50 protein-coding genes (1 of these 50 running past the window's edge) are annotated in these 57671 nt (G+C 69.1%); 21 read left to right on the top strand and 29 right to left on the bottom strand.

Features of this window, described 5'->3' with window-relative positions; genetic code table 11:
- Window positions 1-1054, top strand: the 3' portion of a protein-coding gene (locus tag AC3EO4_RS31630) for an alpha-L-fucosidase (protein WP_431898966.1). It extends 161 nt beyond the left edge of the window; only the last 1054 of its 1215 coding nucleotides appear in the window; its start codon lies off the left edge, out of view; it ends in the stop codon at window positions 1052-1054.
- A 50-nt stretch (window positions 1055-1104) separates the two neighbouring features.
- Here the strand turns inward: AC3EO4_RS31630 and AC3EO4_RS31625 are convergent, their stop codons facing one another.
- The 9 genes from AC3EO4_RS31625 to AC3EO4_RS31585 all read right to left on the bottom strand — a co-directional run bounded on the left by AC3EO4_RS31625 (window position 1105) and on the right by AC3EO4_RS31585 (window position 13967).
- Window positions 1105-1884, bottom strand: a complete 780-nt coding sequence (locus tag AC3EO4_RS31625) for an endonuclease/exonuclease/phosphatase family protein (protein WP_431898964.1) — start codon at window positions 1882-1884, stop codon at window positions 1105-1107.
- A gap of 60 nt (window positions 1885-1944) precedes the next feature.
- The gene (locus AC3EO4_RS31620; protein ID WP_431898963.1) at window positions 1945-4365 is read right to left on the bottom strand and encodes a discoidin domain-containing protein; all 2421 of its coding nucleotides are present in this window, start codon (window positions 4363-4365) and stop codon (window positions 1945-1947) included.
- Between the two features lie 20 nt (window positions 4366-4385).
- Window positions 4386-5252 carry a carbohydrate ABC transporter permease gene (locus AC3EO4_RS31615; RefSeq protein ID WP_431898961.1) on the bottom strand — a complete coding sequence of 289 codons (867 nt, stop codon included), beginning with the start codon at window positions 5250-5252 and terminating at the stop codon, window positions 4386-4388.
- On the bottom strand, window positions 5249-6193 hold the full coding sequence (locus AC3EO4_RS31610) for a carbohydrate ABC transporter permease (protein ID WP_431898959.1): 945 nt from the start codon (window positions 6191-6193) through the stop codon (window positions 5249-5251). Before AC3EO4_RS31610 ends, AC3EO4_RS31615 begins: the two co-directional genes overlap by 4 nt.
- Before the next feature lie 4 nt (window positions 6194-6197).
- Window positions 6198-7475 (bottom strand): ABC transporter substrate-binding protein, encoded by a 1278-nt coding sequence (locus AC3EO4_RS31605; RefSeq protein ID WP_431898958.1) that lies wholly within the window; start codon window positions 7473-7475, stop codon window positions 6198-6200.
- A 12-nt stretch (window positions 7476-7487) separates the two neighbouring features.
- Window positions 7488-8738, bottom strand: a complete 1251-nt coding sequence (locus AC3EO4_RS31600) for a Gfo/Idh/MocA family protein (RefSeq protein WP_379582332.1) — start codon at window positions 8736-8738, stop codon at window positions 7488-7490.
- A gap of 160 nt (window positions 8739-8898) precedes the next feature.
- Complete coding sequence (locus tag AC3EO4_RS31595; RefSeq protein ID WP_379582330.1) at window positions 8899-10905, bottom strand: right-handed parallel beta-helix repeat-containing protein; 2007 nt, start codon at window positions 10903-10905, stop codon at window positions 8899-8901.
- 46 nt (window positions 10906-10951) lie between these two features.
- Window positions 10952-12721: a glycoside hydrolase family 35 protein gene (locus tag AC3EO4_RS31590; RefSeq protein ID WP_379582328.1), complete on the bottom strand. Its 1770-nt coding sequence runs from the start codon at window positions 12719-12721 to the stop codon at window positions 10952-10954.
- A gap of 136 nt (window positions 12722-12857) precedes the next feature.
- Window positions 12858-13967, bottom strand: coding sequence for an ROK family transcriptional regulator (locus AC3EO4_RS31585; protein ID WP_379582326.1), 1110 nt, complete (start codon window positions 13965-13967; stop codon window positions 12858-12860).
- Between the two features lie 252 nt (window positions 13968-14219).
- On the opposite strand from AC3EO4_RS31585, the gene AC3EO4_RS31580 reads away from it, so the two are divergent.
- The 7 genes from AC3EO4_RS31580 to AC3EO4_RS31550 all read left to right on the top strand — a co-directional run bounded on the left by AC3EO4_RS31580 (window position 14220) and on the right by AC3EO4_RS31550 (window position 23252).
- The gene (locus AC3EO4_RS31580; protein WP_379582324.1) at window positions 14220-15257 is read left to right on the top strand and encodes a LacI family DNA-binding transcriptional regulator; all 1038 of its coding nucleotides are present in this window, start codon (window positions 14220-14222) and stop codon (window positions 15255-15257) included.
- A 68-nt stretch (window positions 15258-15325) separates the two neighbouring features.
- Window positions 15326-16828, top strand: coding sequence for an ABC transporter substrate-binding protein (locus AC3EO4_RS31575; RefSeq protein ID WP_379582322.1), 1503 nt, complete (start codon window positions 15326-15328; stop codon window positions 16826-16828).
- 6 nt (window positions 16829-16834) lie between these two features.
- Window positions 16835-17824: a carbohydrate ABC transporter permease gene (locus AC3EO4_RS31570; protein WP_431898956.1), complete on the top strand. Its 990-nt coding sequence runs from the start codon at window positions 16835-16837 to the stop codon at window positions 17822-17824.
- Window positions 17821-18660: a carbohydrate ABC transporter permease gene (locus AC3EO4_RS31565; protein WP_379582318.1), complete on the top strand. Its 840-nt coding sequence runs from the start codon at window positions 17821-17823 to the stop codon at window positions 18658-18660. Before AC3EO4_RS31570 ends, AC3EO4_RS31565 begins: the two co-directional genes overlap by 4 nt.
- Complete coding sequence (locus tag AC3EO4_RS31560; RefSeq protein ID WP_431898953.1) at window positions 18657-19283, top strand: alkaline phosphatase family protein; 627 nt, start codon at window positions 18657-18659, stop codon at window positions 19281-19283. The genes AC3EO4_RS31565 and AC3EO4_RS31560 overlap by 4 nt, the downstream gene beginning before the upstream one ends.
- A 39-nt stretch (window positions 19284-19322) precedes the next feature.
- The gene (locus AC3EO4_RS31555; protein WP_431898951.1) at window positions 19323-21731 is read left to right on the top strand and encodes a glycoside hydrolase family 2 protein; all 2409 of its coding nucleotides are present in this window, start codon (window positions 19323-19325) and stop codon (window positions 21729-21731) included.
- 12 nt (window positions 21732-21743) lie between these two features.
- Entirely contained in the window at window positions 21744-23252 is a 1509-nt protein-coding gene (locus AC3EO4_RS31550; RefSeq protein ID WP_379582312.1) for a beta-N-acetylhexosaminidase, read from the top strand.
- Window positions 23253-23256: 4 nt separating this feature from the next.
- Here the strand turns inward: AC3EO4_RS31550 and AC3EO4_RS31545 are convergent, their stop codons facing one another.
- The 3 genes from AC3EO4_RS31545 to AC3EO4_RS31535 all read right to left on the bottom strand — a co-directional run bounded on the left by AC3EO4_RS31545 (window position 23257) and on the right by AC3EO4_RS31535 (window position 26992).
- Entirely contained in the window at window positions 23257-25062 is a 1806-nt protein-coding gene (locus AC3EO4_RS31545; protein WP_431898949.1) for an alpha-L-fucosidase, read from the bottom strand.
- Between the two features lie 276 nt (window positions 25063-25338).
- Entirely contained in the window at window positions 25339-26142 is an 804-nt protein-coding gene (locus tag AC3EO4_RS31540; RefSeq protein ID WP_431898947.1) for a MerR family transcriptional regulator, read from the bottom strand.
- Window positions 26143-26170: 28 nt separating this feature from the next.
- Window positions 26171-26992 (bottom strand): alpha/beta fold hydrolase, encoded by an 822-nt coding sequence (locus AC3EO4_RS31535; protein ID WP_431898945.1) that lies wholly within the window; start codon window positions 26990-26992, stop codon window positions 26171-26173.
- A 175-nt stretch (window positions 26993-27167) separates the two neighbouring features.
- On the opposite strand from AC3EO4_RS31535, the gene AC3EO4_RS31530 reads away from it, so the two are divergent.
- From AC3EO4_RS31530 to AC3EO4_RS31520, 3 genes are all read left to right on the top strand, one after another.
- On the top strand, window positions 27168-27776 hold the full coding sequence (locus AC3EO4_RS31530) for a TetR/AcrR family transcriptional regulator (protein WP_379582304.1): 609 nt from the start codon (window positions 27168-27170) through the stop codon (window positions 27774-27776).
- 50 nt (window positions 27777-27826) lie between these two features.
- Window positions 27827-28714, top strand: coding sequence for an NmrA family NAD(P)-binding protein (locus AC3EO4_RS31525; RefSeq protein ID WP_431898943.1), 888 nt, complete (start codon window positions 27827-27829; stop codon window positions 28712-28714).
- Between the two features lie 340 nt (window positions 28715-29054).
- On the top strand, window positions 29055-29696 hold the full coding sequence (locus AC3EO4_RS31520; RefSeq protein WP_431898941.1) for a histidine phosphatase family protein: 642 nt from the start codon (window positions 29055-29057) through the stop codon (window positions 29694-29696).
- Window positions 29697-29748: 52 nt separating this feature from the next.
- On the opposite strand, the gene AC3EO4_RS31515 is transcribed toward AC3EO4_RS31520, so the two are convergent.
- Entirely contained in the window at window positions 29749-30111 is a 363-nt protein-coding gene (locus tag AC3EO4_RS31515; protein ID WP_431898940.1) for a hypothetical protein, read from the bottom strand.
- Window positions 30112-30118: 7 nt separating this feature from the next.
- Between AC3EO4_RS31515 and AC3EO4_RS31510 the strand changes: the two genes are divergently transcribed.
- Window positions 30119-30706, top strand: a complete 588-nt coding sequence (locus tag AC3EO4_RS31510; protein ID WP_431898938.1) for a hypothetical protein — start codon at window positions 30119-30121, stop codon at window positions 30704-30706.
- 789 nt (window positions 30707-31495) lie between these two features.
- Here AC3EO4_RS31510 and AC3EO4_RS31505 read toward each other — a convergent pair.
- Window positions 31496-32704, bottom strand: a complete 1209-nt coding sequence (locus AC3EO4_RS31505; protein WP_431898936.1) for a serine hydrolase domain-containing protein — start codon at window positions 32702-32704, stop codon at window positions 31496-31498.
- Window positions 32705-32715: 11 nt separating this feature from the next.
- The gene (locus AC3EO4_RS31500; protein WP_379582293.1) at window positions 32716-33153 is read right to left on the bottom strand and encodes a hypothetical protein; all 438 of its coding nucleotides are present in this window, start codon (window positions 33151-33153) and stop codon (window positions 32716-32718) included.
- Window positions 33154-33371: 218 nt separating this feature from the next.
- Between AC3EO4_RS31500 and AC3EO4_RS31495 the strand changes: the two genes are divergently transcribed.
- Window positions 33372-34184 (top strand): helix-turn-helix domain-containing protein, encoded by an 813-nt coding sequence (locus AC3EO4_RS31495; RefSeq protein WP_431898935.1) that lies wholly within the window; start codon window positions 33372-33374, stop codon window positions 34182-34184.
- 211 nt (window positions 34185-34395) lie between these two features.
- Here the strand turns inward: AC3EO4_RS31495 and AC3EO4_RS31490 are convergent, their stop codons facing one another.
- A complete protein-coding gene (locus AC3EO4_RS31490; protein WP_431898933.1) occupies window positions 34396-34758 on the bottom strand; it encodes a protein kinase family protein in 363 nt (120 codons plus the stop codon).
- 125 nt (window positions 34759-34883) lie between these two features.
- Here AC3EO4_RS31490 and AC3EO4_RS31485 point away from each other — a divergent pair, with 125 nt between their 5' ends.
- From AC3EO4_RS31485 to AC3EO4_RS31475, 3 genes are all read left to right on the top strand, one after another.
- Window positions 34884-39197, top strand: coding sequence for a cation-translocating P-type ATPase (locus tag AC3EO4_RS31485; RefSeq protein WP_431898932.1), 4314 nt, complete (start codon window positions 34884-34886; stop codon window positions 39195-39197).
- A gap of 334 nt (window positions 39198-39531) precedes the next feature.
- Window positions 39532-41061 (top strand): apolipoprotein N-acyltransferase, encoded by a 1530-nt coding sequence (lnt, locus tag AC3EO4_RS31480; protein WP_431898930.1) that lies wholly within the window; start codon window positions 39532-39534, stop codon window positions 41059-41061.
- Window positions 41062-41073: 12 nt separating this feature from the next.
- A complete protein-coding gene (locus AC3EO4_RS31475) occupies window positions 41074-41610 on the top strand; it encodes a maleylpyruvate isomerase N-terminal domain-containing protein (RefSeq protein WP_431898928.1) in 537 nt (178 codons plus the stop codon).
- Between the two features lie 29 nt (window positions 41611-41639).
- On the opposite strand, the gene AC3EO4_RS31470 is transcribed toward AC3EO4_RS31475, so the two are convergent.
- From AC3EO4_RS31470 to AC3EO4_RS31430, 9 genes are all read right to left on the bottom strand, one after another.
- Window positions 41640-43220, bottom strand: a complete 1581-nt coding sequence (locus tag AC3EO4_RS31470; protein ID WP_431898927.1) for a helix-turn-helix domain-containing protein — start codon at window positions 43218-43220, stop codon at window positions 41640-41642.
- Between the two features lie 254 nt (window positions 43221-43474).
- Window positions 43475-43819, bottom strand: coding sequence for a hypothetical protein (locus tag AC3EO4_RS31465; RefSeq protein WP_431898925.1), 345 nt, complete (start codon window positions 43817-43819; stop codon window positions 43475-43477).
- A gap of 32 nt (window positions 43820-43851) precedes the next feature.
- Entirely contained in the window at window positions 43852-44040 is a 189-nt protein-coding gene (locus tag AC3EO4_RS31460) for a hypothetical protein (RefSeq protein WP_431898924.1), read from the bottom strand.
- A 7-nt stretch (window positions 44041-44047) separates the two neighbouring features.
- Window positions 44048-44290 (bottom strand): hypothetical protein, encoded by a 243-nt coding sequence (locus AC3EO4_RS31455; RefSeq protein WP_431898923.1) that lies wholly within the window; start codon window positions 44288-44290, stop codon window positions 44048-44050.
- Between the two features lie 295 nt (window positions 44291-44585).
- Window positions 44586-44771 (bottom strand): hypothetical protein, encoded by a 186-nt coding sequence (locus AC3EO4_RS31450; RefSeq protein WP_431898921.1) that lies wholly within the window; start codon window positions 44769-44771, stop codon window positions 44586-44588.
- On the bottom strand, window positions 44768-44965 hold the full coding sequence (locus AC3EO4_RS31445; protein WP_431898919.1) for a hypothetical protein: 198 nt from the start codon (window positions 44963-44965) through the stop codon (window positions 44768-44770). Before AC3EO4_RS31445 ends, AC3EO4_RS31450 begins: the two co-directional genes overlap by 4 nt.
- 4 nt (window positions 44966-44969) lie before the next feature.
- Window positions 44970-45305, bottom strand: coding sequence for a hypothetical protein (locus AC3EO4_RS31440; protein WP_431898918.1), 336 nt, complete (start codon window positions 45303-45305; stop codon window positions 44970-44972).
- Window positions 45306-45420: 115 nt separating this feature from the next.
- Window positions 45421-46137, bottom strand: coding sequence for a GntR family transcriptional regulator (locus tag AC3EO4_RS31435; RefSeq protein ID WP_431898917.1), 717 nt, complete (start codon window positions 46135-46137; stop codon window positions 45421-45423).
- Window positions 46138-46831: 694 nt separating this feature from the next.
- Complete coding sequence (locus AC3EO4_RS31430) at window positions 46832-47146, bottom strand: hypothetical protein (RefSeq protein WP_431898915.1); 315 nt, start codon at window positions 47144-47146, stop codon at window positions 46832-46834.
- A 212-nt stretch (window positions 47147-47358) separates the two neighbouring features.
- Here AC3EO4_RS31430 and AC3EO4_RS31425 point away from each other — a divergent pair, with 212 nt between their 5' ends.
- Window positions 47359-48582 (top strand): NsdA family TPR-like regulatory protein, encoded by a 1224-nt coding sequence (locus AC3EO4_RS31425; protein ID WP_431898914.1) that lies wholly within the window; start codon window positions 47359-47361, stop codon window positions 48580-48582.
- On the opposite strand, the gene AC3EO4_RS31420 is transcribed toward AC3EO4_RS31425, so the two are convergent.
- Window positions 48560-49090 (bottom strand): NUDIX hydrolase, encoded by a 531-nt coding sequence (locus AC3EO4_RS31420; protein ID WP_431899158.1) that lies wholly within the window; start codon window positions 49088-49090, stop codon window positions 48560-48562. The two genes, AC3EO4_RS31425 and AC3EO4_RS31420, sit on opposite strands and share 23 nt — an antisense overlap.
- A gap of 428 nt (window positions 49091-49518) precedes the next feature.
- Between AC3EO4_RS31420 and AC3EO4_RS31415 the strand changes: the two genes are divergently transcribed.
- Window positions 49519-50787, top strand: a complete 1269-nt coding sequence (locus tag AC3EO4_RS31415; RefSeq protein WP_431898912.1) for an SNIPE associated domain-containing protein — start codon at window positions 49519-49521, stop codon at window positions 50785-50787.
- A gap of 161 nt (window positions 50788-50948) precedes the next feature.
- Window positions 50949-51359: a hypothetical protein gene (locus AC3EO4_RS31410; protein ID WP_431898910.1), complete on the top strand. Its 411-nt coding sequence runs from the start codon at window positions 50949-50951 to the stop codon at window positions 51357-51359.
- A gap of 699 nt (window positions 51360-52058) precedes the next feature.
- On the opposite strand, the gene AC3EO4_RS31405 is transcribed toward AC3EO4_RS31410, so the two are convergent.
- The 3 genes from AC3EO4_RS31405 to AC3EO4_RS31395 form a co-directional block, all read right to left on the bottom strand.
- The gene (locus AC3EO4_RS31405) at window positions 52059-52643 is read right to left on the bottom strand and encodes a DUF6461 domain-containing protein (RefSeq protein ID WP_431899157.1); all 585 of its coding nucleotides are present in this window, start codon (window positions 52641-52643) and stop codon (window positions 52059-52061) included.
- Between the two features lie 437 nt (window positions 52644-53080).
- On the bottom strand, window positions 53081-55126 hold the full coding sequence (locus AC3EO4_RS31400) for a hypothetical protein (RefSeq protein WP_431898909.1): 2046 nt from the start codon (window positions 55124-55126) through the stop codon (window positions 53081-53083).
- A 161-nt stretch (window positions 55127-55287) separates the two neighbouring features.
- Window positions 55288-56325, bottom strand: coding sequence for a LacI family DNA-binding transcriptional regulator (locus AC3EO4_RS31395; RefSeq protein WP_431898908.1), 1038 nt, complete (start codon window positions 56323-56325; stop codon window positions 55288-55290).
- 210 nt (window positions 56326-56535) lie between these two features.
- Here AC3EO4_RS31395 and AC3EO4_RS31390 point away from each other — a divergent pair, with 210 nt between their 5' ends.
- A complete protein-coding gene (locus tag AC3EO4_RS31390; protein WP_431898907.1) occupies window positions 56536-56865 on the top strand; it encodes a hypothetical protein in 330 nt (109 codons plus the stop codon).
- A gap of 101 nt (window positions 56866-56966) precedes the next feature.
- The gene (locus tag AC3EO4_RS31385) at window positions 56967-57596 is read left to right on the top strand and encodes an integrase core domain-containing protein (RefSeq protein ID WP_431898906.1); all 630 of its coding nucleotides are present in this window, start codon (window positions 56967-56969) and stop codon (window positions 57594-57596) included.
- Window positions 57597-57671 lie beyond the last annotated feature (75 nt).

The following is a 57671-nucleotide window of genomic DNA, read 5'->3' as shown; positions in this document are numbered from 1 at the left end:
GTGGGCGCGGACCGCCAGGGCGGCGGGCATGCGTTACGCCGTGCTGACCACCAAGCACCACGACGGATTCTGCCTGTGGGACAGCGACCTGACGGACTACAAGGCGCCCCGTGACCTGGTCGAACCGTTCGTGGCGGCGTGCCGCGCCGAGGGGTTGAAGGTGGGTTTCTACCATTCGCTGATCGACTGGCATCACCCGGAGTTCCCCGTGGACGGAACCCACCCGCTGCGCGATGTCCAGCCCCTTCCCGAACGTGATATTTCGGTATATCGGCGACACCTGCACGGCCAGGTCAGGGAACTCCTGACCCGTTATGGAACGGTCGACTATCTCTTCTTCGACTTCTCCTACTCCGGCCGGAGCGAATGGTGGGGCGGAAAGGGTCCCGAGGACTGGGGCTCGAAGGAACTGCTGGCGATGGTGCGCGAGTTGCAACCTGACATCCTCGTCAACGACCGCCTCGGGATTCCCGGCGACTTCGTCACCCCCGAGCAGTACCAGCCCTCCGCGCCCATGCCCAGCCCCTGGGAGGCCTGCCAGACGCTGAACGGCAGCTGGGGCTACGACCGCGACAACCTCGACTACAAGAGTGCCGACCTGCTGGTGAAGATGCTGGTCGACGGGGTGTCCAAGGGTGGCAACCTGCTGCTCAACGTCGGTCCTGACGGGCGCGGGCGGATCGACCCGCGCGCCACCGCGTTGCTGGCCCGGATCGGCGGCTGGATGGAGTTGCACGAGCGCTCCATCCGCGGGTGCGGCCCGGCGGAGTATCCCGCCCCGGCCGACTGCCGCTACACCCGCCGCGGCGACCGGCTCTACCTGCACCTGTTCAGCTGGCCGCTGCGCCACGTGCACCTGCCGGGGCTGGCGGGCAAGGTGCGCTACGCGCAGTTGCTCAACGACGCCTCGGAGATCAGGCTCGTCAGCACCGACCCGGACCAGCAGGCCCAGAACACCCGGATGGGCGGCCAGGCACCTGGCACGCTCACGCTGGAGCTGCCGGTGCAACGCCCCGACGTCCTGGTGCCCGTCGTCGAGCTCTTCCTGGAGTAATGTGTAGGAAAATTCCTACGTTCCTCGACCCCGCGTCACGCTCGTTCTTTTCATTCATGGCGGAAATGACCGGCAACGTCGACGCGGGGAGTTACCCGTTCCGGCAGCAGCATGTCCACGAAGACCGGCAGATGGTCGGAGGCGTCGCAGGGCACGACTGTCGCCGACCTCACCTCGACGTCCGGCGAGGTGAACACGTAGTCGATGCGGGAACCGGTGGCGGGAAAGGTGTGGCCCGGTCCTGCGCCTGGCTGGGCCCAGGCGTCCCTCAAGGAACGGGTCAGCACGCGGATCTCAGGTGCGCCGGGCAGGGCGTTGAAGTCCCCGGTCAGGATCACCGGCCCCGGCCGTTCGGTGATCAACGCTCGAACGGCTCGTGCCTGTTCCAGCCGTTCGGCCGCGTCGTCGTCCTGGAGGTGGGTGTTGCAGACCTGGACGGGCACGCCGTGGACGACGATCGTGGCCCGCAGCAGTCCACGCTGCTCGCTGCCGGGAAACCTGGGCAGGAAGGTGTTGCCGGAGTCGCGGATGGGGAAGCGGGACAGGATCGCGGTGCCGTACTGGCGGCGCCGGCCTCCGGGAGCGGGCGGGCCGAGGTCCAGGTTGGCGCCGAAGACCACGTCCATGCCCAGTTCGGCGGCCACCCAGGCCGCCTGGTCGACGAACTCGCTGCGGCGCGAGCAATGCCGGTCCACCTCCTGGAGACCGGCGATGCCGGCCCGGCCGGCACGGATCACGTCGGCGACGCGCCGCAGGTCGAGCCGGTCGTCCGGACCTCGTCCGTGGTGGATGTTGAAGGTGGCCACGCGTAGAGGCGGCTGCTCGGGCAACGGCCACCGTCCTTTTCTGTCGAGGGTGCGGCCCGCGCCGATGCGCGGGCCGCACGTGGATCAGGACGCGACGATCTCGTAGAGGGCGATGTTGCCCCACTGGAGGTTCGCGTCGTGGACGGTCAGCCGGATCTTGCGCGTGATGACCGGGCTGGGCAGGGTGATGGTGCTGGTCTCCACCTTCGAGCTGAGTTCCTGCCAGTTCGTCAGATGGTGGGCCGCCTGCGTCACCCAAGCGGTTCCGTCCCAGGTGTCGAGCGAGACGTCGGTGACGCCCTGGCCCTTCGCCCAGGCGGTGTGCAGGGTGACGGCGGCGATCCGCCGGTCCTTGCCGTAGTCCACCACGAACTCGCCGGGGAAGGTGACGCCGGTGCTCGCCGATGCCCACGGGCTGCTCGGATCGCCGTCGACGAGCGCGTCCACGGTGTTCGTCGGCGAAGTCGGGAAGGTGGTGCTCGCCACCGCGGTCGGCCCCGGCCGGTACGGCTCGCTCGCCGCGGGCACGCCGAGGGCGATCTCGTTGATCTGGATCGGGCCACCCGCGGCCGCCTTGACGACGAGGCGGACCTGCGCGGCCTTGATCGTCTCGGGCAGGGTGATCACCTGCTGCTCGACGGTGTCGTCGTCGGTCGTCCAGACCAGCTTCCCGCTCGCCCTGGTGACCCAGTCCCCGTCGTCGCGGGTCTGCACCTCGACATCGGTGATCGCGCGGGAGGCGGCGTGCGCGGCCGACACCGTGACCGTGCGGAAGGCGCGTCCGGTGGCGCTGGTCAGGTCGATGGTGCCGGGCAGGCGCGGCTCGGGCACGCTTCGCCAGGCGGTCGCCGGGTCACGGTCGGCCAGGCGCCGCAGGTGGCCCTTGGGTTCGAAGGACGCGCTCACCTTCGCGGGGGCGATCTCCCGCTGGAAGGCGCCGAGGTCGGGGGCGCCGTCGGGGACGGGCGTGCCCGCGTAGTCGTGCTCGGCCGGCACGCTCACGCCCGCGTCGAAGGCGGGCGAGCCGTCGAGCGGCCGGTACCCCGCAGGGCTCTCCTGGCCGGGCGCGGCGAGCCGGGGGTCGGCGACGACCGCCGCGTGGTCGGCGCCGGTCGGTGGCTGCTCGGTGCCCCAGTAGAGGTTGTGGTCGTAGATGACGCCGTTCTTGTTGTCGAAGCCGGCCCCGGCGAGGTTGACGAAGACGTTGTTGCGCACGACCACCCCCGCCGCGTTGTTGTACAGGCGCACGACCCGCTCGAAGCGGTACGTGCCCGCCCCGCTGTAGGGCGGCTTGACCTCGACGGCGCGGTCGGTGATGTAGAGCGTGTTGTTGAGGAAGTGGGTGCCGGTGGTGGAGGTCGAGGCGGCCAGGCCCTCGTAGCCGTCGTTCCTGCTGACGTTGTACCGGACGACCGTGTCCTTGGTCGGGGCGGCGGTGAAGGAGACCGCCAGGAAGAAGCCGCCGTCGTTGTCGTGGCTGTAGTTGTACTGGACGAGGCTGCGGTTGTTGTCGGCGTCGGCGTCGAAACCGTGGCCGTCGCTGCCCGGGCCGTTGAACCCGGTGTGGGAGACCTCGTTGTGCTGGACCACGATGTCGTCGTTGCCCTGCCACCAGATGCCGACGTTGCCGCCGGTGGTCTTGGTCCTGCCGCGTACGGCGCGCTCCACCCGGTTGCGCTCGATCACGGCGCCCGCGGTGTGCATGGGGGTGATGCCGCCACCGGTCACGTCGTGCACGTAGTTGTCCCGGATGCGGACGCCGGTGCTGGGCGTCCAGGTGACGACCTCGCTGTCGGGGATGCCGGTCTCCACGGGGTACAGGCTGGTCATGCCGCTGCGACGGGACCACGTGGACCACATGATGACGCCGTAGGAGCCGATCTTGGAGATCTCGTTCCGCTCCAGGACGAGGTTGTGGAAGTACGTCGGCGTCGTGTTGCCCCGGATGGAGACGATCAGTCCGGCCGCGGCGACGCTGTGGCCGCCCTGGCCGTTGACGTCATGGATGTTCAGGTTCCGCAGCGTGACGTTCTCCAGCCGGCCCGCGTCCTTGGCGAACAGGTTGACGCCGCTGCGGTAGAGGGAGGTGTCGGCGCTGTAGTTGGTGACCTCCAGGCCGTCGACGGTGAAGTCGTGCACGTTGCTGATCCGGACGGCCGCGTCCACCTGGCCCTGCCCGTCGATGACCGGCTTGGCGCCCTCGCCGTAGGAGCCGACGAGCGCCGGACGCCCAGGCAGGCCCGCACCCTGCAGGCTGAGCCGGCCCTCCCACCGCTGTCCGGCGCGGAACAGCAGCCGGTCACCCGGGCCCAGCAGCACCTGACCGGCTCGGTCCAGGCTCCGCCAGGCCGTGGCAGGGCTTCGCCCCGAGGCCGCGTCGTCGCCTGAGGAGGCGTCGACGTAGAAGGTCTTCCCTGGGCCGGCCGTCCCCGCCTGGGCGGGTACGGCCGGCGACACCATCATGGCGAGCAGGGCGAGCCCCGCCCACCCGAACCGTGTACGCAAACTCTGTTCCTTTCGGGGGGTCATTTGCCGATTCCGGCGGTCATGCCTTCGACGATGCGGCGGCCCAGCCACAGGTAGAGCACGATCATGGGGTAGACCAGGATCACGATCCCGGCGAACAGGCCGCCCCAGTCGGAGCTGTACTGCATGGAGCTGTAGAGGTTGAGCAGCGCCGCGGGCAGCGTGCGCTCCTCGGGCAGCGGCGCGATCAGCAGCACGAGCAGCGTCTCGTTCCACAGGCCGATGATGTTCAGCACGAGGACGGTCATCACGCCGGGCCTGGCGACCGGCAGCACGATGCGGGCGAAGGAACGCAGCGGTCCCGCGCCGTCGATCTCGGCGGCCTCCTCGATCTCGTGCGGCAACGAGCGCATGTACCCGGTCAGGACGAACACCGCGAACGGCAGCGACAGCACCACCTGGAAGATCAGCAGCGTGATGCGGTTGTCCCACCAGCCGGTGACCCAGTCCTCCATGAAGGTGTAGAGCGACAGCTTGATCACCACGACGGGGATGACCAGGGTCTGCAGCGGGATGCTCAGGCCCATCGCGAAGTAGCCGGTCAGCGGGCCGGCCACGCGCCGGTCGGAGCGGGCGAGCACGTACGCCGCGGGCGCCGCCAGCGCCACGATGAGCAGCGAGCCGAGCAGGGTCAGGACCGTGCTGTTCAGCGCGGCGGCGGAGAACTCGGCCGCCTGCCAGGCGGAGGCGTAGTTGTCCCAGTGCGGGTCGGCGGGCAGCGAGAAGGGGTTGAGCCACACCTCGCCGGAGTCCTTGAGGGACTGCATGCCCACCCAGACGACCAGCACCAGGTTGAAGGCCACCCACGCCCACAGGGCGGTCGCGGTGGCGCGCGGCAGCAGGAAATCTCCGATCAGGCGTCTCATGACAGCTCCACTCGTTCGCGCCTGGTGATGCGCCGGGTCAGGGCGATGAGCACGGCGGTGACGAGCAGCACCACGACGCCCATCGCGGCGGCGTTGCCGAGCTGGGGCACGGCGTTCCCGGCCACCAGGGAGTACTGCTGCACCGCCACCGTCCTGGCCTGCAGCGGCGGGCTCCCCGGCGTGCCGCCGGTGGTGAACGCGAGCACGATCTCGAAGACCTTCAGGCTGTTGACCACCCACAGCACGGCCGACACCGCGAAGACGTCCCAGGTCAGCGGCAGCGTGATGTGCCGGAACTGCTCCCACCTGGTGGCCCCGATGAGCTGGGCGTCCTCGTAGACGTGGGCGGGGACGGAGTCGACCGCCGACATCATCAGCGCCACGTAGAAGCCGGTGCTCGACCACACCAGGCCGCCCACGATGCAGCGGAAGACCAGGTCGGGCCCGAGCCAGGGCTGCGGGTCCAGCCCGAACCAGCCGAGCGCGGTGTTGACCACGCCCTCGGGGTTCAGCAGGAAGCCGACGGCGGCCCCCACCGCGATCATCGAGATGATCATCGGCAGGAACATCACGGACCGGATGAAGGCGCGGCCCTTGATGTGCCGCAGCACCACCATCGACAGGAACGTGAAGCCGAACACCAGCCCGCCGCCGGCCACCGCCAGCACGAACGTGTTGACGAACGCCGTGCGGAACGCGTCGTCGCCCAGCAGCGCCAGATAGTTGTCCAGGCCGCGCCAGGTCATCTCCGAGCCCGGCCCCGCCCAGGCGTTGAGGCTGACCCAGAACCCGAACAGCGAGGGCGCGACGAACAACGCGGTGTAGGCGATGAGCGCAGGGAGAAGGAAGGGCCAGAAGGCCCGTTCACGCCCCGGACGCAGAGCCCTGGCCTTGACCGGCGGCGCCACGGGGGGCGCCTGGGTGAGGGTTCCCGCTCCCATCGGCTCAGTTCTTGTTCGCGAGGTAGTCGGCGGTCGTCTTCTTGCCCTCGGCGACGAACGCGGCGGCGTCGATCCTGCCGGAGATGAGCTTGTCGTGCAGCGGCAGGAAGCGGTCGTTCCACCAGGTCTTGTCGGCGGCGGCGTCGTCGTAGGTGCGGTGCGTGGCCGCGGCCTCGGCGACCGCCTTCTGCACCGCCACCAGGTGCTCGGGCGCAGGCACGTCGGCCCGCGAGGGGATGTTCAGCGCGCTGGTGGAGATCTGCTCGACGTACTTCTTCTGCAGCGCGAAGGCCAGGAACTTCTTGGCGGTCGCCACGTTCGCGCCCTTGGCGTTGACGCCCCAGCCGAGCGTGCCGACCTCGACGGAGTTCTTGCCGCCCACCGGGAGCTGGAAGGAGGCGATCTTGACGCCCGCGGTCAGCTTCGGCTTGGTCTCGCTGGCCAGCCAGGTGCCGTTGAGGTTCAGGTCGTAGCGGCCCTGCGCCCATGCGTCCTGGGCGGCGGGGAACTTGGTGGCCATGAAGTCCTTCTGGAAGTAGCCGCCCTTGGCGAGCTGGGCGACCTTCTCGGCCGCCGCGAGGACCTCGGGCTTGTCCCAGGCGGCGGGGTCGGTGGCCAGCGCCTTGAGGCTGCCGGCGCCGTTGGCCCGGACGAGGATGCTGTAGAACCAGTACACGTTGTAGAAGTTGATCGTGCCGTCCTGGCCGATCGGGGTGCGACCGTCCTTCTTCGCCCCGTCGAGGTAGGCGATGAAGTCCTCCCAGCTCTGCGGCGGCGCGCCGGCCAGGTCGGTGTGCTTGGCGGCGTCGAACCAGACGGCGGTGGAGATCACCGTGTGCGGGACGAACGCCAGGCCCTTGTCGTTCGAGGAGGCCTGCCGCACCGACTCGGGAAGGACGTCCTTGGCCGTCTTGCCCTCGCCGGGCACCTGGGCACCCAGCACGTCGTCCAAGGAGGCGACCAGGTTCTGCGCGGCGTAGGTGGCCAGGTTGTCGGTGGAGGTGTCGAACAGGTCGGGGCCCCGGCCCGCGGCCATCTCGGTGGACAGGTTCTCGTTGCCCTTGCGGCCGACGAACTTCACGTCGACCTTGGTGCCGGTCTGCTTGGCGAAGTCGTCGAAGAGCGCCTTGATGATCTTGCCTTGCGGCTCGTCGGCGCCCCACGAGGAGCGGTAGGCCAGTGCCGCCGCCTGGGCGGTGCCCGTCTCGCTGTTCTTCTTGCCGCACGCGGCCAGGCCGAGGGCGAGGGCTCCGACGGTGAGGACGGCCGTCAACTTACGCATGATGGGGGCCTTTCATGGGAGGGTGAGGGGGACGACGGTCCCGGCGTGCCTGGCGCGTTCGGCCGCCCAGACCACCCGGTGTGTCGCGAGGCTCTCTTGGCCGCTGGTCAGCACCAGCGAGGGGTCGCCGTGGGCGATCGCGGCGACGAACGCGTCGAGCAGCGCCTCGTCGCCGCCGCCGTGCCCGGTGGCTGCCGAGGCGTCCGCGTCGGCGCGGGTGTCGATCATCGACACCTTGTCGGTGAGGAAGTCGTGCAGCCGCAAGGTCACGCCGTCGCCCTCGATCGAGCCGTGGGTGCCGAAGACGCGCGTCTTGCGGTGCTCGAGGGCGGCGAAGGCGGTGACCGTGCAGGTGGCGGAGGTGCCGTCGGCGAACTCCATGGTCACGACCTGCGTGTCGACCACGTCGTTGTCGCTGGCGTAGACGCAGCGGCCGTAGGGCCCCTCGCGCAGCGCGGCCAGCACGCCGGCCTCGGTGTGGTCGTGCGTGACCGCCGACAGCGGCCAGAACTCCTTGAGCGGATCACCTAGGCAGCCGAGGTAGATGCGCTTGGCCGAGTAGGGGCAGGTGGACTCGACCGGGCAGTCGAGGCAGCGGTCGGCCGCGCCGGCGGGCCGCCGCTCGGCGCGGAAGTGCACCAGGTTGCCGAAGGAGGAGACCCGCTCCGGCAGCGCGCCCTTCAGGTGGATGATCCAGTCCAGGTCGTGGCACGCCTTGGCCAGCAGCATCGGGGCGGACTCCGCCTCGTTGCGCCAGTTGCCGCGCACGAAGGAGTGCGCCTGGTGCCACCAGCCGACCTGTTCCAGGTGCTGGATGTTCATCACCTGGCCGATGCGTCCCTTGTCGATGAGCGCCTTGAGCGTCCTGGTGTAGGGCGTGTAGCGCATGACGTGGCAGACGGCCAGCAGCACGCCGTTCCGCTGCGCGGCCTCGGCGATGGCGGCGGCGTCGGCCTCGGTAGGCGCCATCGGCTTCTCCAGCAGGATGTGGTAGCCGAGTTCGGCGGCCCGTACGGCGGGCTCGACGTGCATGCGGTCCTGCGTGGCCACGATGATCGCGTCGGCCAGCCGGTCGCGGGCCAGCAGGTCGCGCCAGTCAGCGAAGACGCTCCCGGCCGGGATGTCGTGCTCCTCCGCGAGGCTCTGCCGCCGGCGCGGGTCCGGTTCCGCCACCGCGACGACGCGGGCCCGGCCGCTCTCCAGGGCGTGGCGGGCGTAACCGAGCCCGCGCAGTCCCGCCCCGATGACGGCGAGTGTGACCATGAGTGTCCTCTCCGGATTGGCCGACTTATTAATGGTGCTTGTTTTTATTAGTTGGCGCCGGAGGCTGTCAAGGACGAGATCCGCGGGCGTCCGCGGCCGTGCCAAGGGTCGCCGAGGACCCCGGCGGGCGTGGGCCCGCCGGGGTCGTCGTGCGTATGGGTCAGCGGGTCGTGATCTCGTTGACGGACAGGTTGCCCCAGGTGCGGTTGGCCGCCTTGACGACCAGGCGCAGCTGGGTGGTGGTGACGGCCGCGGGCAGGGTCACTGCCCTGCGCTCGACGGTCGCCGTGTTGCTCGCCCACGTGATCGCCGCGTCGGCCGCCTGGGTGGTCCAGGCCGAGCCGTCCCAGGTCTGGACGTCCACCTTGGTGATGCCCTGGCCCTGACCGAAGTGGGTGGCGAGGACGACCTCGGAGATCCGGCGGGCGCTGGGAAAGGTCAGCGTGATGCTGCCGGGCAGGGTGACGCCGGTGCTCGGGCTGGCCCACGTCACGTAGTCGGACCCGTCGGTGAGCGCGGCCGGGGTGGTCGACTGCCCGTTGCCGAACGTGGTGGCCGCGGCCGGCGCGGCCTCGTTCGCGCCCGGGCCCGCGGCGCGCTGCAGCCCGCCGAGGTCGGGCATGCCCGAGGGCAGCGCGGTGCCGGCCGCGTCCCGGCCGCCGTCGGAGGCGACCTCCAGGCCCTGGGCGAGCGCCGGCGAGGCGGCGGTCGGCAGGTAGCCGCCGAGGGCGCTGATCGAGGTCGCCGAGCCGGGCGAGGTCAGCAGCGGATCGCCGGTCAGCGCGGCCTTGTCCTTGGCAGGCACCGGCCCGCCGTGGAACAGGTTGCGGTCGTAGACGACCTTGCCACTGTCGTTGTAGGGCAGGTTCGCGCCGTTGTGGATGACGTTGTTGCGGAACCTGACGCTGCCGACGCTGGAGTTCCACACCTTGACCAGGCTGAACGAGGCCCGGTCCGGGTGGTCGCGGATGAAGGGCGTCAGCGGCACCCAGATGGTGTTGTTGTAGACGTCGATGTCGGTGGCGTTGGTCGACAGGGCGAACACCTGGTTGGCGTCACCCTGGCTGACGTTGTAGCGGATCGTCGCCTCGGCCGGAGCGCTGCCGGTGGAGACGGCGATGAAGAAGCCGCCCTCGTTGTCGTGGCTGAAGTTGTACTGCACCAGGCTGCGGTGGGCGGAGGCGTCGGCGTCGAAGGCGTTGCCGTCGCCGGCCAGGCCCCAGTACTTCGTCCCGGACACCTCGTTGAACTGCACCACCGTGTCGTCGGTCCCGGCCCACCAGATGCCGACGTTGCCGTGGTTCTGCGCGGTCCTGTCCACCCGGTTGCGCTCGATGAGGGCGCCGGCGGCCTGCATGACCGTGATGCCGCCCGCGGAGATGTCGTGCACGTTGTTGCCGCGGACGACGACGCCGGTGCTCGGCGTCCACGGACGGTAGTCGGCCGCGGGGACGCCCATCAGGTCCTCCCACAGGGAGTTCCAGCCCTCACGTTGCATCCACTGCGACCAGGTGACGATGCCGTACGAGCGGGAGTCGGCGACCTCGTTGTCCTCGATGCGCAGGTTCTGGAAATAGGTGGGGACGTCCTTGCCCCGCGCGCTGACGATGATCCCGCCCGCCGACGGGTTGGACGACTGGCTGCCCGAGGTGGCGCCCTGGATGGCGTGCACGTGGTTGCCGCGGATGGCGATGCCCGGCACGGCGCCCGCGTCGGTGGCGCTGACGCCGATGCCGATGCGCGGAGTGGTCCCGGAGCCGGAGTTGGTCACCTCCAGGCCGCTGACCACGACGTCGTGCTGGTTCTGCAGTTTGACGGCGGCGTCCACCGTGCCGCCGCCCGCGATGAGCGGCTTGGCGCCGGTGCCGTAGGAGGTGAACGTGATCGGGGCGGCGCTCGTGCCCGACCCGTTGGGGGCGAGCCGGCCGTTCCACTGGCCTCCGGCCTTGAAGCCGACGGTGTCCCCCGGCTGGAAGGTCTGGGCGTTGACCTTGCCGAGGGTCTTCCAGGCCGTCGCGGGGCTGCGGCCGTCGGCGTTGTCATCACCGTTCGGATCGATGAAGTAGGCGGTGCTCATTGCGTACGCGGCGGGGGTGAGGACCGGTAACCCGGTCACGGCCAGGACGGCCGCGAGGACCGTTCCGGCCAGGCGTGGACCACGTGCCATGGTGCTCCTTCTCCTGTGGCTCCAGGCCGGGGCGGCCTGGGGCCGGTCAGCTGCGGCTCTCTCCCAGGTCGGGAGCCGCGCGGATCTCGACCCGCGGCTGCGCGGGCGCCTCGTCGAGCTCCAGCACGACGAGGTCGTTGGCGCCCCGGCGCAGCAGCGGCCAGGGCAGGTAGAGGGTGACCTGCGGGCCGCGCGACCAGTAGCGGCCGAGGTTGAAGCCGTTGACCCAGACGTAGCCCTTGCCCCAGCCGGGCAGCGCGACGAATCCGTCTCTGACCTCCTCGACGTGCAGGGTCGCGCGGTGGAACGACGGCCCTGCGGCGCTGGTCTCGCGCCCCCAGGGCAGGGCCTCGATCGAGTCGAGCGGGACGGGGTCGATCTCCCAGCCGAAGACGAACTGCCGCTCGTGCCGCACGCCGCCGGTGACGCCCTTGCTCTCGCCCTGGATCGGGCCGTAGTTGACGCGGCCCATCGCCTCGACGACCAGCGTCACCTCCACGCCGCGCTCCGGGGTGGCGAGGGGCAGCGAGGTGACGGCGTCACGCTCCAGGGTCGCCCGAGGGACGCCGTCGATCAGCACGCGGGCCCGGTCGTGCAGGCCGGTGACCGTCAGCGGCAGCGCCTCCGGCCGCGGTCCGGGCACCTGGCCCCGGTAGACCGCCAGCCCGTACGCCTGGCCGAGCTCCTCGAACGTACGGGGAACGGCGCTGCGCACCGTGCCGGTGGAGAGCACGTCCAGGCAGTCCAGCAGGCTCAGGCGGGCCTCGCAGGCGATCTCTTGCGCGGGCAGCGTGGCGACCGGCTCGCGGGACGGCGCGGGCGGCAGCTCGGTGTGGCGGCCGAGGACCTCGCGGTAGGCCCAGAACTTGGCGGTCGGCTCGCCGTGCTCGGAGATCGGCGCGTCGTAGTCGTAGGAGGTGACCGTCGGCTCGTACCTGCCGTCGGCCTGCTCGCCCCCCGCGTTCGCGCCGGCCATGAAACCGAAGTTGGTGCCGCCGTGCGCCATGTAGAGGTTGACCGACGCGCCCCGGGTGAGCATCTCGTCGAGCAGCTTGGCGACCTCGTCCGGGTCGCGTACGTGGTGCTCCTCGCCCCAGTGGTCGAACCAGCCGTTCCAGAACTCCATGCAGAACTCGGGGTCGTCGCGGTTTCTGGCGAATTCGGCGAAGTGACCGGCCGGGTCGCTGCCGAAGTTGGCGGTCGCGTAGATCTCCGGCACGGTGCCGCCGGTGACCATGAGGCCCCAGCTTCCGTCGGAGGTGAACAGTGGCACGTCGATCCCCCTGCGGACCAGGCCCCCTGCCAGGTGGCGCAGGTAGACGTGGTCGTCGCCGTAGGATCCGTACTCGTTCTCGACCTGCACCATCAGGACGTTGCCGCCCCGGCTGACCTGCCGCGCGGCGATCCGCGGCATCAGCTCGTCGAACCAGCGGTCGACGGGCTCCAGCCAGCGGGGGTCGTGGCAGCGCCGCCGGAACTCCATCCAGGCCGGGATGCCGCCGTTCTCCCATTCCGCGCAGATGTAGGGGCCGGGGCGGACGATCGCGTACAGCCCGGCCTCCTCGGCGGCGGTGAGGAAGCCCTCCACGTCGGCCAGGCCGGTGAAGGTGAACTCGCCAGGACGGGGCTCGTGCAGGTTCCACGGCACGTACGTCTCGACTGTGTTCAGCCCCATCGCCCGCAGCTTGTTGAGACGGTCGGGCCACTGCTGGGGGAGCGTCCTGAAGTAGTGCATGGCGCCCGACAACACCTGGAACGGCTCACCGTCGAGGGTGAGGGCCTGGCGGGTGGCCTGGAAGCGGCGGCTCATGGACATGGAAGCGCTCTTCTCCTGCGCGTCGAGCACTGCCCGACTTATTAACGAAGCGAGGCTAAATATGTGTGGGCAAGCGCCTTCCCGTCAAGAGCCCGCTGCGTGCCCGTCGTGACGGCCGATTCCGGCCGCACCGACGTCAGGAGGGCTGGGCCTCGGGCAGCGTGGCGTCCACGTCGTACAGGCGGGCGTCGACGTGGTCGAGGGCGTGCCGCACCGCGCCGAGCACGACCGCCTGGTCTCCCAGGGTCGAGACGGCCAGCTCCGGCGGTTCCAGGCAGAGCGGGTCGAGATGGCGGCGCAACGGCTCCAGTAGGACGTCACCCGACCGGGAGACGCCGCCGCCGATCACGACCAGGTCGGGGTCCATCGTCAGTACCAGCGCGGCGATGCCCTCGGCCAGGTCATGGGCGTACTGCTCGACCGCCCAGCGCGCGGCGGGATCGCCCTGCCTGGCGGCCGCGAAGACCAGCCCGGCCACCTCCTCGGCGGGCGTTCCCGCCGGAAGGCCGGGGAACCCGGCCAGGTGTGAGGGGGCACGATGCCAGCCGACCAGCGGCAACGCGCCGATCTCGCCGGCCATGCCGCGTCCGCCTGCGTACAGTTCGCCGCCGATCAGCAGACCGGCGCCGGTGCGCACGCCCGACAGCACGAAGACCAGGTCCCGCGCGCCCGTCGCGACGCCCGTCCACCGCTCGGCCAGCGCCGCGAGGTTGCAGTCGTTCTCCACCAGGACCACGGGTCCGATGTCGTCATTCAGCTCGGCCACCAGGTCGACGCCCGTCCACTCGGGCAGGGCCACGGAGAGCTTGACCACGCCCTCCCGCGTCACCACGCCCGTGGTGCCGACGCAGGCGGCCATCAGGCGGCCGGCGTCGAGACCCGCGTCCCGCAACGCCCCGCGGGCGGCGCTCCTGACACCGTCCAGCCTGTCCGCCCGGCTCGCCTCCGACGTCAGCCGGGTGACGGACCGGCCCACGACGTGGCCTTCCAGGTCGCAGACGAGCGCGCGCACGGAGAACGAGCCGACGTCCACGCCGAGCACGTACCCGGCCTCCGCGCGAAAGCGGAACAGCCTCCTGGGCCTGCCCATCTGGCCGGTCTCCGGCGGCGACTCGGCCAGCCAGCCCGAGGCCAGCAGGTCCTCCGCCAGCCCTTCGACGGTGGGCCTGGACAGCCCGGCCCGCGAGGCCAGCTCGGTCAGGCCGATCGCGCCGTGCCCACGCAGCGCGCGCAGGGCAGTGACCATGTTGATCCGTCTCAGCCTGGAAGTGTCACTGCCGCGTACCCGCATGCCGCTCCCTCGATGAACAACGTCAGCAGACAAATGAAAACAGCCATCATTAGTAGCCGCAAGTCGAGGGACCGGCGGGGTGGTGGGCGCGAGCGTAGGGCTGGGATGACAACGATGTCAACGGTTGACTTGCTCCGATCTCTGCGACTACTAAATGCATTGAGTAAACCTACGAGAGGCCGGAGAAGCATGGGCGAGCCAGGAGATGTGTCCCCAGAGACCCCGGGAACTCCTCCGACGATTGCCGATGTCGCCCGGCTGGCCGGAGTGTCGAAGGGAGCCGTCTCGCTGGCGCTGAACGACAAGCCCGGCGTGAGCGAGGAGACCCGGCGGCGCGTCAAACAGGTCGCCGAGCAACTCAACTGGCGGCCCAGCATCCACGCCAGGGCCATGCTCCGCTCCCGCGCGTTCGCCGTCGGGCTGGTGCTCGCCAGGGCCCCCCGGCAGCTCGCAGTGGACCCGTTCTTCGCCGGATTCCTCGGCGGCGTGGAGAGCGTGCTCGACGGCAGCGGGTCGGTGCTGGTGCTTCAGGTCGTGGGCGAGGACGCGGAGAAGGAGGCCGACAGCTACCGGCAGCTGGTGCGCGAACGCCGCATCGACGGCGCGTTCCTGCTGGACATCCGTGACGGCGACCAGCGTCCGGCGCTGCTGCCCGCACTCGGGCTGCCCGCCGTCGCGGTCGGCCCTGCGGGGACGGACTGCGGCCAGGTTCCCGTGGTGGGCATCCGTGACGGCGACGGCATCGCCGCCGCGGTCGGGCATCTCGTGGAACTCGGCCACCGGAAGATCGCGTTCGTCGAGGGGGCGCCCGTCTACCGGCACTCCACGTCCCGCCTCGACGCCTGGCGGCAGGCCATGCGTTCCCACGGCCTGCCCGCCGACCTGCACGACGCCGGGCATTTCACCGGCGAGGGCGGCGCGGCCGCGACCCGGCGGCTGCTGCGCCGAAGGCCCACGGCGATCATCTACGCCAGCGATCTGATGGCCATCGCCGGCATGTCCGTGGCCCGCGAAGCCGGCCTGGAAGTACCCGGTGACCTGTCCGTCACCGGTTTCGACGACAACCCCGAGGCGGCGCACCTGCACCCGCCGCTGACCACCGTCAGGCAGGACCCCGTGGCGGTCGGAGCGGTCGCGGCCGAACTGCTCCTGGCCCAGATCGAGGGGCGGCGGACCACGCCGGAATCGCCGGCGCCCCAGCTGATCGTGCGCGGCTCCACCGCGCCCCCGTCGCCCATGCGCTGAATCGCCCCTCCCCACCGACAGGGCGTGCGCTGAATCCCCCCATCCCCACCAGCAGTAAGGAACGACCCATGTCCGATCACCGTAACTTCGCCATGTCCAGGCGCGGATTCCTGACCGGCGTCGGCGGCCTGGCCGCACTGGCGGCCTGCAGCGGTCCGGGCGGCGGCGCGGCCCCGGCCAAGAGCGGCGGCAAGCAGGCGGTCATCACTCACTGGGACAAGTGGGCCACCCAGGAGCCCTGGGTGAAGAAGGAGATCGAGCTCTTCCAGGCGGCCAACCCCGGCATCACGATCGAGCGCACGATGCAGGCCAGCGGCAACCTCGAGAACCTGCTCGACCTGGCCGCGCGCGGCGGCAACCTGCCCGACGTGTTCATGGTCGCCCAGGACCGGCTGGACGAGCACATCCAGGAGGGCCGCGTCCTGGACCTGTCCAAGTACGCCACGCTGGAGTGGCAGAAGACCTTCCCGGCCTACTCCTTCGTCGAGGGCGTCAACGCGGCCGACGGCAAGATCTACTCGGCGCCGTTCGACGGGTACGCGACCGACGTGCAGCTCTACCTCAACAACCAGGTCTTCAAGGACGCCGGCCTGGTGGAGGCGGACGGCACCGTCAAGATCCCCAAGAACTGGGACGACGTGACGCTGTTCGCCGAGCAGATCACCAAGAAGGGCAACGGCGGCGTGCACGGCCTGGGCTTCGGCAACAGCGCCTTCCCCATCATCCCCTGGTGGGTCAACTTCTTCGTCAACGGCTCGGGCACGCCGGCCACGCTCCCGTCGAGCACCCCGGGCGGCCTGGACCCGAGGACCGGCGCGTTCACCCTGCGCACCGAGCGTCCCTACCTCGACTTCCTCACGCTCTTCCTCGAATGGCGCGACAAGGGCTACATCTTCCCCCAGTCACTCAGCATCGACGACGAGATCTCCCGCCAGCACTTCGCCCGCGGCAAGTTCGGCATGATCGTGGGCGGCGTGTGGAACCAGCCCGGCTGGACCGACCTCGGCTTCACCGACTACACGACCGTCACCATGGTCCCGCAGGACGGGCAGCGCAAGAGCTTCTTCTACCGCGGCGCCGGCTCGGTCCACCTGGCCATCTCCGCCACCGCCAAGAACCCCGACCAGGCGTGGGAGTGGTTCAAATGGTGGCACGGCAAGGACGCCGCCGCGCGGTTCGTGCAGGAGCTCAAGGGCGGCGTCTCGATCCACCCGGAGGCCAACGACCCCAGCAAGATCGACTTCCCGCCGTTCGCCCAGTTCGTCGCCGGGGCCGAGCTCGTGCTGCCCGGCCCGCAGCCGTCGCTGCGCAACCCGGCCACCATCCACGTCGTGCCCAAGCCCGTCACCCCCAGCTTCGAGGACATCTGCACCGGCCTGTACACCGGCCAGATCAAGGACATGCGCGCGGCGCTCACCAAGCTGGCCGAGGACCTGGAGAGGGAGTTCGTCAAGGCGCTGGAGAAGGCCAACAAGGACGGCCACAAGGTGAGCAGGGACGACTACGTCTTCGCCGACTGGGACCTCACCAAGCCCTACAAGTGGGACATCCCCGCCTACCTCGGAGCCTGAGCCCCGATGCCGACCACTCAGCTCACCCGGGCCCGCGTGCCGGGCCCGGCCGCCGGACCGCGGCACGGCCCCTCGCTGTGGCGCCGCGTGCGGGCCAACGGCTGGTCGTACGCGTACCTGCTGCCGTTCGCCGTGCTCACCGGGGCCTTCACCGTCTACCCGATCTTCGCCTCGCTCGGCTACACCCTCTACGACTGGGACGGCATCGGGGAGCCCACCGACTTCGTCGGCCTGGCCAACTTCCGCGAGGTGGTCGCCGACGGCTACTTCTGGAACTCGCTGGCCAACGCCGCCCTTTACACGATCGTCCTGGTCCCGGTCCAGCTCGTCCTGGCGCTTGCCCTGGCACTGGTGCTGAACAACCCGAAGCTGCGCGGCTCCACGTTCTACCGGGCGATCTACTTCCTGCCCGCGGTCACCTCGATCGCGATCGTGGGCATCGTGCTCAAGCTGATGCTGGCCAACTTCGGCGACGCGCTCAGCGAGCCGCTGACCGGCCTCGGCCTCATCGACCGGCCGCTGCAGTTCCTCGGCGACCCCAACACGGTGTTGTGGACGGTCATCGTCATCGGCATCTGGAACACGCTCGGCTACAACCTGATCTACTTCCTGGCCGGGCTGCAGACCATCCCGAAGGACCTGTACGAGGCCGCCCAGCTCGACGGCGCCGGCCGGATCGCCAGATTCGCGCACGTCACCGTACCCGGCCTGCGCAACGTGGGCCTGGTGATCCTGTTCCTGGCGATCATCGGCAGCCTGCAGGTCTTCGACCTGGTCATGGTGCTGACCGGCGGCGGCCCCTACTTCGCCTCCGACGTGGTCAACACCTACGTCTACCGCCAGGCGTTCGGCCAGGTGGGCACCGGCAGGGTGACCGACCCGGACATCGGGCTGGCTTCGGCCGCCTCCTTCTTCTTCGGGCTGCTCCTGCTGGTGCTCACGGCGTGCCAGATGCTGGCGATCAAGAGGCTCCGGGCCCGCAGGGAGCGCGCATGAACCGCCTCGGCACCGCGCCCGCCCGCCGCGCGTTGACCCACATCCTGCTGCTCGGCTTCGGGTTCGCCTACGTCTACCCGTTCCTGTGGGCGGTCGGCAGCTCGCTGAAGTCGAAACTCGACTTCCTCGACACCGGACTGAGCCTGATCCCGCCGGCGCCGCGCTGGGAGAACTACGCCCAGGCGTGGCAGGAGGCCAGCTTCGGCACGTACTTCATGAACACCCTGATCATCTCCGTGACCAGCGTGCTCCTCACCCTGCTCTTCACCGCGATGGCCGGATTCGCCCTGGCCAGGACCACGTTCCCGGGCAAGAAGATCGTGATCGGCGTCATCATGATCACGTTCCTGCTGCCGCACGGATACACGATCATCCCCGTCTTCGACCTGGTGAACGCGCTCGGGCTGCTCAACACGCTGTGGTCGGTGATCCTCGTCCAGGTCGGGGGCGGTCTGGTGTTCGGCACGTTCATGTTCATGGCCTACTTCTCCACCATGCCGCGCGAGCTGGAGGAGGCGGCGCGGGTGGACGGCGCCGGCTTCAACACGTTGTTCTTCCGCGTGATGTTGCCGCTGGCCAAGCCGATGGCGGCCACGCTCGGGCTGTTCACGTTCATCAGCTCGTGGAACAACTTCTTCCTGCCGCTGGTGTTCACGCTGGGCAGGCCCGAGCTGCGCACCGTCGGCGTGGGCCTGTACGCCTTCACCAACCAGACCACCACCAACTGGACGCTGCTGTGCGCCGGGGCGATCATCTCCCTCGCCCCGATCGTGATCGTGTTCATCGTCGCCCAGCGCTACATCGTCGAGGCCATCGCCGGGGCGGTGAAGGCATGAGGCCGCACGTGGTCGTCTTCGGCCTGGACGGGGTGCGCCATGACACGCTCCTGGCCGCCCGCACCCCGGAACTGGACGCCATCGCGGCCGCCGGCTTCCTGGCCCCGGTCCGCGTCAACGACGCCGCCCCGACGATCTCCGGCCCCGGCTGGGCCACGATCGCCACCGGGGTCCTGGCCGACAGACACGGCATCTACGACAACGACCTGACCGGCCACCGAATCGCGAAATATCCGGACTTCTTGACGCGGGTGCGCCTGCCCGACGTCGTGGTGCACGAGGAAGGGCTCACCCCCGCCTACACCGCGGCCGTCGAGAGTTGCGACCGGCGGATCGGCCGGGTGCTGGCCGCCATCCGCCGCCGGCCCTCGTACGCGGGGGAGCGGTGGACCCTGATCGCGGTGACCGACCACGGGCACGTGGACGTCGTCGGCGGCCACGGTGGGGACAGCGAGGCGGAACGCACGGCCTGGATCGCCGCCTGCGGGCCCGGCGTGCCCGCCGAGCCGCCCGCCCGGCTGGAACAGGCCGACGTGCACGCGCACGTGCTGGCCGCGCTGGGCGTCGAGCCGCGCCGGGAATGGGCGCTGGCGGGCCGGCCCTTCTTTCCGCGCCCCGGATGACCGACCGCCTTGCCACGTAGTGATCCATCAAGAGGAGACATGGTGTCGTTGCTGATTCCCCTGGACACCGGATGGACGGTTCGTCCGGATTCGCCCAGTCCGTTGCCCGGCGGGACGGTACTGGCGGCCAGGGTGCCGGGGTGCGTGCACACCGACCTGCTGGCGGCGGGGCTGGTGCCGGATCCGTTCCTGGACGACAACGAGTCGAAGCTCGCCTGGGTGGGCCGGACCGACTGGCTCTACCAGACGTGGCTGCCCGAGCTCGACGACGCCTACGAGCACACCGACCTGGTGTTCGACGGGCTGGACACGGTGGCCGAGATCCGGGTCGGCGACCGGGTGCTGGGACGTACGCGCAACATGCATCGCTCGTACCGCTTCGACGTGACCGGGGCCGCCGGCCCGCTGTCGGTGCGGTTCACCTCGGCCTACACCGAGGCCGAGGCGGTGCGCAAGGAGGTGGGGGACCGGCCCACCACCTACACCGAGCCGTTCAACTTCGTGCGCAAGATGGCCTGCTCGTTCGGCTGGGACTGGGGGCCGACGCTGGTCACGGCGGGCATGTGGCGGCCGGCGCGGCTGGAGCGGTGGAACACCGCCAGGCTCGCCCTGGTGCGGCCGCTGGTGACCGTCGACGACCGCGACGGCCGGGTGGAGCTGCGTCTGGAAGTGGCGCGCACGTCCCGCGACCGGCCGCTGGAGGTGCTGGTGCGGGTCGGCGAGGTGACCGCGCGAGCGGAAATCCCGCCGGATCGCACCGAGGCCGTGGTGGTGGCCGAGGTGCCGCGGGCCGCCCTGTGGTGGCCCAGGGGCTACGGCGAGCAGGCGCTGTACGACTGCGTGGTGGTGCTGTCGGCCGACGGCCGTGAGCTGGACCGATGGGAGCGCAGGATCGGCTTCCGCACGGTCGAGCTGGACACCAGGGCCGACCCCCACGGCAGCGGGTTCACGCTGGTGGTCAACGGGGAGCGGATCTTCACCCGCGGCGTCAACTGGATCCCCGACGACGTCTTCCCCAGCCGCGTCACTCCAGGACGCTACCGGCGTCGGCTCACCCAGGCCACCGAGGCGAACATCGACCTGATCCGCGTGTGGGGCGGCGGCATCTACGAGGACGAGGCGTTCTACGACGCCTGCGACGAGCTCGGGCTGCTGGTGTGGCAGGACTTCCTGTTCGCGTGCGGCGCCTACAGCGAGGAGGAGCCGCTGCGCGGCGAGATCGACGCCGAGGCGCGGGAGAACGTGGCCAGGCTCATGCCGCATCCCTCCCTGGTGGTGTGGAACGGCAACAACGAGAACCTGTGGGGATTTCGCGACTGGGGCTGGGAGGAGCGACTGGCCGGCGCCTCCTGGGGCGAGGGCTACTACCTCGGCCTGCTGCCCAGGATCGTGGCCGACACCGACCCCACCCGCCCCTACTGGCCCGGCAGCCCCTGGTCGGGCTCATGGAGCCGGCACCCCAACGATCCCGCCCACGGCACCACCCATTCCTGGACCGTGTGGAACGAGACCGACTACGCCGACTACACCCTCGACGTGCCCAGGTTCGTGGCCGAGTTCGGCTGGCAGGCCCCGGCCGCCTGGGCGACGCTGCGCCGCGCGCTGTCCGACGCGGAGCTGTCGGCGGACTCACCGCTGCTGAACCACCGCCAGAAGGCCGCCGACGGCGCGGGCAAGCTGGCCCGCGGCCTGGCCCGCCACTTCGACCCCCCGGAGTCGTTCGACGACTGGCACCATCTCACTCAGGTGGTGCAGGCCCGAGCGATCGCCACCGGCATCGAGCACTGGCGCGCGAACTGGCCCGTGTGCGCGGGCACGATCGTCTGGCAGCTCAACGACTGCTGGCCGGTCATCTCCTGGTCCGCCATCGACGGCGACGCCCGGCTCAAACCGCTCTACTTCGAGCTCCGCCGCCTGTACGCCGACCGGCTGCTCACCCTGCGCGAGGACCGGGCCGCGATGATCAACCAGGCCGCGACGCCCTGGGAGGGCAGCCTGCGGGTGCGGCGGATGCGGGTCGACGGCGCCGTCCTGGCCGAAGCGGAGCTGCCCTTCCACGCGGCCGCGCGCACCGTGGTCACGCTGGAACTGCCCGCCGGCCTGGCCGCCGCCGAGGACGTCACCCGGGAGTTCTGGATCGCCGAGGGCGACGGCCTGCGGGCGTGGCGGTTCGCCTGCCCCGACCGCGACTTCGCCTACCCGCCGCCCCGCATGGACGTCGAGGTGCACCCCACCGCCACCGGCTGCCAGGTGACGATCACCGCGCGCACCCTGATCCGCGACCTGTACCTGCACGCCGACCGGCTGCACCCCGCGGCCGCCGCCGATCAGGGCCTGACCACCCTGCTGCCCGGCGAGCGCCACACCGTCGCCGTGCACGGCTGGACGGGCGAACCGGACCAGCTCGACGGCGCCCTTCTCTGCGTCAACCCCCGTCGAACCGCCTGACCTGGAGTCACCGTGCACCTCATCCCCCGCCCGGCCCGCCTGACCACGACGCCGGGCGCCTGGCAGCTCACCGAGACCACCGGCCTCCTCGCCGACCCCGCCGCCGGCGAGGCCGCCGAACTGCTGCGCGAGCTGGTGGGCAGACCCGCGGGCAGCAAGCTGGCCCCGGCGGCCGAGCCCGGCCCCGACACCATCCGGCTGCGGGTGGACCCGGCGCTCGCCGACGAGGAGTACCGCCTGTCGGTCTCCGCCGAAGGCGTGGTGATCACGGGTGGCCGGCGCGGCCTCCCGTTCGCCGTCCAGACGTTGCGGCAGCTCCTTCCCGCGGAGATCTTCGCCACCGGCCCGGACGGGGGAGCGGCGTGGGCGGTGCCGTACGTGGAGATCGAGGACGCGCCGCGCTTCGGCTGGCGCGGCGTGATGCTGGACGTGGCCCGCCACTGGTACCCCGTGGAATTCCTGTACCGGATGGTCGACCTGGCCGCGTTGCACAAGCTCAACGTCGTCCACCTGCACCTGACCGACGACCAGGGCTGGCGGATGGAGATCGACCGCTACCCGCGCCTGACCGAGGTGGGGGCCTGGCGCGCGGAGTCGATGCTCGGCCACTACACCGAGGGCCGCTACGACGGCGTCCCGCACGGCGGCTTCTACACCAAGCGCGAACTGCGCGACCTCGTGGCCCACGCGCGGACGCGCGGCATCACGATCGTCCCCGAGATCGACATGCCCGGCCACATGCGCGCCGCCATCGCCGCCTACCCCGAGCTGGGCGACGACCCGGGCCGCGCGCGGCCGGTGGCCACCGATTGGGGCGTGCACGAGCAGGTGCTGAACGTGTCCGAGGAGACCATCGCCTTCTGCCGCCACGTGCTGGAGGAGGTGCTGGAGGTCTTTCCGAGCGAATGGATCCACGTCGGCGGCGATGAGTGCCCCAAACGCGAGTGGGAGGAGTCGCCGCGGGCCCAGGCGCGCCTGCGCGAACTGGGGCTGCCCGACGCCGACGCGCTGCAGAGCTGGTTCATCGGCCGCATGGCCGCCTTCCTGGCCGAGCACGGACGGCGGCTGATCGGCTGGGACGAGATCCTGCAGGGCGGCCTCACGCCGGGCGCGACCGTGATGTCCTGGCGGGGCGAGCAGGGCGGCATCGACGCCGCCCGGGCGGGGCACGACGCGGTGATGTGCCCGCACACGCACACCTACTTCGACTTCTACCAGGCGGAACCTGACGGGGAACCGCTGGCCATCGGCGGCCTGACCACCCTGGAGCAGGTCTACGCCTACCAGCCGGTCCCCGCCGGGCTGGACGCCGAGGCGGCCGGGCACGTCCTCGGCACGCAGGGCCAGCTGTGGAGCGAATACCTGCCCACCACGGCCCACGTGGAGTACATGGCCTTCCCCCGGCTGTGCGCCCTGGCCGAGGTCGCCTGGGGCACGGCGGGCGAGTACGCCGAGTTCACCGAACGCCTGCTCGCCCACCGCCGCCGCCTGGACCACCTCGGCGTCGCCTACCGCCGCTGACGCACTACGCGAACAGGCGGACCGCCTTCAGGTGGAAGGGGGCGCGCGATCGGAGCACGCGCACCCGGAACCTGGCGGCCTCGACCGGGGCCGGCAGCGTGATGACGCGCTTGGCCCCGACAGTGCCGCAGGCGGCGATCCGTCGCCATCCGGCCGCCTCCTCCGCCTCGACCAGCAGTGATTCGACGAGCTGGCCGTGGCGCAGGTCCTCGGCCAGCACGATCCGCTGGATACGGGCGGGGCCGCCCAAGTCCAGGACGACGCCGTCGCCGTCGGCCGTGCGCGCGGCCCCTTCGGCCAGGTCGCGGGCGAAGTCCCGGTCGATCCGCGCCGACCACTCGCGCAGCACCGCCACGTCGGCGTCGGCCAGCCTGCCCCGCCGGTCCGGCGGCACGTTCAGCAGCAGCACCGCGCCGCGCCCGACCGACTCGTTGTAGATCGTCATCAGCTCGTCGGCCGACTTGGGCTCCTGCTCGGCGTGGTAGAACCAGCCGGGACGGATGCTCACGTCCACCTCCGCCGGCCACCACTGCAGGAAGTCGCCTTCCGCCCGGGCGAGGAAGTCGCGGCCGCCAAGGTCGGGGGCGTCGTAGCGGGCCACGTCGACCCGCTCGCGCTCGACGGTGACCGGGACCACGTTCCACTCGTCCTCGCGGGCCAGGCCGCTCTCGTTGCCGACCCAGCGCACGTCGGGCCCGCAGTTCGCGATCGCCGCCTCGGGGGCCAGCCGCCGGATCAGCGCGTACCAGCTGTCGAAGTCGTACTCCTCCACGTGGCCGGCGGGGATGCGGCCCTGGGAGCCGTCGAACCACACCTCGTCGATCGGGCCGTACCCGGTCAGCACCTCGTGGAGCTGGCCCAGCATGTACCCGCCGTAGTCGGTGGAAGGCAGCGTCAGGTCGCCGATCCGCCTGGGCGTGCGGGGGCTGCCGTTGGCGTACGTGGGCTCGTGCTCGTCGGCCGGTGAGATGTAGACGCCCACCTTCAGCCCATGGGCCCGCATGGAGTCGGCGAACTCCCGCAGCACGTCCCCCTTGCCACCCCGCCAGGACGAGGAGGCCACGCAGTGGCGGGTCAGGGCCGAGGGGTAGAGGACGAATCCGTCGTGGTGCTTGACCGTCAGGATCGCCAGGGTGAACCCGGCGGCCTTCAGCTCGCGCGCCCACTGGTCGGTGTCGAGGTCCTCGGGCTGGAAGGCGTCGGGGTCCTCGTCGCCGTAGCCCCATTCGAGACCGGTGAAGGTGTTCACGCCGAAGTGCAGGAACGCCGTGCGCTCCAGCGCCTGCCAGGCGAGCTGCCGCTCGGTCGGGCGGACCAGGGCGGCCCGTGCCACCACGTCGTCGCCGTTCCCGATCGGCACCCGCCAGCCCGGCTCCGCCGGTCCGTCGGCCGGGGTGGCGCGGTGGGCGCGCCCGCCGTTCAGCGTCGAGGGGTCGAACCTCCCGTCGAAGGCGACCACGCGGATCCGCGAGAGCACCCCGGCCAAGCCGCTCACCACGACGTCGCCGCCGCTCACCGTCACCCCCTCCGTCACCTCGACGGGTTCCTGGCCGGTGACCAGCAGCAGGACCCGCTCGGCCGTCTCCCCCTGGGGGACCAGCCGCACCTCCACCGCCAGCCCGCGCCCGGGCGGCTCGACGGCCACCGCCACACCCTGGCCGTCGCCGTCGAGCAGCAGGCCGTGCCCCGGCCTGATCACCTCGTCACCGGTCAGCCTGCGCACCGCGCCGACCTCGCCCGTCGCGGGCGTGTACTCCTTCGCGGACGTGAACGTCCCGGCGAAACGCACATCCACCAGCACCGTCGTCATGTTCCACGCCTTTCATCAACCATCGGCCGACCAGAAGGGGGCGAGCACGGCGACGCCCTTGTCACCGAGGCCGAACCAGGCGAGCTCGTGGATGGCGAGCCGCCCTTCGGAGGCGCATGTGCTCGATGAATTCTCCCCTTCATCACCCGCAACAAGGAATGGGCTTGGCGCGTACCCGTCAGCGCTCACTCGCGCTCAGTTCGAGCCGCATGTGAGTATCCATGGAGGACCCCGTGGCCTGGCCCTACGTCGACCTCAGCGCCGAAGCCGTCGCCCTCAGCCAGCAGGACCCCGCCCGCCGTCACCCTGTGTTGGGTCCACGCGCTCAAGCTTGGTCCAGCCGGTCCAGCCTCGCTCCTTCAGCAACTCGATCAGCCGGCGAGCGGGCGGCACGGTGTCGAACGCCAGCGTGTCCATCAGCTTGACGAACGGTGGCTCGACGTCGACATCGCCGACGTAGTCCTCGCCCCGCTCGTCGGCCACCCGCGTGATGTAGGCGGCCAGCTTGTCGGCCAGCTCGACCAGCCGCGAGTCGTCGTCGGCCCGGTCGAGAGCCTGGCTCAGGGTGAGATAGAGAGCGATGAGCCGCGGATCGGCGACCTGTTCCCGCTTGCGTGCCATCCACTCCGGCACGCGCTCGGGGGAGTGCGCGGCCAGCGGGATCCAGCCGTCGCGTTCGACCTCGACGATCCGCTCGTCGATCCCCAGCGCCCTCAGCCGGTCGAGAAACTCGACCACCTCCGGTGGCAGCGCCAGGCTGTCGCCGGCAGTGAGGCGGGCGATCCGCTCCCGGTGCCGCTGCCGCTCCCGGATCTCCGCCCGCAGCCGCTTGTCGATGTCTGCGACCGCTGCGGCGAACTCTTCCTCGCCGGCCTGTAGCAGCTCCCGCACTCGCGCCAGCGGGACCCCGGCCTCGGCGAGGGTCCGGATCCTGATCAGCTCGACCACGGAGTCGCCGCCGTACCTGCGATAGCCGGAGGGGTCCCGCTCCGGCTCCGGCAGCAGCCCCTTGGCGTGATAGTGCCGCACCGCGCGCACCGTCACTCCGGCGTACGACGCCAGTTCGCCGATGGTCAGCATCGAACCAGTCTCCTCCTGCAGGAGGTGTTCAAGAAGTCGGCCTGGCCGCTGGAGCCAGTGCACCTCGGATGATCTGGGCGATTTCCTGGGCGTGGGTGAAGACCAGCCGGTGATCGGCGTCGAGCCAGGACGTGGAGATGCGGGGCTGCTCGCGGACCAGCCGGTCCACGCCGGCACGCCAGTTCTGATTGAACCGCGGCGCATGCCCTTCGCCGCTGTCGCCGGCCATCGAGGTAGACATGATCATGCTGATGGGCCGGTCGATCTTCTGGTACCGGTCGAGGATTCCGGACCGGATCATATCGATCTCGACATTGAGCTCGAAGATTTCCTGGGCGGTGAGCAACACCTGACGCGCGCTGTCCCGTCCGGCCTCCTGCTGCGTCGCCATCTCCTCCCACATCGCGCGGAACTCCGGCAGGTCGGCCTCGGTGATGAACGGTTCGGGCACCGGGTTCGCCCCGTCGATGAGAATCAGCTCGGCGACGGCGTCAGGATGCTCGGAGGCATAGTGCACGGCCAAGTCCGCGCCCAGCGAGTAGCCTACGAGCACGGGCGCCGAGGGCGGGTCGAGGCGTCCCAGCTCCGCCAGCACGGCGATGAGATCGCTGAGGAACGCCTCGAAGGAGTACCGGTCGGCGGCCGAGGCGAGGCCATGGCCCCTGAGGTCGAAGGTGACCACGTCGTGGTCGCGCTGCAGCAGCTCGGTCAGCTCGTGCAGATCGGCCTGCGTCGAGCTCAACCCAGGGCACAGGACCAATGGCCGACCCCGGCCACCGCGAGACACCGGGATCGTGACACCGTCGTGGTGGACTGTGAAGTGCCGCATCGCACCGGCTTTCGTCGTCATGCCGACCATGCTGAAGGGTTGACCCTGCGTCAGGGTCAACCGTCGCGGCGACATGACCTCTGCGCACCCGAGGCCGTCGGCGAACCATCCGTCTTGGGTGGCCACAGCGTGATCTCGAACGGACCCGCCCTCCACGGCCACTTGCAATCATGCGATTGATTGATATTGTGCGTCCATGCCAGAAGATCAACCCCAGGCGACGAGCAAAGCGGCGCGTACGAGGGAGCGCATCCTTGATGCGGCCCTCGACGAGTTCTCCGCCAAGGGTTACAGCGGCGCTCGCACCGCGGCGATCGCCAAGCGCGCCGGCGTCAACGTGCAGCTGATCTCCTACTACTTCGGCGGCAAGGAAGGCCTGCTGGAGGAGTTGCTGTCGGGCTGGCAGGAGCGGCGCTCGAAGTTGGTGCCGGCCAGCAAGGCCGAGCCGTTCCTGGAGAGCTTCCGCATGGTGTTGAACGCCACCTTGCGTGATCCCCGGCGAGCCCGTCTCGTGGTGTGGCAGGCGCTGGGTGACTATCCCGGCGACACTGAAGCGCTGGCGCGGGAATGGCGCACCGTGGCCGCCGCCGCCGTCGAGCAGACGCGCGCCCGGCAGGCGTCGGGAGAGATCGGCGATGGCCACCCGCCCGAGTTCGTGACGCTGCTCTCCTTTCTCCTCGCCTTCGCCCCGGTTGCGCTTCCACAGGTGATCGAGGGGATCTACGACGTGGATCCGCTGTCGGAGGAGTACCGGCAACGCGTGAGCGAGGCCCTCTCTGCATTTCTGGACGTACGGCACGCATGAGGCCCGTCCTCATGTGCGAAATCATTCAATTGATTGATTAAGGAGTTTCCATGATCCGCGTCCTCGTCACAGGAGCCACCGGCCGGCAGGGCGGAGCCGTCGTCGCACGCCTGCTCAAGCACGGCCATGAGCCTGTCGCCTACGTCCGCGACCCCGCGACACCGGCGGCGGACGCGCTCGCCGCACAGGGCGTCCGCCTCGTGACCGGCGATCTCGCCGACCGCGAAGCCCTCACCAGGGCGGCAAGGAGCATGAATGCGATCTTCGGGCTGACCGTCCCCTTCGGCCAGAACGGCGCCGCCGAGGAGATCGCCCAGGGCCGCGCCCTCGCCGACGCGGCGAGGGCGGTGGACGCCCACCTGGTGTACTCCTCGGTCAAGGGGGCGGCGAGCGAGGCCGACTTCACGGTCGAGCACGCCTCCGCGAAGCAGGTCGTGCACCGCTATCTCGTCGAGCAGGGCACCACTTTCACCGGCATTCAGCCGGCCTACTTCATGGAGAACGCCCTCAATGTGGGTCTGACCCGGCTGAACCAGGGCGTCTACGCCTTCCCGCTCTCTCCTGATCGCAAGCTCGACCAGGTCACCGTGCTGGACATCGCCGGCATGGCCGTCTACGCGATCGAGAACCCCGCCAAGCTGTCCGGCAGAGCGATCGACGTCGTCTCCGACAGCGTGACCACCCTGGAGGCCGCGGGCTTCCTGTCCGAAGCCATCGGCTCGGACGTGCCGTACGAGAACATTCCCATCCCGATGATTCGCCAGTGGGCCGGGGAAGAGATCGCTGACATGTTCCAGAGTTTCGAGGACAACCGGGTGCACACCGACATCGCCGCGCTGCACGCGGAGTTCCCGGAGGTGGGCTGGCACTCCTACCTGGACTGGGCGCGGACGGTCGACTGGGACCAGGTGCTCGCTCAGCAGCCTGGCCGGGGCTGAATCCCCTCGATGGGACAGAGGACCAGGCCGCGCGCGGCACCGCCGTCGGCGAGGTCGACGCGGTCGCGGTGACACAACGACGCCCTGGCCGTGCCGGCCACGGCCAGGGCCGGCTGAGGTCGCTGGCGAGGCGCCCACGGGGCTACGGCAAGCCTTGCCCTGAGCACCTACATCCGGGAAACGAGCAAGCATTGCGTGGGAAGCGACCATGTTGGAACGGATGCCGACGAAGGCGCGCACGTCCGGCGATCAGGCGCCGGGCGGTCTGCACCAGCACCGCCGGAGCCTCCGGTTCTCTTAAGATCACTCAAGAAAAGCCCCCTACAGGAAGAGCTCACTCATGCGCACCATTTACGTCGTCACCCATCCGGAGGCGACGCACCACGTCGAGAGGGTCGTCGGCGGCTGGCATGATTCGCGGCTGACACCGGCCGGCCTCAGCGCGGCTACCTCCATTGCCCAAGCGCTGCGGACCCAGATCCCGGACGGCGCCGATGTGGAGCTGTTCTCATCGGATCTGCAGCGCACCCGGCAAACGGCCGAGAGGATTGCCGAGCTGCTCGGCGTGAAACCGATCCTGGACCGCAGACTGCGGGAGAAGTCCTACGGAGAGGCGGGGGGAAGGCCACAGGAGTGGCTGGACCAGCGATTCGTCCCGCCGCCGGCTGTCGGAGAGCGGCTGGAACACGACGAGGGTGTGGAAGGTGCCGAGACCAAGGCGGTATGGGCGCGGCGCATCTACGCGGCCATGGACGAGATCTTGCAGAGCCCCTGCGAACACCAGATCATCGTGACGCACGGCGGCTCTCTGACACTCGTCGTGACGTCCTGGCTCAGGATACCGATCAAGGCGGTCGGCTATGCCAGCTTCCGGGTGCCATCCGGCAGCATCACCACGCTGCACGAAGACGATTTCTTCCACAACCGCACGGTCGTCAACCTCGGCGACATCCGCCATATCGACTCCGCCAAAGCCGGCTGACCTCACCTGACCCGCTTCGACGGCCAACGAGGTGAGGTGCTACCGCCGAGCATCAAGCGGGTCGCTCGCAGAGGTCGAAGGACGCGCAAATCGCCCGCATGGCGACGAGGTGGGCGTCTTCAGCGCGCACGACCCGTGGGAGCTCCAGCGCCACACATCGTCGCCCGCCTAGCGACCTTTGGCCGGTAGTAAGGCCGGTGCCGGCGTGTTGGGCCTGCGGGCCGCCGGGCTTCGCCGCGACGATCTCGTCGGTGAGGGCCTGCGCGGCGTCCTTGTCGAACACCAGCCGGCTCTCAAGAACGGCCGAGCCCTTGACGTGCTCCTCGAGGATCGCGGCAATCCGCCGGCGTCGGTGACGTCCCGGGCACAACATCTGCGGCGTTCCATGCGTCGGAATAATCATGAACTCACGCACTGAACACATGAGCAGCCCGATGGCCCGCCGACTTGGAGCCTGCGCGGGGATCATCGCCGTCGCGACCTCGCTGGCACCGATCCTCGCCGCGGGCACCGCCGCCGCGGACACCACGACGGCTCAGGCCACGGCCGCCGCCTCCGGAGAGACCGGTCAGGCCGCGAACCGGTTCGACGGGGTCGACTGGACGGCCGTGGTGGCGCAGGCACTGGACTGCCCCAAGCCAAAGCCGAACGACACCTGGTATGTCGTGCGCGCCCGCGTCGCCGCTGTAGGCGACCTTACGGGTGACGGACGGCGCGAGACCGTGGTCGTATCGTCCTGCCCGAGTCCGACGTCGAGCAATCCGCTGATCGCCTTCGTCTACGACGGCGCCTCCAAGCGCTCGGCCCCCCGCCTGATCGGCGAGCTGGGCAAGAACCGCTACTTCAAGTCCCAGAAGGTCACCATCCAGAACGGGCGGGTGCACCTACGCGGCCAGGCGGTCAGCGACCGGGCCCCCAACTGCTGCCCGGATCTGGTCGTCCGCCAGACCTACAAGTGGAACGGCACGCAGTTCCGCAGGACGTCCGAGAAGGTGTCCCGCATCTCGTGAGCCCCCTGACTGCCGTCGGCAGGCGCAACGTCCGGGCGTGCGCCGGCGCACGACCTGGACCTGCGCCGGCGGATCGGCCGTCACCGAGCGCCCGAAAGGAGTGCCCGCACCTTCCCCGGCTGTCCTGCTCGGCGGGCAGGGCACCGCGCCGAGGGGGGCGAACGTCTCGAGCGCCCGTTGCAACAGCACGCCGGCCTCGGCCTTGCGGCACATTCTGCGCAGCCACTCGCCGAGCTCGGAGTCACCTCCGGACCGCGACTGCCTGCCATGAAGTGATCATCCGCCGCTGAGCCTGTGGGTGCCCGAAACTCGGCCGTTGTGGCTGACCTGGGGTTCGGCGCTCCCGTTCTTGCGGGCATGATCGCTGTCCATGGCGCTGCGACTGGTTCATGTGATCTTCGTCCGGCTCACGGGTTGGGTGGTGCCGCCGGACCGGTCGCGGGAGGCGGAAAAGGACCAAGGATCGGCCCCTGCCGTGGTGACGGGTGGCGGGGCAGGGGCCGATCAGCATGGGATCAAATGCAGCGGACCTTTCCGCCCACGTACCCTGAGTAATTGCCCATGTCTATCTCGACCTGGGGTCTGACGCATTCTTTGACATACACCGAGATGGCCTTGCTTCGACCCGTGAACGTGTGGGTGTGCACCCACTCGTCCGCCGCGCTTTTCGGCTTTCCCAACGTGGCGTTAGTGGAGTTGCGGGGCGGTACGTGGGGGCGGAAGGTCGTCCCGCCGGCGGAGTCGACCGACGAGGCCGATGATCAATGAACCCGTGATGATCTCTCCTGGTCAGAAGTACTGCGAGGACAGGTCGTCGGCGGGCCAGGTCTTGATCGCCTGAGCGGCGTTGTAGAGCTCGTCGAGGAACGCGTCGAAGTCGGGCGAGCCCGACTCTTCGCGCCTGTTGAACGTCGCGCACAGCGCGATCCCGTTGTAGGTCCTGCTCAGCACGGCGAAGGCGCCAGGCATCGAACCCGAATGCCACAGATTGAGACCGCTGCCCATGGATCGGATGAGCCAGCCGCCGCCGTACCAGGCGCCGCTCTCAAAGGAGCCGGTCTCCGGCTTGGCCAGCAACGCCGAGACGGATGCTGGAGAGAGCACCGAGGTGGTCCCGTCGAAGATCCTCGTGAGCCGGACGAGATCGACGGCGGAGGCCGCCCAGCCGCCGGCGGCGTCGAAGTTGGCGTAGTTGCTGCCGCCATAGGGGTACGGCACGACCTTTCCCGAGTCGTCGAGCACGGTCTTGGCTGTGTAATTGGACAGGTAGGGCACCTCGCCGGTGCCTGGGTTCGAGGTCAGCCTCGGCCGGGTCACCCCCAGCGGGCGCATCACCTTGCTCTGGACGTACGTGGCGTAGTCCAGGCCCGACACCTTCTCGATGACCCTGCCCAGCAGCAGGAAGTTGTAGTTGTTGTAGGAGTACCGGGTGCCGGGGTCGTGGTCGAGCGGGCGGCTCGTGGCGTATCTCAGAATGTGCTCGACCCCGATCGGGAGCGGCACGTCGAGCTCCGCGGCGATGACATGGTCGGAGAAGAGGTAGTCACGTCCGGCGGCCGTCTTGTCCCAGCCGCCGAGGTGCTGGAGGAGACGGCGCACGCTGACCGTGACCAGCCGGGGGTCGGCGGCGAGTGAGAGGCCGAGCAGGTCCGCCACGGAGTCGGAGAGCCGAAGTCTGCCCTCCTGGACCAGTCGCATGATCGCGACGGCGGTGATGTGCTTGCTCAGGCTCGCGACCCTGAACAGGCTGGTCGGTTGGACCGGGGTGTTCGCCTGGCCGTACGACCCGTAGCCGCGGGCCAGCACCAGCCTGCCCGCCTTGGCGACGGCGAGCTGCGCGCAGCTGATGTTGCGCTCGGCGAGGAAGGTCCGCATCATCGCGTCGAGCGAGGCGAGTTCCTCGGGCACTGCCCCGGTGACTGCATCGGCGTGGGCAGGCAGGGCGCCGAGGGCGAGCGTGGCCGCGCCGATCGTGAGCAGTGTGCGGCGTGTGATCATTGTTCGTCCTCTTAGGGGCAGATGGCCGATGTGGTGGTGTGGCCCCACTCGTGGTCACCCCACTGGGTCGCGCCGAATCCCTGGAAGCAGGGCTTCGTCCGCTTGACGGCGAGCCTGCCGGAGCGCGTCAGCTCGTTCTCGGTCCTGAGAGTCGACCAGGTGGAGCAGCCGGATCCCCGATCCGCGCACTGCCGGAGCGCGACGAGCATCCGCTTCCTGGTCTGCTTCGACTGCTCGGTGGTGTTGACGTACGCGCAGATGGTGGCGTTGGAGGGCGTGTAGAACACTTCCAGGTAGGTGCCGATCACGCCGTTGGTCCGGATCTGCTCCCGTGCGATCCGCTGGCCGTAGCACTGCGGCAGCGACTGAGCCGAGGCGGGCGCGGGCGCGGCCGGGACGGCGGTGAGCGCCGCGGCTACGGCGATGCCGCCGATCTTGAGTACGTTCATGCGGCACAAGCATGGGGAGCGAAGAATTTGATCACACACCCGCGCCAGGCCTTACGATCATTGCGATCAAACGCCCAGCAGGAGGTGGACTGGTGTCGGATGGCGTGCGGCGCGGCAGGCGGAAGAATCCACTCGTCCACGACGGCACCCCGGTGACAGCCTTCGCGCTGGGACTGCGTGAGTTACGCGCCCGGGCGGGTGACCCGCCATATCGGCAAATGGCCGAGAAGACGCACGTCGCGCCGAACGTCCTGTCGCAGGCCGACTCCGGGCATCGCCTGCCCACGGCGGAGGCACTGGTGGCCTATGTCCGTGCCTGCGACGGCGAGGTCGAGGAGTGGAAGGCGCGCCTGGCTCGAGCCCATGCGGCCCAGGCCGCGCTCGATCGTCCTGAGCCGACCGACCCAGTTGATCAGAGCCGACCAAATCGTGGGCAGACCAATTCCAGGTGGCGTGTCCGTCTTGTGCTGCCGGCCGGTGGCCTGCTCGCCGTGTCGGTGGTGGCCGGGCTCCTGCTGTCGGGCGTGTGGCCGCGCGGCCTGTGGCCACGGCCGCCCGCGCCCCACCCGCCGGCGCCGCCCGTCACAACCGCGACCGCGTCGTGCCGCCCCACCTGGGAGTACATGGGGGAGGCTGAGATCTTCTTCCTGCCCTGTATCGAGCGGAAGCCCGAGGGGCTGGTCATCTCGGCGCTGGCGAAGCCCATCGGGCGGGGCGTGGTCGAGGGCGGCGTCACCGTGTGGATCTGGCCGATGAACCTCAAGGAGAATCTGCTCAGGTCCGGCGAGTACCACCTGACCAGGAACAAGTTCACGCTGCGCCACTGCCTGCTCGACTTCGACGGCGGTGATGAGATCAAGACCTGCGGCCCGTTCCCCGTCCACCCAGCCGACCAGGGCACCCTGTACGCGGCGTCGGGCACGGCCGATGAGGATCACGCGGAGGTCCCGCCGGGCTGGACCTCCTCATCGTTCACCGGCACGCAGAGCCCCGCCGTACAGTGGCAGGCCTCGCAGCAGGGCACTCCCTAAGCGGGCGGTCGATCCTGCCCTGATCGGGTTTCAGGTCCCTCGCTAGGTTGATGCGATTCGCGGGTGAGACGGCGTGTCCCCCTCGAAAACAGTGATCCTCAGATAGTCCTCGCCGTGCGGGCGTCGTCATGGCGACGGCGCGAGACCTGGCCAGTCCGAAGTCGGTGACCTTCGCGGTGCCCCTCCTCGTCGAGCAGGACGTTGGCGGGCTTCATGTCCTGGTGCACCAGGCCGCGGCTGTGCGCGTGCTCGAGGCCTCACGCGGTCTGGATCGCCAGTCCGTGATGCGGGTGAGCACCTCGTGTTCAGTGCCCTCGTACAGCCTGCGGTCGTCGATCCAGTTACGCAGGCTGCCGCCCGCGACGTACTCGGCGAGCACTCGGGGGATGCCGCCGAGCGTGCGCACGTAGTGACAGGCGCACACATTCGGGTGCAGCCCCAGCGACACCCACACCTCGGCCTCGGTGACGAACCGCTCCCGGTCGGCCGCAGCCTGGAACAGCTCCGGGCGGGGGCATTTCACCGCGAGATCGGTGCCCCACAGCAGATGCCGGACCCGGTACACCAGCCCCATCCCGCGCTTGACGCCCCGGGCGGAGTGCCGATGTTTCCGTGCGACGCCCTGGGGCGCTCCGCCCTCCAGGGCCCCGACGACCGCCCTACCATGCGTAAATCTTCTCAGAAGGGTACGAGGCCGACATGCCATTCGGTTTGTCGCTGCCGGCATTGCCCAGGCTGCCGGGACAGGATCTCGTGACCGCGCCGCTCAGGTGGGCCGCGGACAGGGCCTCGGAGGTGCCGGGGTGGGCCGCGTCGGCCCTCGCCGAGTTGGCCGGTGTGCGCAGGGAAACGTGGACGTATCCAGGACGGGTCCACCTCCAACTCCGCTGCCCGGTTCCCGAGCAGCTGACGGACGCCCTCGAGTCGGCCCTGTCGGTCCATCCCTCCGTGCGGTGGGCGCGCGTCAACCTCCCGCTCAAGCGGGTGATCGTCGCGGTGGAGGAGCCGCCGCCCGTCGACGAGCTCGTCGCGATCTTGGACGAGGCCGAACAGGCCGCCGCGGAGAAGGACCCGGCCATCGCCGAGGGCACGCCGAGCGGGCCACCTGTCGCCCTCGTGTTCGCCGCGGACGTGATCGGGCTGGCGGCGACAGCGGTGGAGTGGGCCGTCCACCGGGCGCCCCTGCCACCCGGAGCCGCGGGCATCGCCGGCTATGTGAGCGCGATCCCCCAGCTCCGCAGGGTGCTCGACGATTCGATCCCGGCGTGCAGGTCCTGGATGCCCATGGTGAACACCGCCATCCAGACGCTCACTCCCGGTGGCACAGGACTGGCCATCGACCTCGTGCAGCGGACCCTCCAAATCCGGCAGTCCCGCGTGCAGGACGGTGTATGGGCCAGGCGCGAACAGGAGCTGACCGGCACCCCGGAACGCGCGCGAGCCCACCTGCAGGCGTCCGACCGGCCGCGGCGGCTGCCCGACGGCCCGATCGAGCGGCACGCCGAACACGTTCTGTCCGGAAGCGCTCTCGGCACCCTCGCAGGGGGGCTGCTGACCGGCAACATGCATCGCGGCCTCGAGGTCGCCCTCGCGGGCCTGCCCAAGGCGTCGTCGGCCGGACGGGACGTCTTCGTCTCCGAGCTGGGCACCCTGCTGTCGCAACGCGACGTGATCATCACCGACCTCCGGGCGCTGAGCCGCCTCGACCGGATCGACACGGTCGTGGTGGACGACGACGTTCTGGTCTCGGAGGAGGCGGTGATCGGGGAGGTGGTCACCGCCGCGAAGGCCGATCACGAGACGGTGGCCGCGCAGGTGCACGGACTGTTCGTGCCGTCCGAGCCGGAGCGGGTGCACAGGGCCGGTGACTGGGCGCTCGGACCCTACGACGCGCTGCCACGCAAGGGATGGGCGGGCAAGAAGCACCACGACCGCTTCAGGCAGGGCCCGGCCGTACACGTGCTGGCCCTGACCTGCCGCGAGCAGCTCCAGGCCGTCGTCGAGGTCGTCGCGGGGCGGGCGCCGGAGGCGCACGCCCTGGCAGTCGCCGCACGCAACGCCGGGCTCCGGCTGGTCAACGCGGGCGGCGAGGACCTTACGGCGTCGGTTCGCGAGCTGCAACGCAGGGGCGCCGTCGTCATGCTGCTGTCGCGCGACGGCGACGCGCTCGCCGCCGCCGACTGCGCCATCGGCGTCACCGGCCGCGACGGCATGCCACCGTGGGGCGCTCATCTGCTCGTCGGCGCGGACCTGACCACCGCGGCGCTGGTCATCGAGTCGACGCGCGGGGCCCGCGCGGTCAGCGAACGGGGGGTGACCCTGGCCAAGGCGGGTACCGGCGTGGCCGTGATCTACGGGCTGACCGACCGGATGAGCCGGGCGACCGGGCACGTGCTGTCGGCCGTGAACGGCGTGGCCGCGCTGTCGCTTGCGCAGGGCGCGTGGGAGGCGCACGCGAGCATGCGCAGGCCGGTCGCTCCCGCTCCGCGTGCGATGCCATGGCACGCCATGCCACCTCGCAAGGTGCTTGCCGAACTGGAGACGCGGGAAGGCGGGCTCACGACGGCGGAGGCGGAGGGCCGCCGCACATCGCGGGCGAGGGCGGCGTCGCCGCTGGGAACGCTGGCCCGCGGCGTGGGCGCGGAGCTCGCCAATCCCTTCACCCCGATGCTGGCGGCCGGCGCGGCGGGCTCGGCCGTTCTCGGCTCGCTCGTCGACGCCTCGCTCGTGGTCGCGGTCATGGGCCTGTCCGCTCTGGTGGGCGGCGTGCAACGGATGGCTACCGCGACGACCCTGGCGGAGCTGGCCGCCGAGACGAACGCCCGCGCCCGCGTGCTGCGTGACGGAACGGAAATCGAGGTGGACGCGACAGAGCTGGTGCCCGGAGACGTCATCGTGCTCGACACGGGGGAGGTCGTGCCGGCCGACTGCCGCATCCTGGAGGCGGATGGGCTGGAGACGGACGAGTCGTCCCTGACGGGGGAGTCCCTGCCGGTGTCCAAGGACACCGGTGCTGTCCTCGCCCACCACGTCGCCGAGCGCCGCTCCATGCTGTACGAGGGGACGACCATCGCCGCGGGCGGCGCACGCGCCGTCGTGGCGGCCGTGGGAGAGACCACCGAAGCCGGACGCGCGATGGCCGCCGCCGCGGGCGCCGAGCGGGTGAGCGGCGTGAGCGAGCGGCTCACCGCCATCACGCGGGCCACCACGCCCATCGCCATCGGATCGGCGCTGGGCGTGACCCTGTCCGGCCTGGTGCGCGGCAGGCAACTGCGGGAGACGCTTGGTGAGGGCGTCAACCTGGCCGTCGCCTCGGTGCCGGAAGGCCTGCCATTGCTGGTCAGCGCCGCCCAGCTGGCGGCGACACGGCGGCTCGCCGCCCGCGGCGTGCACGCCCGCGATCCTGGGACCATCGAGGCGCTCGGCAGGGTCGAGGTGCTGTGCTTCGACAAGACCGGAACGCTGACGGAAGGCCGCATCAGGCTCGCCAGGGTGAGCGACGCCGAACACGACCTGGCGGTCGGCGAGCTCGACGACCCGCTGCGCGAGGTGCTCGCCGCCGCCCTGCGCGCCACGCCACACTCTGACAACGGCGACTACAGCCATCTCACGGACGGCGCGGTCGGCGAGGGCGCGGCCGAGCTCGGCGTCTCGCGGCAGACCGGCGCCGCCGGCTGGAAGGAGATCACCGCGCTGCTCTTCGAGTCGTCTCGCGGCTACCACGCCACGCTCGGCCGGTGCGGCGCGAACCGGCTGCTGAGCGTCAAGGGAGCGCCGGAAGTCGTCGTGCCGAGATGCGCGGGGCTCGACGACCGGCGGCGGCGCGACATCGAGGCCCGCATCGAGGACCTCACGTCAGCGGGGCACAGGGTCCTCGCTGTGGCCGAACGACCGATGGACACCGACCGGCTCACCGAGGACGACGTGACGGAGCTGCGCTTCACCGGCCTGGTCGGGCTCGCCGACATCGTCCGCGACACCGCCGTGTCCGCGGTGGCGGCGCTGCGCAACGCGGGCGTCCAGATCGTGATGCTCACCGGAGACCACCCCGGTACGGCGGGCGCCATCGCCGCCCACGTCACCGACGACACAGATCTGCACGTCCTGACCGGCAGCGACATCGACGGAATGGATGACGCGGCGCTGGACGAGACGCTCCCGGGCGTGGACGTGGTGGCCCGCTGCACGCCCACGCACAAGGTCAGGGTGGTCGAGTCGTTCCGGCGGCTCGGCAAGGTCGTCGCGATGGCCGGTGACGGCTCCAACGACGCCGCGGGCATCCGGCTGGCCGACGTCGGGATCGCCGTCGGCTCCGGCGCGACCCCGTCCGCGCGGGCTGCCGCCGATCTGGTCGTGGCGGATGAGAGCCTGGAGACCATCATCTCCACGCTGGTCGAAGGACGCGCCATGTGGGCCTCGGTCCGCGAAGCCCTGGCCATCCTCGTCGGCGGGAACCTCGGCGAGATCGGCTTCACCCTGATCGGGTCGCTGGCCACGGGCCGCTCGCCGCTGTCGGCCAGGCAGCTGCTGCTGGTGAACATGCTCACCGACCTCGTGCCGGCGCTGGCCATCGCCGTACGGGTGCCCTCGAAGGACGCCGCGGCGGCGCTGCTCGAAGAGGGTCCTGAAACCTCGCTCGGCTCCGCGCTCACCCACGACATCGTGCGACGGTCGATCTTCACCACCCTCGGCGCGGGCACCGGCTGGACGCTCGCCCGGCTGACCGGGCCCCGGTCCCGCGCCCGCACCGTCGGGCTGGTCGCACTGGTCGGCACCCAGCTCGCCCAGACGCTGATCGCCGGCGGCGGCAGCCGCTCCGTCGTGCTGAGCTCGCTCGGCTCGGCGGCGATGCTGGCGGCGATCGTGCAGGTGCCGGGCGTGAGCGGGTTCTTCGGGTGCGTGCCGCTCGACCCGCTCGCCTGGGGGATCGCGCTGGCCGCCGTGGCCGTGGCGGTGGCGGCGGAACGGTTCGTCCCCCTCGATCGTCTGGGCCTGCCGAGCCGATCTTCGTGACCGGCTTTCGGGTGGCGTCGGCCGGTCAGGGTGCCTGGAGACCATCCTCGCCGCTGAACACCGCACGGCCGGCCACCGCGCCGGCGCGCTGGACACCGACTTGTAGGCGAAGTGCCGCAGCCGCTCGGGGCCCATGTACACGGCCGGGTTGGTGTCCATCGGCGTCTCATTCGCGTCCTGGCCGGCGTCGAAGAACATGGAGCCGCCGGTATAGGCAGGGCAGACCGGTGGGGCATCCCTGACGCGGGAGCGCCATCGGCCCCCGAAGCGCGGTTCCTGGGTCTGCGTAGCGGCCGGGTACGGTAACGGGCGCCGGGTGGGGTAGCGGGGCGGTATGCCGACCAGGTCCGTCACGGCCGAGCGCGCAGGCGTGGCGCGCCGCTGGGGCCCGCGTCTGCTGGCCGCCCTGACCGGCGCGTGCCTGGCGTTCGCCTTCCCCGCCGTGAACGCCTGGTGGTGGGCGTGGTTCGGCCTCGTGCCGTTCCTGCTCCTGGTGGCCGGCGCGGGGACGTTCCGTGAGGCGGGGTGGCGGAGCTGGTGGGCGTCGGCGGGCTTCTTCGGGACGCTGCACCACTGGGTGCTGCCGTTCCTGGGCGTGTTCTGGCCGTTGGCGGTGCTGGTCATCGGGCTGGTGTGGGTGCCGTTCGGGCTGGTCGCGTACGGGCTGCTGCGGCGCGTCTCCCCGGCCAGGGCGGGGGTGGCGCTGCTGGTGCTGCCCTCGGTGTGGGTGGCCGTCGAGGCGCTGCGTTCGTGGCAGCACCTCGGCGGGGCGTGGGGGCTGCTCGGGTCGAGCCAGTGGCAGGTGCGGCCGGTGCTGGGGCTGGCCGCGCTCGGCGGGGTGTGGCTGCTCAGCTTCACTCTGGTCGCTGTCAACGCCGGGCTCGCGATCGCCGTGCTCCAGGACGCGGGCCTGCGGGCCCGGCTGGCCGGCGGGGGAGCCGCCGTGGCGCTGGCCGCGCTCGCCGTGTGCTCCGGGCTGGTACGGCCTGAGCCTGTCGTGACGGGTGTCATGCGCGTGGCGGGCGTGCAGCCGGGCCCGGTGCCCGGCCCGGAGCGGCGGGTGGCCGCGCACCTCCGGCTGACCGGCGAGCTCGCCGGCCATGATCCCGACGTCGTGGTCTGGGGCCAGAGCAGCGTCGCCCTCGACCCCGCCCGGCGTCCTGACGTGGACCGCCTGCTACGCCGGGCAGCCGCCGAGGTGGGTGCCGACCTGCTGGTGAACGTCGACGCTGCGGATTCCTCCGGCCGCATCGCCAAGTCTGCCTACCAGTACACGCCGAACGGAGTCGTGGACACGTACGTCAAGCAGCGGCTGGCCCCGTTCGGCGAGTACATCCCGCTGCGGCCGGTGCTCGGCTGGATAGCGGGGCATACCGAGGCGGCCGAGAAGGACCGGATCACCGGTGCGGGGCTGGCCGTTTTCGAGGTGGCAGACCGCCGGGTGGGGCCGCTGATCTCGTACGAGTCGACCTTTCCTGACCTGCGACGCGGCCTGGCCCGCAGGGGCGTAGACGTGACGATCACGCAGGGATCGCTCACGACGTTCCACGGGAGCTGGGCGCACGCGCAGCAGGCGAGCTTCGAGGCGCTGCGGGCGGTCGAGTCGGGACGGCCGGCGGTGCTGGTCGAGCTCGACGGCACCTCGGCGGCGTTCGACGCGCGCGGCGGGCGGCTGGCCTGGTTCCCGCCCGACTACCGCGGCGCGTTCGTGGTGAACGTGCCGCTGTCCGTCGAGGAGACGCCGTACGTGCGGCTGGGCGACTGGGTGCCCGCCCTGGCGGGCGGGATCGCGCTCGGCGCCGGGGCCGTAGCAGCCGCCCGGCGGACTCACCGGCGTCGACTTGTCGAAGCACATCGACGATGACCTCGGCGCGGTGTGCTTCAGCTTCCCGCCCCCTCCGCAGGCGGTGAACCTGGCCTGGGGCGAGCGATCCCTTCGGCCTTTGGCCGGCGGGCCGGGGCGGCAGCGGGGTGGACGATCGCCCACCAGATCGCTCATCTTGCTTCAGCTGACACGAACGTTCTCATCGCTCCACGGACCCCGGAGGCGTTCGACGCTGTGCTGAAGCAGGCGGAAGCCGCAGGCAGCCACTACGCTGATCTCGACGCCGCCGCGGGAGCAGCCAAACCGCGATCGGTACTGCTGGAACAATGGCGCGCTGGTCGAACCGAGGTGGCGGCGGAGCTACGTGACGTTTCGCTGGACGATGGGTTTCCGTGGTACGGCTCGCAGGTATGTGCATCCCTCCTCCCTTGTCGATTCCGCCGATGCGGCTCCCTTCTGCCGGGCTGTCCGCACGCCCTTCGATCGGCGTGCGGATGCCCCCGACGCATGGCCGGTCGCTACAGTCCGTACTCGTTTCGATGTCTCGTCTCATCGTTCGGTCTCGCGTCTATGTGCAGGCGCGCGTGAGACGGCGAGACAATGAGACGTTGAGACGATTACTCTTCGTCACCCATCACCGGGGCGTCGGTAGCCGTGGCCCGCCAGCGACCGCGGGAGACCTGTACGGCCATGCCTTGATCTTCGAGCTGGGTCAACCGGCGATACAGGGTGGGACGGCTCATGCCGGCCGCCTGCAGTAAATCGCCGATGCCGGCTCCCTCGCGTGGTGCATCCCTGAGAGCTGCGCTCAACGCGTCCTCTGCTGCCTGTGACGCGGCTTGGCGGGCATGTCTGCCCCTGGGTTGATGCGGATCTCCTGCGGTCTCTTCGCGCTCGCACGGGGGCTCGTGGAGGGCAGCGAGCGAGATCGCATCCAGGGCAGGACGGCGGTTAGCGTGCTGGATCGCTGCCTGCTGGACGGTGTCGTCGTTGAGGAGGTAGGTGCGGCCGCGGCGGGGGATGTCGAACTCCGGCGCGCTGAGCAGGAACTTGCCGGGCGCGTCCAGCTTGTCGGCGTGCCATCCGGCCTTGTGCATCCCCGCGCCCAGGATCAGGTCGGCGTCTCTGCGTTCCCGCACCCGGAAGCTGATGCGGATGTCCATCTGGGAGCGAACGGCGCTGTTGCCCATCGCCTTCTGCGAAGGGCGTTGGGTGGCGGCGATGAGGGTCTCGGCCACGGCGCGACCACGGCGGGCGATCGAGTCGGCGTAGCCGATCGCCTCAGGTGCGTCGTCGAGCAATTCGGCGTATTCGTCGATCAGGATGATCAGCGCCGGCGCGTCGGGGGCGGGATCCCACACGCGTAGCCCGCGCATGGCGAGCATGTCGGCGCGCCCGTCCAGCACTCTTACCGCGTCCCTGAGCAGCGCGGTTGCTTCCTTGGGCGTGACGGCGACGCGATCGAGGCAGGCTTGCCAGGGCAGCAGTTCCATTCCGCGCTTGAGGTCGATGCCCCACACGATCACGTCAGGGCAGGCCGACAGGTTGCCCATGAGGACGTTGACGGCGCCGCTCTTTCCGGCTCCCGCTACCCCGCCGACCAGGGCGTGACGGCGTTTGAAGGACACCCGAACGGGGCTGCCGTCTTCGAAGACGCCCAGCTCTATCGGGTCACCGATGGTGGAGACGGACGGTCCGGGCCAGGAGATGGCATCGGCGTGCGGGTCGGTTTCGATCACCCGTAGCTCCAGGCGGTTGGCCTTGTCGGGAACGGGTTGGATGCGGACGGCACCACGGCGGGTGCCCAGGGCGGACTCGATCCCTGGAATCCGAGCTATCGCGTCCTCTACGGTCTGACCTCGGGCAAGCGCGATGCGGGTCCGGTAGCCCCACAGGTCCACGATCGCCGATTGGATGCGGGATCCGGCCAGGCCGATGGCTTGGGAGATCTCCGGCCAGGCCGCGAGCGTGCGCTCGACGCGGACGCGAGCGCGCCGGCGACGGTGCGCCCACCAGGGGAGCGCCAGCACCAGGCAGCCCAGCGCCAGAACGGCAGGCAGCGGGTTGGAGAGCGGCCCCATGATGGTGGCGGCGGTCAGCCATCCGCCGAGGACAGCTGTGGTGATGGCGGCGTAGCCGCGTTCGATGGTGCGGGTCAGATTGACCCACCGTCCTGCGAGGGCCAGCGCGCCCGCCATGGTGGCGGTCACGAGGGCCACGGTGGGCCACCAGGCGGGATACCAGCGGTGGAGGACCATCCCCGCTGGGATGGACAGGAGTGCGATCGTGATCGGCGTGGCTTCGGAGCGGTAGCGCCACAGGAGCCGGGCGATACCTGACGTGATCAGTTCGGCGAACTCGACGTCGGAGACATCGGCGATGGGCTGGACGCCCAGACGGCGCATGCGGCGTGCCTTGCGCCGCATCTCATGACGGGAAACGCGGTGACGGCTCATCGAGCCTCACCCGCTCGCCGGCCGGCGGCGAGCTGCGCTGTCAGCTCGTCACGTAGGTAGAACAGCGGATCGTGCTCGCCATCGTGGTGTGCGGCCAGTGTGGCGCGTGCGGCGGCGATCAGGTTCGCGTGCTGGGCGCGCACGGCGTCGCGTGCGGCGCGAAGGGCGGTGATCTCGGTGGTGAGGATCGGTGTGTCGGCGAGCGTGGCGAACAGCTCGCGCCAAAGATCGTCGAGGCCGGGAGTGGTCCGGGTGAAGACTGCTAGCAGGTGTGATGCGGTCTGGTGTCGGTGGAGAACCTCCAGAAGATCGGATGGTGGATAGGGGTGGCGGTAGGGCACTGGGCATCCCTCCTTCGGTCGGTCGGACGAGGTCAGCGGCCGGTGATCCAGGCCAGAGCGGAACGGATCGCGCTCCAGATGTCGGGGGCGAGCGTGGTGGCGGCCAGGAGGAAGCCGAACAGCACGGCGATTACCGCGTGCCAGGCCCGCATTCTCAGGTAGCGCCACGCGATGAACAGCACAGCGCCCATGAGCAGTACCAAGGGCATCGTCACGGTCACGGATGTCTCACCTCCCTTCAGCGGGTGTGCGTGGGCCATGGTTTGAGGGCGACGGCGGGGGCTCTGCGGTACGGCATGGGGTGTTGACGTACAGCCCCATGAGCCGGCGGGTGAGCCGGGCAAGCGTCGTCGGCGGCTTGCCGTACTGCAGATGGGCGTCCTCGTGTCTCATCACGAGGGAAGCGATGAGGATGGTCAGAACGGTCACGACCAGGAGCGCGGCGGCGACTATGGCGACGGCTACGAACACGGGCCACTCCACTCCATGGCGAAGGGAGCCTTCCGTCGCCTCCACCGCCCCGCGCCCCGCACCTGCGGCACGAGCGGCTCCCGCGCGCCGTCTATCGAGGAGCGCGCCAACGGGGTCGATTTCGGCCCGCATCGACGCGTCTTCGGCCGGCGGCGGGAAGTACAGCGCGGTGACGTGTTCGTCCGAGACCGCGACGAGGCAGCCCCCGCCGGGAATCTCGCGGGCGAGGTCGCTGGGCTGCGCTCCGCCGTGCAGGAGCTGTCGGTACGGCTCGTACGGGTTGAGGAGCAGCTGTCTACGTCCACGACACGCCCCGCCCGACGTGGCAGCCGGTGACCCTGCGAGCCAGCACGCTTGAGCCGCTCTTCGGCGCGAAACCGAGGCTTATCGCCCTGTCCTCGCGGCGAATGCTCACGACGATCATCACGAAGCCGGCCAGTACGGCGAGCCCGAGAACCGCGGCGACTACGAGTGCGATCATGACCAGATCACCCCAGTCTTGGAGCTCTTGCGCGGGCCGCGCGGGGGACGGCGGGCCTGTCCGCGACGATTGCGCTTGCCCGCCTGCTTCCTGGCCCAGCGGTCACGGGCCAGGCACTTGAGGCAGCGGGCCTGTCCCTCGTCCAGGACCGCGCCGCACTCGCACGCGGGGACCGGGTAGATCTCGTTTGTCATGTGATCACCTCTCCTTTCGGTCGTGGTGGCCGGTGGTCAGGCGGATCACGCTGGTTCGAGGCGTGCGGAACGGCAGGCCCGGCATCGGCGCGGGGGGCACTGGCTGCACAGGGTTGAGGATCTTGACTGCCACGGTCTTCTGGGCGGCCTTGACGGTCGGGTCACCGTCCATGACCGCGACCTGCCAGGCCAGTTCACTGGTCAGCTTGTCGCGGGCCTGCACGAACCGGCCGTTGGTCGAGGCGTCGAAGTCCTTGACGGGCTCGACCTTGCCGACGATGTAGCAGCCGTGCGGGAAGACCATGGGGAAGGTGACGGGGATGGGGCCTTGCAGAGCCATGTGATGCCCTTCTTCAAGATGACTCGATGTTGAGTCGTCCACTTGTCCGATTAAGTTGAGAGTACGTGCAGCAACTCGTCCGGACAAGTGGTTAGGCTGCGCGCAGAGGTAAGACTTAGCTCACCTGGTAGACATCCTCAAGCTCGTGAACCGTACCGGGAAGGGCGATACCCGCCACGAGAAGCACCGCCCCGGCAGGGTCATGAACAGTAGCCAGCACGCCGAGAACAGGGTCGGTCGACCCCAGCACCCGAGCCTCTTCCTTCGTCGGCACCCGAGCCGTGACCCGTTCCGTCACATGATCGAATCGGACATGCTTGACGGCCTGGAGGTGGTGCCGGATACCCCGCCTCAGCGGTTGCGGGTTGCCGAGATCCGTACCGAGCGCGATCTCCAGCGGGAACCAGAAGGTTTCCACCGCCGTCACCAAGTCGCCCTGACGTGTCACCCGCTGGCGCGCGATCACGGGGGTTCGCTCCTCCACACCCAGGAGCCGAGCGATATGACGCGGGGCGGGAACGCGATCCACGCCCAAGACGCTGTCCGCCTCTTCCGCATCCTCCGTCGAGGCGAGGCCAGGCCGCACACGGTCGGCCGGAGCATCGGGGCGACCCTTCACGAACGAGCCGCGCCCGTGCTCACGCCCAATCCATCCCTGCATGGCCAACGTCTGAAGAGCCCGCACGACAGTCGTACGGCCGACGCCGAACTCCCTAACAAGCTGGGATTCGGAGGGAAGCATGTCGCCGGCCGCGTACTCGCCTCTGTCGATGCGCTCCTGAATAGCGGCCATCACCTGGGCGTACTTCGGTGGGGCGAACTCCATGCTCATCTCAACCGCCTGTTCGGTCTTCCACTTGTCTGCATAAGTACAGTAGCGGCTGAGAGTCGGCCTGTCAGGACGCCTTGAGGCAACGGACAGCTATCTCAAGCCGCCGCACAGCAGTTCTCGCCACCTCTCGCGTCCTTCACGTATCGACCAGGCATCGCTGTACGCGATCCCGTGGCCGTTGACGTACCGGCGAATGAAAAGCAGGCCACCTGCTGCGCACAACTCGTAGAAGGTTGAGCGGTGTTCGCAACAGGTCCATTCGATGACGCGCACGGTCTCGAAACGCCGTGCCATATACCACGTGAGCCGTTGATACCCGGATTGCAACGGCGGGAGGTGAACGGCCAGACAACCCGTTGAGCGCCTCATGGTCGAACGTCCAGAACGAGTTCCGCCAAGGCGTCCGAAAGCCCGTACTCACGCAAGTCGTTGTAGCGGAGAAGTACCCTTCGCGCCGCCCTGTCGGGGTCACTCGCAGGATGCCAGGCGTAGATCACACGGCGCCGTTCGGCATTCCATCCCGTTCGCCACCAGTAGCGGTGGCCATCGCACCAGACCACGAGCCCGACCCAGACCGATACCAGCGCCAGGCCGTAGCCGTCATGGACGTCTGCCAGTACTCCGCGTCCCGCGAGAGCCCTGCTGAGGATCTCGGCCGTAGTCCGTGGGTCGACCGGCCACATGCGCGGCGCGTTCATGCGGCCACCCGCTCGAAGCGCACCGAGCCCGCTGCGTCGAGGAAGGTCCGGAAGATGATCCGGGAGGAGTGGTCGTCGGCGACCGCGCCCACGTCGTACACCCGGTGACTGATCTGCCCCCACGCCCCCGAGGGAAGGTCGCGCATCGCGGTGCGCAGGGCATCCATGGCGGTCGCCTGGAAGGGGCTCGCGCCGCTGGCCTCCAGCCTGTCGCCGCTCTTCGTGTTGACGAAGACTTCCCACTCGAAGCGCTCGGACGGGGCGTCAGGGCCTTCGCAGTGGAGGCAGTTCTGTCGAACAGAGGTGGCCAAGCCGAAACGGGACGCCGCGACATGACCGCGCCGAGTGGCGATCTTCCAGCCGCGCCCGCTGCATTCGCTGCATCTAACTGGCTCTGTCATGTCGCACAGCATGAATATGCCAGCGATTCTTACCTATCCCACGGAGATATCCAACGAATGGATATAGAGTGCAAGCCGCACGCCAACGCACCACGTCGGGGGTCAACCGCTGGGAGGTTCGCATGCACCGGGACGCTTTCGATCCGATCCACATTCCCGCACCTGTATGGGATCGCGACGAAAGCAGAATAATTCTCAGAAATCGCGATATTTCGGGCCTGTTCAAAATAGCTGTCAAGCACGCCGGAGCCAGTCAGGTACGCATCAGCGCGGCGACCGGCCTCAGCCAACCTCGAATCAGTTCCATTCTGCGAGGACAAGCAGGACCGATTACCGACCTGACCGTCTTCGAGCGCATCGCCACCGGGCTTGGCCTGCCCGATCACGCACGGATGCTGCTGGGCCTCGCACCACTCGACATCGCCTCTCCCACGGGCGATGTCGACGACGAGCACCAGGAGCAGTCCGCCGAGCTGATCGCCCGCTTAGACGCCTCAGCGGCCATAGACCCGACGATGGTCATGATCCTCAGCACCGACACCAACAACCTTCGGCTGCTGGACCGTCGACTCGGTGGCGTCGCCATCGCCGACAAGATGCGGGCGCAGATGTCCCAGATCGAACGCGCCCACAGCCACGCCGTACGGCCGGGCATCCGCGCCCAACTCGCGCACCTCCTCGCCGAGACCGCCTCACTGGCCGGATGGCAGGCGATCAACAGCCTTGCCCTCAACGACGCCTGGAACCACTACGAACGCGCCAAGGCCGCCGCAGCGCAAGCCGAAGACCCTGCTGTGCTGGCGTACGTCTCCGGTGAGCAGGCGTACGTCTTGATGGAGCTCGGCCGACCTGGAGAGGCCACCGAACTTCTCCAGCACGTACACGCGGTCAACGGTGGCCACCTGCCGGCACGCCTACGCACGTGGTTGTCAGCTGCCGAAGCCGAAGCCGCCGCCGTACTCGGCGACGAAACCACCTGTCGCCGCGCTCTCGACGAGGCGGCCAGCACCCTGCCCGCGGGTGACCTTGACCCGGACATGCCCTATTTGTCGATCAACAGCCACCATCTCGGGCGATGGCGCGGCAACTGCCTCGTTCGATTCGGCGACCCCGGCACCGTCGAGGATCTGCGCTCAGCACTTGCCGGAATGGACGGCACCTACAACCGCGCCGAGTCCGGCGTCCGATGCGACCTGGGACACGCCCTCCTGGCAGCAGGACAAGCAGACGCAGCCCAACCGCACGTCCATCGAGCGCAGCAGCTCGCCACCATGACCGGAAGCCGCCGGCAGCGACGGCGGATCAACGAGCTGGCGGCAGCGGTCAACCGCGCCCTTGGCCGTTGAGCCTTTCGCGAGCGTGAAGCAGACCGATCAGGGTGCCCGACGTCCAGATGTCACCGCGGGCGATCATCTCAGGGATCTCCGACATCGGAACCCACTCGATCCGATCGGCCTCCACCTCCCCCTCCGGACTGCCCACCTTCTCGGCACCCCGCATCAGGTACAGGCTGTGCTCGGAATCGACCATGCCCGCCATCGGCTGATAGGTCACCAGGTGCTCCACACTGAGCGGCCTGTACCCGGTCTCTTCCTCAACCTCGCGGGCAGCCGTCGTCATAGGGTCCTCGCCGGCGTCCACCAGGCCGCCAGGCAGCTCCCAGCCCCAACGGTCGAACACGAAGCGGTGCCGCCACATCAGCAGCACGCGGTCATCCTCGTCGACCACGACAGCGATGGCCGCCCGGTCAAGGTGAACAACGTGATGCTCGAACCGCTCACCACCGGGGATCTCCACGTCGGCCATGCCCAGCCGAATCCACCGGTTGTCATAGATCAGGCGTTCACCGTGCACGATCCAGCGCGTCAGCTCAGCGTCGTCAGCCACATCGGCGAAGCTACCGTCACCGACGCCTGCCGTACACGGGCTTCACGGCTACACCATAGATCGTTGCCGAATAGCGCTCACATGGATCAGGGGTGGCGCGGAGCGCTGCCTCCCGGCCCTTCCGGCGCTGAGATGATCGCCAAGGGCCCGCCTCTCGCATCCCCGTAGCCCGACCACTTGCCCCCTGTAACCCTCTTGGTGCTCACGGCTATTTCTTCTGTGTGGCCTGTCGTCTTCACCCACGAGGAGCGCTCATGGCGGAGTACCGGTTCAATTCTCCCCCCGGTTGGCCGGTCCCGCCCCGCGGCTGGAAGCCTCCAGCGGGATGGCAGCCGGATCCGTCGTGGCCCCCGGCTCCCGCGGGGTGGGACTTCTGGGTCCCCGAGGACGCGCCCGTGGTATCGACGCTGGGCGCACGGCAGTCGGAGCGGAAGGGCAGTGGGCTGTTCGGCGGCAAGAAGAGATTGGAAGAGGAGAACGCTGCGCTACGCCAATGGGTGGAACGACTGGGCGGTATGGACGCCATGCGCATCGCGGCGATGACCGAGGAATTGCACGTAGAGCACAGGGGACTGCAAACCGCCATCGACGACGCGACCAGGCGGTTGAACGAAACAGCGCAGCGGATCGTGCAGACGGAGGAGACCGCCCTGCTGCAGGAGGTAGGCGTCTACGAGTACCGGCATCCACTGAGCGACGCGGTGGCCTACAAGGAAAAGCTCACTGAGGTAAAGACGCGCATCAAGGTGATGGCCAGAGAAGGGCGGGCCGTCGTCGGCGCGACCAATTGGCAGGTGAACGGGTCCGTGTCCGAGGGACGCAAAATGGTGCGCGATTTCTCCAAGCTGATGCTGCGGGCCTACAACGCCGAAGCGGACAACTGCGTACGGACCATGCGTCCGTACAAGCTGCAGTCGGCGATCGACCGGCTGGAGAAGGCGGTGGACACGATCGTCAAGCTGGGTCGGACGATGAACATCCACGTCGATCCCGGCTATCACCGTACGCGGATCTCCGAATTGGAGCTGACCGCCGACTACTTGGCCAAGCAAGAAGAGGAGAAGGAACTCGTCCGGGCGCAGCGCGAGCAGCAGCGTGAGGAAGAGGCCGCACGCCGCGAGTTCGAGCGCGAGAAGGCGCGTCTGCGCAAGGAGGAGGCCCACTACCGGTCTGCCCTGGCCAAGCTGCTGCAGAACGGCGCCGCATCCGCCGAGAGTGTGGACGAGCTGAAGGCCAAGTTGGAAGAGATCGGCGCGGCAGTCTCCGACGTCGAGGCACGCGAAGCGAACATCAGAGCCGGGTACGTCTACGTCATCTCCAACATCGGGGCGTTCGGAGAGAACGTAGTGAAGATCGGCATGACCCGCCGGCTGGAACCGGAGGACCGCGTGCGCGAACTAGGCGATGCGTCAGTCCCGTTCCGGTTCGACACGCATGCGCTGATCTTCAGCGAAGACGCCGTGGGGCTGGAGGCGCGATTGCACACGGAGCTGAATGACCGGCGGCTCAACAAGGTGAACCTACGGCGAGAGTTCTTCCACGCCACTCCGGCGGAGGTACGGGACCTGTTGCAGAAGATTGCTGGTCAGCACCTCCTGGAATACCGCGATACGCCCGAAGCTCTGGAGTGGCGGCAGTCGGCTGGGGCGACTGAACCGGCCTAGCTTCGCGATCCGTTAGCGGATGGGATGGCTGTTCACCCGCTCGCGGACTGCCGAATTGCTCATATAGAGATCAAGGGCGGCGCAAGCGCCGCCACGCGGCCTGAGGGCCGTTCTCGCGCGCGCCCGCGCCCGCGCTCGGGCCGCGGTCGCAGGGAGTCCGAATGTTCTACGATCGCAACATGCGGCCCGCCCTCCATCACGATGACGGCTACGAGAACATGACCATGCGAGAGCTGCAAGCGCTTGGAGAATCCCGTGGTTACCCGGATCTCGACAGCCCGAAGCTCAAGGCGGATCTAATCAGGCAGATCCGCGAACTTGACAGGCGCCAGGCCGCAGGAGAGCCGCTGGACAACGTTGAAAACAGCTGGTTCAAGGCTAGGAAGTCGCTCCAACAGTTGAAGGACGACGGCAAGGCCGCGGCCCTTCGAGCAGCACACGATGAGATCGCCGCACTCCTCGAGGTCAATGGCAAGTCGTCTGAGTACCACGCAGGGATCCGGGACGCGCTGATCGTTCTACTGCACCATGAACTAGATGCCTCCGGCGGGGGCGCTCCGGCTCCGGGATGATCGCCGCGCGGGCCTGAGTTTGGTAAGTGGCTGAGGTGGAAGCCTGATCATCCCGCCCGCCATCGACCCGGGACAAGCCGAGCAGACCAGGGGCCGCTTCCCCTTCGGGCGGGTCGACGGCAGACAGTGATGATGTAGATGAGCGCCTCCCGGTGGGGTCTGACCCGACGGCAGACCGACCCTGGGTCCTCAACCCGATCTGTCGGCCCCGGCCGGGAGGCGTTCGTGTGCACTCACCGGACGTGGCGGGGTGACCTCATAGGAGCATCGGGATGATCAGGGCGCAGGATGCGCGCGTCGCGCGAGAAACACCAGGTCGCAGGCTGATCGCCGTGTAATTAGCGTCCAATTAGACAAGGTAACGAGGGGCCAACCACGGTCACGCACGACCAGGCTTCCGCCCAGCTCAGAGCCCTCACGTGCCGCGATCCTTGCAGTTCCCAAGCTGACAGCGAGGTTTCGATCCCCGTCGCCGGCTCCATCATCGACTGGAGATCGCTGCCCCCAGCCTGGGAGATTTTGGATCGAGGATCACCGCACCGCTGAACCTGCCGGCGAGGAGCGGAGGGATGTCATTGCCAACCATATGGAGGACCACCATGCCACTGATCCTGCTGGCGAGAGCGAGAGCTGCAGGGACGGCATTGTCAACTATGTCGTCCCCGGCAGGGTCGATACCCAGCATGTGTAGGTGACCGTTCAACCTATCGGGTCGCTTCCTTGGCGATCGAAGGGGCGAGACGGCGCGAAGCTGACTACCACCTGCCCGTCCACTGCGTAGATGAAGCGGTCGTGTGCGCCGCCATCACGTTGTACGGCGATGGCCTCGCCCTCGCCGATGGACAGGGCTTCGACGAACTCGCGTCGGCTTCCTCGCCGGCCTTTGCACTCAGCAATGGCCCAATCCCCAACACGGGCAACCCTGATGATCTCTTCAGGACTCTCCGCTCCCTGATGTCCGGCGATCTCTTCATCGAAGATGAGCCGGACGTCCTGCTCTCCGACACCAAGGCGCTGGAGGACCTCCACCTCGTCGAGTCCACGGACGAAGGTGATCGCGTAGACCGGGCCGAGCGGTCCGTCATCAGACCAGTCGTAAACATCGGGGCCGACTCCCGAGTCTTGCGGGAAGGCGTGGATGACCTCGAACACCCCGGGATTCGCCGCGAGGTAGGCCTCGCGGATGCGATAGGGGATCATGACCCTCTCGCCGATCCTGTGGCCGTTGGCCTCGGCCCATTCTCGGATGCCGGGAGTTCCGGGAGGGCGGACAAGGCGAGTCATTCGCATCGAGCGAAACGAGGAGTCCGGCATGCTTCGACAATCTACTCATGATCCCGAACTCGTGAGAGAACGCCTGCAGGATTCGAACGTGCGGCCGTCGGATTAGAAGAAAGATCGTTTGCTGATTCGTCGTGTCAGTTAATGTCTGTCCGTCCCGTGCTGGGTCGATTTCAGTGTCCGGCCGTGCTGTGAACTGTCGGCGCGTTCCGGGACGGACGAGCACGGACCGAGCACGGCTGACCCGCCGGTGTCGCATCACGCGTCCGGGTCACTGATGTGTTCGAGCCACATGGCCGACGCCGTGAAGTACCAGGTCAGCTCTGTGCGATGAGTTTTGATGCGGTACAGGCGGATCGAACGCCGGAGGGTGCTCGGCGGGCTGATCAACGAGTACCACCGAGCCGCGTAGCCGCTCCGGAGAACGCCCAGCTCAAGCCCTACGCGATGGATTTTGAAGCGGTACAGGTGATTCTGGACAGAGATGTGGTCCGTGGCGAGCCGTCCGATCTCAGGAGGAGGGCCAGTGCCCAGTCCTGGTCGTTCGCCAGCGGGTCGGCTCGGTGCGCCGGTCGGCCGTCGACGCAACTGGGCATGATGAACGCGCAGGTGGCATTGCCGTCGACGCTGAAGTCGACGAGGTTCGCGGCGAAGATCGCGTCCGCTGTGCGATGGGTCTCTTCGGTCGTCAGCTCGTCAGGCAACTGCCGCAGCGCGACGGCGGTGAGGACACTCCAGTAGTGCGGAAAGGTGTCGCCCCATTGCCGGTCGATGCCGAACCAGTAGCCGTCCCAATGGCGAATGCCGATGTCTCGCAGCCGCACGTGCGGCTGCGGACCACCGAAGGCTCGCAGCCATCGAACAGCTGTGCGCAGGGCCGCGAGGAAGGAGTCGTCGGGCTGGAGCGTGTGTGCGATCGCAAACAGGCTGACGAGCGGCGCGACCATCGATTGTTCGTAGGTGACCTCGTGTGCCGGCAGGTCTGTCCCCAGGTCGACGAACCGCCGAGCGTGCCCGATCAAGGCCTTTCGCAGTGAGGCCGCACGTTCCAGGTCGCCCACCCCTGCCAGAGCCGCCGCCACCGCGTCAACGGCCTCCGCGTGCCCGATCGAGAGGTGATCGGATACCCCCAGCGCGTAGCTGGCCTCCAGCAACGATGCCGCCAAATCCAGATCGGCCGCGTCCCCGTAGAGGTCGAACTGCGTCTGGAAGAAGTGCGCCAGCCACGGGGTGTTGTAGAGCCGGAGCGGCTCCGTGCCCAGTCCGGCACTTCGTCCCACCGAGCCGTCCGGGCGCACGAGACGCCGGCGGGCGAAGCCGGCGAACCCGTGCACTGCGTCATCGATCTCCAGCTGGTCGCCCCAACCTCGAAGCCGGGCTTGCTGGAGAAGAACGGCCATGCCGACCCGCTCGCCCCCGTGGCCCCAGTCCGGCCAGGCGTTCTCGGTCTGTCGCAGCCCGGTGCGGGTATCGACCGGAACGAACGCGTACCGATCCGGCTCGGGTCGCTCGTCCGCACGGTGCTCGCGCAGAATTCGCTTGATCCGAGCCTCGACCAGGTCGCGTATCGGTGCCAGGAAGGCGACCTCTGTCCGGCTCCGCCGCCCGTCGCGCTCGAGATCGATGTACCTGACACCGTGACGAGTGGCGACAACCCTGTCCCCGGCGACACCGTTCCCGGGGACGAGCTTCACTCCGTCGGCGAGCTCCACACGCAAAGCGTCGCCGGCTGGTGCGGTCAATGTCGGCAGTTTCGCTGGCGCGTCCGTCTCGGCGAGGAAGGCCTCACGACTGTCGTACCAGCCGATTTCCCAGGTCAGCGTGTACCCTTCGGCGGGTGCCAGCGTCAAGGTCGGCTGTCCGCCGAAGGAGTCCGGACTCCGCGCATGGTCAGTGGGATGAACCAGGAGGTGTCCCCGGGCATCCGAGGACGTATGCCTGTTGCGGGACTCCACCGAGTACGCCCACAGACTGCCTTCTCGCACGATCACGCCAAGCAGGGGCGCCATCCCCGACATCGGCTCGGCAAGCAGCCATGACCACGCACCTCCGGTGAACACGTGCGCATGACAGCTACGCGCCAGGGCGTTCACTGCCCCGTCGTAGAGGTCGCGGATCGGCGTGTTGATGGCCAGCCCTGTGATGGCGATCTCGTGGTCGCCGGTGTTCGTCCACGTGTAGGTCTCGGTGAAATGCCCGTTGGTCGCCCGCCGGGTGACTTCCAGCTCGAGCCAGGGAAGCGGGCGGTGCCGAGTTGTCACACCGTCGACACGCCAGTCGAGGTCTACCGGGGAGGCCCAGCGGCCAGATCCCTCCGGAGTGATCAGGAAGCCGGATCCCCAGTAATGGTCGGGGTCGTGCCACGTGTCCAGTGCCTCGTCCAGCAGATAGACCCGGTCAGGGTCGGCGGTGTGCTCGAACGACACCGGCGCGCCGTCCTGTCCCAGGACGACGCTTCCCTCACCGAACTCGAACCTGCGCGTCACGTTCAACCCCAATCAGCCGCTGTCGATACGTATCGAATGAGGAGAACTGCATCACTTCGGAGCAGGATGACGCAAGGGGAACTTTTGGCGGCTACGGCAGTGCCGGCGTCTCGACGTTCGCTTCAACAGGCACGTCGGCGACCCGGCACGCGGTCAGGGTCTCAGGAGAACACCGTGGTACTGGCACGCCGCGTGAGACCGCGCGGCCCGACGATGTGTCGGCCCTCACTGCCCGAGACAACGCCGTCCAACTGGTCGAAGAGGACCGACATCGCCAGCCTGACTGTATCGCGGGGCTCGGGCGAGACGTTGGTGACGGGAACGCTGTAACTCAGCGCGACGTTGTCGGTGCACAGACCGACCAGCGAAAAGTCCCGCCCTGGAACCAGACGGTGGACGGCGGAGACTTGGAAGGCCCAGCCGACGACCTTCGGTGTCCGAGCGATGAGCCCCAAGCGGTCGCCCGACCGCCGGAACACCCGTTCGGCCACTTCACTGAACCCTGTCCAGCCCGGGTGCCGCGGATGCACCAGCTCCAGATCGAGACCGCGGGCGTCGGCGGCGCTCCCCAACCCGGCGCGGAACTCGTTGATGAAGTGATACTCCGTCTCGCCCCCCGGCGCTTCGTTGATGAAGACCGCGTGACGATGCCCAGTGTCGGCGAGCTCGGCCACCAGAAGTTCGCCGGCCCGACGGTGGTCGAAATCGACCCAGTTCAGCCCATGACTGTCCTGCGGTGTGCCAATGAGCACAACCGGCACTCCGAGACTCGCCGCGACAGGAACCCGATCGTCGTGTCGGCGGATGTCCATCAGGATCATGCCGTCGCAGATCGAGCGCTTGGCCAAGCGGGTCAATCTGTCCGGCCCTGCCTCCGCAGTGACTAGCACGACTTCGATGTCGCGCTTGCCGGCCTCCTCGACGACCGCGTCGACGTAAGGAATCGTGTCCGCCCCATCGACCTCCTCCGACATCCGCACCACGAGCGCGATGACGTTCGAGCGACGCTCACGGAGCGCCCGGGCTCCCGCGTTGGGCTCGTACGTCAGGCGAGCGATCGCGTCCTCGACGCGTTTCCGCGTCTCTGGCGAGATGGAGCGTTTGCCGCTCATCACATAGGAGACCGTGCTCTGCGACACCCCCGCGAGTGCGGCGACATCCTTGCTGGTCGGCAAGGACCGGTTTCCCCGACGGCTCATGGTCGAAAGCGTAACTTGCAGCTCTGCGCCGCGCACCCACACTAATCGATACGTATCGACGAGCGGTGCCCATCGCGCGCACGCCGGGTGGCGCGCTCGATCATCGCCAGGATGTAGCCGGGCTCGCTGAGCTGGATGCCAGCGTCGAGGCCGTGTCCGGTGCCAGAACTGATGCAGGCGGTCTGACCTGGTCTTCTAGGCTTGGTTCTCGTGCTGTTTCGACTTCTGTATCCGCTGGTGGTCAGGGTGTTCGGCTGGTCGGTGCTGCTCACTCGGGGCTGTGCTTCCAAAGAGGTGGAGATCTTGGTGTTGCGGCATGAGGTCGCGGTGCTGCGTCGCCAGGTCGCCCGGCCCAGGCCGAACTGGGCCGATCAAGCGCTGCTGGCCGCGCTGGCTAGGCGGTTACCTGCTCGCCTTCGACTGCATCGCATTGTGACGCCTGGCACGCTGCTGGCCTGGCATCGCGGGTTGGTCAAGAAGAAGTGGACCTACCCTGTCAAGCAGGGCCGGCCCTCAATCGCCGAAGAGATCCGCGTCTGATCGTCCGGTTGGCGCGGGAGAATCCACGATGGGGGCATCGACGGATCCAGGGGGAGCTCCTCGGCCTTGGATGCAGCGTGGGAGAGGGGACGGTCCGACGGGTGCTGGTAGCGGCGGGGTTTGGTCCCGCGCCGCGCCGGACTTCACCGACCTGGCGCCAGTTCCTCAGCTCTCAAGCCTCCGGCATCCTGGCATGCGACTTTCTCCACGTCGATACGGTGTTCCTCAAGCGTCTGTATGTGTTGTTCGTCATGGATATCGAAACGCGGCGCGTGCATATCCTCGGTGTCACGGCTCATCCGACCGGTGCCTGGACGGCGCAGCAGGCGCGCAATCTGCTGATAGAACTGGGCGAGCGAGCCGACGGGTTCCGGTTCCTGATCCGGGACAGGGATGGCAAGTTTGGCAGAGGATTTGACGAGGTGCTCGCCGGCGCGGACGTGCACGTCCTCAAGATTCCGCCGCGCTCGCCACGGGCGAACGCGTTCGCCGAGCGGTTCGTCGGCACGCTCCGGCGTGAATGCCTCGATCACCTTCTGGTTTACGGTGTGCGGCACCTGCGACAGGTCCTGGCCGAGTACGAGCGCCACTACAACCAGCACCGGCCGCATCAGGCACTGTCACTACGCCAACCCATTCATGATCCGGCCGAGGTGGTCGATCTCGCGGCTCGAATAGAGGGACGAAGCGCCGTCTGCGGTCTGATCCGTGAGTATCGCAGAGCCGCTTGACGACGTGCGAAACCGCAGGCCAGCGCTACGAGCGAGTTTTGGCACCGGACTGGGAAGTTTCCCACCCTCATCAAT

It is taken from the genome of Nonomuraea sp. bgisy101, assembly GCF_057708945.1.
Note: the sequence above shows the minus strand (reverse complement) of the source record. Positions and strands in the feature narration are given on the sequence as shown.

Coding starts and splice junctions, on each gene's coding strand:
- AC3EO4_RS31555 (WP_431898951.1), top strand. CDS start 19,323: ATGGTGTCGTTGCTGATTCCCCTGGACACCGGATGGACGGTTCGTCCG.
- AC3EO4_RS31510 (WP_431898938.1), top strand. CDS start 30,119: ATGAGCAGCCCGATGGCCCGCCGACTTGGAGCCTGCGCGGGGATCATC.
- AC3EO4_RS31540 (WP_431898947.1), bottom strand. CDS start 26,142: ATGCTGACCATCGGCGAACTGGCGTCGTACGCCGGAGTGACGGTGCGC.
- AC3EO4_RS31575 (WP_379582322.1), top strand. CDS start 15,326: ATGTCCGATCACCGTAACTTCGCCATGTCCAGGCGCGGATTCCTGACC.
- AC3EO4_RS31410 (WP_431898910.1), top strand. CDS start 50,949: ATGTTCTACGATCGCAACATGCGGCCCGCCCTCCATCACGATGACGGC.
- AC3EO4_RS31505 (WP_431898936.1), bottom strand. CDS start 32,704: ATGATCACACGCCGCACACTGCTCACGATCGGCGCGGCCACGCTCGCC.
- AC3EO4_RS31500 (WP_379582293.1), bottom strand. CDS start 33,153: ATGAACGTACTCAAGATCGGCGGCATCGCCGTAGCCGCGGCGCTCACC.
- AC3EO4_RS31440 (WP_431898918.1), bottom strand. CDS start 45,305: ATGGCTCTGCAAGGCCCCATCCCCGTCACCTTCCCCATGGTCTTCCCG.
- AC3EO4_RS31495 (WP_431898935.1), top strand. CDS start 33,372: ATGGCCGAGAAGACGCACGTCGCGCCGAACGTCCTGTCGCAGGCCGAC.
- AC3EO4_RS31610 (WP_431898959.1), bottom strand. CDS start 6,193: ATGGGAGCGGGAACCCTCACCCAGGCGCCCCCCGTGGCGCCGCCGGTC.
- AC3EO4_RS31605 (WP_431898958.1), bottom strand. CDS start 7,475: ATGCGTAAGTTGACGGCCGTCCTCACCGTCGGAGCCCTCGCCCTCGGC.
- AC3EO4_RS31600 (WP_379582332.1), bottom strand. CDS start 8,738: ATGGTCACACTCGCCGTCATCGGGGCGGGACTGCGCGGGCTCGGTTAC.
- lnt (WP_431898930.1), top strand. CDS start 39,532: ATGCCGACCAGGTCCGTCACGGCCGAGCGCGCAGGCGTGGCGCGCCGC.
- AC3EO4_RS31405 (WP_431899157.1), bottom strand. CDS start 52,643: ATGACTCGCCTTGTCCGCCCTCCCGGAACTCCCGGCATCCGAGAATGG.
- AC3EO4_RS31570 (WP_431898956.1), top strand. CDS start 16,835: ATGCCGACCACTCAGCTCACCCGGGCCCGCGTGCCGGGCCCGGCCGCC.
- AC3EO4_RS31590 (WP_379582328.1), bottom strand. CDS start 12,721: ATGTCCATGAGCCGCCGCTTCCAGGCCACCCGCCAGGCCCTCACCCTC.
- AC3EO4_RS31445 (WP_431898919.1), bottom strand. CDS start 44,965: ATGACAAACGAGATCTACCCGGTCCCCGCGTGCGAGTGCGGCGCGGTC.
- AC3EO4_RS31425 (WP_431898914.1), top strand. CDS start 47,359: ATGCACCGGGACGCTTTCGATCCGATCCACATTCCCGCACCTGTATGG.
- AC3EO4_RS31395 (WP_431898908.1), bottom strand. CDS start 56,325: ATGAGCCGTCGGGGAAACCGGTCCTTGCCGACCAGCAAGGATGTCGCC.
- AC3EO4_RS31595 (WP_379582330.1), bottom strand. CDS start 10,905: ATGGCACGTGGTCCACGCCTGGCCGGAACGGTCCTCGCGGCCGTCCTG.
- AC3EO4_RS31490 (WP_431898933.1), bottom strand. CDS start 34,758: ATGGGGCTGGTGTACCGGGTCCGGCATCTGCTGTGGGGCACCGATCTC.
- AC3EO4_RS31525 (WP_431898943.1), top strand. CDS start 27,827: ATGATCCGCGTCCTCGTCACAGGAGCCACCGGCCGGCAGGGCGGAGCC.
- AC3EO4_RS31545 (WP_431898949.1), bottom strand. CDS start 25,062: ATGACGACGGTGCTGGTGGATGTGCGTTTCGCCGGGACGTTCACGTCC.
- AC3EO4_RS31435 (WP_431898917.1), bottom strand. CDS start 46,137: ATGAGCATGGAGTTCGCCCCACCGAAGTACGCCCAGGTGATGGCCGCT.
- AC3EO4_RS31530 (WP_379582304.1), top strand. CDS start 27,168: ATGCCAGAAGATCAACCCCAGGCGACGAGCAAAGCGGCGCGTACGAGG.
- AC3EO4_RS31535 (WP_431898945.1), bottom strand. CDS start 26,992: ATGACGACGAAAGCCGGTGCGATGCGGCACTTCACAGTCCACCACGAC.
- AC3EO4_RS31450 (WP_431898921.1), bottom strand. CDS start 44,771: ATGATCGCACTCGTAGTCGCCGCGGTTCTCGGGCTCGCCGTACTGGCC.
- AC3EO4_RS31470 (WP_431898927.1), bottom strand. CDS start 43,220: ATGGCGGGCGCGCTGGCCCTCGCAGGACGGTGGGTCAATCTGACCCGC.
- AC3EO4_RS31560 (WP_431898953.1), top strand. CDS start 18,657: ATGAGGCCGCACGTGGTCGTCTTCGGCCTGGACGGGGTGCGCCATGAC.
- AC3EO4_RS31565 (WP_379582318.1), top strand. CDS start 17,821: ATGAACCGCCTCGGCACCGCGCCCGCCCGCCGCGCGTTGACCCACATC.
- AC3EO4_RS31485 (WP_431898932.1), top strand. CDS start 34,884: ATGCCATTCGGTTTGTCGCTGCCGGCATTGCCCAGGCTGCCGGGACAG.
- AC3EO4_RS31615 (WP_431898961.1), bottom strand. CDS start 5,252: ATGAGACGCCTGATCGGAGATTTCCTGCTGCCGCGCGCCACCGCGACC.
- AC3EO4_RS31585 (WP_379582326.1), bottom strand. CDS start 13,967: ATGGTCACTGCCCTGCGCGCGCTGCGTGGGCACGGCGCGATCGGCCTG.
- AC3EO4_RS31520 (WP_431898941.1), top strand. CDS start 29,055: ATGCGCACCATTTACGTCGTCACCCATCCGGAGGCGACGCACCACGTC.